Here is a 56,897-nt window from a genome sequence, read left to right as displayed (position 1 = left end):
GTTGCGCCGGCGCAGCACGCCGTAGACGCCGAGCCCGAAGAGCAGGGCCGCGGTGACGTACGGGATGACCGGCCTCATCGGACGTCCCCGCCCGCCGACCCGTCGGTCCCCGCCTCGGTTCCCGGTCGTTCCCGCGTCGCGCCGTCGTCCCGCCGGTCGGGGGCCGAGCCGATGTCGGGGCGGGAGATGACGACCGCGCCGACCAGGGCGGACAGCAGCAGCACCGAGAGCAGCTCGAACGGGAGCACCCAGCTGCCGAAGATCTCCGCGCCGAGGCGTTCGGCGGTGCCCGCCTCGGGAAGCTCCACCGCCGACCACCGGTACGCGTCGATCAGCAGTGCGCTCAGCCCCAGACCGGTGCCGCCGCCGACCAGGGCGGCCGGCCAACCGGGCCGGTCCAGGTCGTCGGAGGCCCCGATCGGGGCGCGGGTGAGCATCACCGCGAAGAGCAGCAGCACCACCACCGCGCCGACGTAGATCAGCACCTGCACCCAGGCGACCAGTTCCGCGGTGAGCACGAGGTACAGCCCGGCCAGCGCGCCGAGGCAGACCACCAGGTGGAGACCGGCCCGGACCAGGTGTCGCGTGGTCACCACCAGGGCACCCGCGCCGACCGCCACCGCGCCGAGTGCGAGCAGCAGCACGTCCACACCGGTCACTGTCGGGCCCCCTCCGTACCGGCGTCGGGACGGCCCCGGGTCGGCGGGGCGGCGGGGGCGGACCCGGCGGCGGCCTTGCGCGCGGCCGTCGTCTCCTCCTTGGACGGCTCCCCGTTCGGGTCGTGCGCGGGCGGCGGCGGGACCGTCGCCATCCACTGCCCGAGGTGCTCCTTGTCGTGCAGGAGGTTCCGGATGTCGTATTCGGCGTACTCGAACTCCGGCGACCAGTAGAGGGCGTCGAACGGGCAGACCTCGACGCAGATGCCGCAGTACATGCAGAGCGAGAAGTCGATGTCGAAACGGTCGAGCACGTTGCGCTGGCGGGGGCGGGCCGCACCGGGAACGGCCACCTCCTCCTTGTGCGAGTCGATGTAGATGCACCAGTCCGGGCACTCCCGGGCGCAGAGCATGCAGACCGTGCAGTTCTCGGCCAGCAGGGCGATCACCCCACGGGACCGGGGCGGCAGGTCGGGGGCCACGTCCGGGTACTGCTGGGTGGTCGAGCGGCGGGTCATCGTCTTCAGCGTGACCGCCAGTCCCTTCGCCAGTCCGCTTCCGGGCACACCGCTGTCACTCATGCCGTCATCCTGCCCTGTGTCCCCGGCGTGCGCGACCACCACCCGGCAGTTGCCGGCGGTACCGTGACCGGTGGGGAGAACGACGCACCGGGAAGCACCGCGAAAGGACAGCCCGATGACCGCCGCGCTGCAGAACGACGTTCCGCCCGAGGGCGGCTGGACGACCGACGATCTGGACGCGCTACCCGACGACGGGCGTCGCCGTGAACTGCTCGATGGAGTGTTGCTCGTGTCCCCCTCCCCCACCCGGCTCCACCAGACCATCGCCATGCGGCTCGGTGTCGCGCTCGAAGAGGCGTGTCCCGACGAGTACGACGTGACCCAGGCCGTGGAGGTCAGGCTCAGCCGCTCCCGGTCCTTCATCCCGGACGTGCTGGTCACCACCGCCGAGGCCGCCGCCGGCAACCCCGCCCACTACGCGCCGCACGAGGTGGTACTGGCGGTGGAGATCGTCTCGCCGAGCACCCGCTCGATCGACCGGGTGCTGAAGCCGGCGCTCTACGCCCAGGCCGGCATCCCGTACTACTGGCGGGTCGAGGTGGAGGGCGACGAGATCGTGGTCTACACGTCCCGGATCGACCCGGTGGACGAGGTCTACACCGAGACCGGGCGCTGGACGAAGGTCGTCGACACCGGGGAGCCCTTCCCGGTGAACCTGCCGATCGCCCGGATCACGCCCCGGGGCCGGTGACCGGCGGCAGCACCTCCACACCGAGTTGCAGCAGGAGCTGGAACAGCTCGTTGACGCTCCACACGTCGACGATCCGGCCGTGCGGGTCGAACCGCAGGAAGCTCGCCCCGGAGTAGCTGACCACCTGCCCGGTCGGCGGTACCGGCCCGAACTGCCCGGTCTGGGTGCCGGCGGCTCGCCACCGCACCGCGACCCGGTCGCCACCGGCCGCCACGTCCACGATCTTGTAACGAAGGTCGGGGAAGGCCGCCCGGCGGTCCCGGTGCCAGGCCAGCGTCGCCGCCGGGCCGGTCCCGCCCAGCCCCGGACACTCCGGCCCGATGAGGTCGTACGCCGTCTCCTCCCGGCCGCCGTTCCAGACGTCGGTGACGAGGCGACGGGCCAGGGCCTCCAGGTCGGTCACCCGGCGAGCCTAGCCCGCGCCGACGGAGGGACAGCCGGGCCGCCGGATGGTCGAGGTACAGCCGGTCGGCCGCTGCGACAAGTCGGTGGGCCGGCCGTTGGAAGATCGGACATGATGGGAGACGGCAGACGATCTGGCGCACCGCGAGGGGGCGACGTGAGCGACACCGGCAGCAGCTCGGCGACGAGCGACGACGAGGTCCTGCAGCGGACCGGGGGCAAGTACGTCGAGCCCGGAGGTGAGTTCACCCGCGACCAGCGCTACATCGCCACCCGGATCACCGCCGACGGGCGGGACGGCTATCCGGTGGAGCCCGGCCGGTACCGCCTGGCGGTGAGTCGGGCCTGCCCGTGGGCGAACCGGCTGATCATCGTCCGGCGGCTGCTCGGCCTGGAGGGGTCCATCTCGATGGCGGTGGCCGGTCCCACCCACGACAAGCGGAGCTGGACCTTCGACCTGGACCCGGACGGCCGGGACCCGGTGCTCGGCGTCGAACGACTGGCCGAGTCCTACTTCAAGCGCTTCCCCGGGTACGACCGGGGCATCACCGTGCCGGCGTTCGTGGACGAGCCGACCGGGCAGGTGGTCACCAACGACTACGCGCAGATGAGCCTGGACCTGTCGACGGAGTGGACCGCGCACCACCGGCCGGGCGCGCCGGAGCTCTACCCGGACCGGTTGCGCGCCGAGATCGACGAGGTCAACGCGCTGGTGTTCAAGGACGTCAACAACGGCGTCTACCGGTGTGGTTTCGCCGGCAGCCAGGAGGCGTACGAGCGGGCGTACCGCCGTCTCTTCGACCGGCTGGACTGGTTGAGCGAACGGCTGGCCGGCCAGCGCTACCTCGTCGGCGACACCATCACCGAGGCGGACGTGCGGCTGTTCACCACGCTGGTCCGCTTCGACCCGGTCTACCACGGCCACTTCAAGTGCAACCGGCAGAAGCTGTCCGAGATGCCGGTGCTCTGGGCGTACGCGCGGGACCTGTTCCAGACTCCCGGCTTCGGCGACACCATCGACTTCGACCACATCAAGCGGCACTACTACGAGGTGCACCGGGACATCAACCCGACCGGGGTGGTGCCGCTCGGCCCGGACCTGTCGAACTGGCTCACCCCGCACGGCCGGGAGGCCCTCGGTGGCCGGCCCTTCGGCGACGGCAGCGCCCCGCCGCCACCCCCGCCGGCCGAGCGGGTCGACCCCGCCCACACCCCGCTGGGCTGACCCCGGCCCTGGGTGCCCGCCCGTCCCGCCCGCCCGTCCCGCCCGGCAGTCCGGGTGGGGCGGGCGGTTCGGCAGGCATCCGGAACACGCAAGGACATCGACATTCCTCGCTCATTAACATAACGTTCAATCGAACCTGATCGAATTGTTGGCGATTCGGCCGACTCACGCCGGCCGACGTCCGGACACAGTGTCCACTGTGGACGAGGACTCCTGAGGAGGATCGAACCTTGCGGAAGTCAGGTGGCAGAACGGTACGCCGGGGCGTACTGGCCGGCATGGTCGCCGGTGCGCTCGTGGCCGCCATCGCCGCTCCGGCGGCGGCGGCCCCGCGTACGGCGACACCGGAGCGGCCCGTGCCCGCCCCGTTGCGGGCGGGCGGGCCGGAGGCCGCGCCGGACCGGTACATCGTGGTGCTCTCCGACTCACCGGCCGGCACCGACCGTGCCGCACGGACCGCACAGGCGCGCGTCGCCTCCGTCGCGGAGCGGGCCGGCGGCACCGTGCTGACCCGCTACACGCAGGTCCTCGACGGGTACGCGGCCCACCTGCCCCCGGCCGCCCTCGCCGCGGTGCGCAACGACCCCGCCGTGGCGTACGTCGAACGGGACACCCGCATCCGGGGCGGTCTGACCAGCGACGTGTCGACGCAGGCCACGCAGCCGAACCCGCCGTCGTGGGGGCTGGACCGCATCGACCAGCACTACCTGCCGCTGAACAACAGCTTCGGGTACACCTCGACCGGCTCCGGCGTCACGGTCTACGTGGTCGACTCCGGCATCCGGGCCACGCACGTCGACTTCGGCACCCGGGCCAGCGGGGTCTACGACGCGGTCGGCGACGGCAACGGCACCAACGACTGCCACGGTCACGGTACGCACGTGGCCGGCACCGTCGGCGGCGCGACGTACGGCGTCGCCAAGTCCGTGACCATCAAGGCGGTACGGGTCCTCCAGTGCGACAACACCGGCTGGACCTCGGACCTGATCGAGGGCATCGACTGGATCGCCGCCAACCACGACCCGGTCTCGGTGGCGAACTTCAGCCTCCAGGGCTACGGCACCACGCCGAACACCGCCGTGGAGAACCTGATCGACGAGGGCGTGCACGCGGTCTTCATCGCCAACAACTTCAACACCGACGCCTGCACGAACGGCCCGCGCTCGGCCCGGGGAGTCACGGTCGCCGCGACCGACTCCTCCGACACCCGGGCCTCGTTCTCCAGCTACGGCACGTGCGTCGACATCTTCGCCCCCGGCGTGAGCATCACGTCGGCCGGCATCGCCTCGAACACCGCGGTCGCCTCCGGCTGGTCCGGCACCTCGATGGCGGCGCCCCACGTCGCCGGGTGGCTGGCCCGGTACCGACAGCTCAACCCCACGGCCACGATCGCGACGGCCAAGAGCGCGTTGATCGCCGCCGCCACCACGGGCGTCGTGATCAACCCGGGCACCGGCTCACCGAACCGTCTGCTCTACGCCGCTCCATGACCGGGCCGTCCGGACGGGCCCAGACCCGCCCGGCCGGCTGCCGGTGAGTTGGCAGGGGGTGCCCCGCCGCCGCGAGAAGCGGTGGAGGGGTGCCCCCTTCTGCCTACCGAGGGGCGTGAGCGGGCGTCCCGGCTACGTCGCCACGCGGACGGCGGCGGTCAGGACGAGCTGGCCGAGCGCGACCGGCACGAGGACCAGCCAGCAGAGGCGCTGGAGCTGGTCCTCGCGGAGCCGGGGGTACGACACCCGCAGCCAGATGATCACGAACGAGACGGCGAAGACCTTCAGCAGCGTCCAGAGCCAGCCGAGGTACTCGTCGCCGAAGGGGCCCTGCCAGCCGCCGAGGAAGAGCACGGTGGTCAGCGCGGCGATCACCACGATGCCGACGTACTCGGCGAGGAGGAAGAAGGCGAACCGCAGGCCGGTGTACTCGGTCATGTAGCCGAAGACCAGTTCGGAGTCGGCGATCGGCATGTCGAACGGGGGCCGCCGGATCTCGGCGAGCCCGGCGACGAAGAACACCACCATCGCGGGGGCCTGCCAGAGCAGCCACCACGGCTGCCACGCCTCGACGATGCCGGGCAGGCTGAGCGTGCCGGCCGCCATCGCCACCGACGCGGCGGCCAGCACCAGGGGCAGCTCGTAGCCGAGCAGCTGGGCCGCGCCGCGCAGGCCGCCGAGGAGGCTGTACTTGTTGGCCGACGCCCAGGCCGACATGAGCACCGCGACCACGCCGACCCCGACCACGGCCAGGACGAAGAAGAGACCGATGTCCAGCGGTTGCCCGACCAGGTCGCCGGGACCGAGCGGGATCACCAGCAGGGCGAGCAGGTACGGCACCAGCGCCACCGCCGGGGCCAGCCGGAACACCGGCCGGTCCGCCTCACGCGGGGTGATGTCCTCCTTCTGCACGAACTTGATGCCGTCGGCGACGAGCTGGGCCCAGCCGTGGAAGCCACCGGCGTACATCGGGCCGAGCCGGCCCTGCATGTGCGCCATCACCTTGTGCTCGGCCTGCCCCACGACCAGCGGCAGGACCAGGAAGGCGGCGAGCACCCCGACCACCCGCAGGGTCAGCTCCAGCCAGAGCGGCATCAGACCGTACCCCCGCCGTCGCCGTCACCGGGCGCGGACCGCGGCGGTCGGTCACCGGGGGTGGGCCGCTGCGGCCGGTCGGTCGGGGGCCGGCGGGCCGGGCGGGCCGGCGTGCCGCCGCGCGGCCCCTCACCGACACCGCCGGCACCGGCCGGGGTCGGCGTGGAGCCCCACTCCCCCGGTGCGGGCACGCCCGGCGGGCGGACGGCCCGGCGGCCACCGCCGGCCACCGACTCGCCCGGTTCCTTCGCCCCCGGCCACGGTTTCGCCACCCGGGAGGCGAGCACGAACTCCTTACGCAGCGGATGCCCCTCGAACTGCGGCGGCAGCAGCAGCGGACGGAGCCCCTCGTGTCCGGCGAACGCGATGCCGAACATCTCGTGCGTCTCCCGCTCGTGCCAGGCCGCGCCGGGGTAGACGTCCACCACCGACGCCACCTCGGCGGCCTCCCGGGGCACCCGGGTGCGCAGCAGGATCCCGTGCCGGTGTGTGGTCGACCAGAGGTGGGCCACCACGTCGAAGCCGGCGTCCAACTCGTCGACGGCGGAGAGCCAATCGAAGAAGTCGCAGGCCAGGTCGGCGTCGTCCCGCGCCGCGCGCAGCGCGTCCCGCCAGCGGGCCGGTGGCATGTCGACGGTCGCGCGCGCGTACGCCTGGCCGCCGGAGACACCCGCGACCGCCGCCTCGTCCGCGACCAGCTCGACCAGCCGCCGCCCGACCCCCTCCGCCTCCATGCCCCGATCCTATGGCCCACTCGACCCTGGCACCCGCCCCCATCCTCCGATCATGAAGATGGCGGCGCTCCGGGCCGCGCGCCGCGTCGCCGACTCCATGGTCAACTGCGGTAACGCGGTGTGCACGGGGGTGGGAACGGGGAGGATCGGGTGGTGCGGGCGATAACGGTGGCACCGGGGGTGGCGGACTCCCTGCGGCTGGACGAGGCCTGGCCGGAACCGCATCCCGAGGAGGGGGCGATCCTGGTCGAGGCGCTCGCCGTGGGCATCTGCGGCACCGACCACGAGATCATCGCCGGGGAGTTCGGCGAGGCGCCCCCGGACGCCGACCGCCTGGTGCTCGGGCACGAGTCGCTGGGCCGGGTGCTGGAGGACCCGACCGGCACCCTGCGCCCTGGTGACCTGGTCGCCGGGATCGTCCGCCGCCCCGACCCGGTGCCCTGCGCCAACTGCGCGGTCGACGAGTGGGACATGTGCCGCAACGGCCGCTACACCGAGCACGGCATCAAGGAGCTGCCCGGCTTCGCCCGGGACCGCTGGCGCATCTCCCCGAAGTTCGCCATCGGCCTGGATCCCGACCTGGCCCACGTCGGGGTACTCCTCGAACCGGCCAGCGTGGTGGCCAAGGCGTGGGACCACATCGACCGGATCGGCCAGCGGGCCGAGTGGCAGCCGCAGACCGTGCTGGTCGCCGGGGCCGGGCCGATCGGCCTGCTCGCCGCGCTGCTGGCCAGCCAGCGGGGGCTGACCGTACACGTGCTGGACCGCACCCCGAGCGGACCGAAACCCGCGCTGGTGGCGGCGCTCGGCGCGACGTACCACACGAGCACGGTCAACGAGCTGGACTTCGCACCCGACATCACCGTGGAGTGCACCGGTGCCCCGACCGTGGTGCTGGACGTGATGTGCAAGGCCGCCCCGATCGGCATCGTCTGCCTCACCGGCGTCTCCAGCGGTGGGCGCATCATCGACTTCGACGCGGGCGCGCTGAACCGGACCCTGGTGCTGGAGAACAACGTCGTCTTCGGCTCGGTCAACGCCAACCGCCGACACTGGGAGCTGGCCGCTGCGGCCCTCGGCCGGGCCGACCCGTCCTGGCTCGACAGCCTGGTCACCCGCCGGCTCCCGGTCGAGGCGTACGCCGAGGCGTACCACCCCGGCCTGGAGGACATCAAGGTGGTGCTGGAGTTCGCCCGCTGACCCGACCGGGCCGCCCGGGTCGGGTCGGCGGAGCAGGCCGGGTCAGCGGAGCGGGGTCAGCGGCCGGGCACCTCAGAGGCCGGGCAGCTGGCCGTTGCGGAACAGGTCGACGAAGAGCTGGTGGTCCTGGCGGGCCTGGAGGCCGTACGTGTGGGCGAACTCCACCAGGTGCGTCACGAAACCCTGCTCGTCGGCGTCGACCACGGCGACGATCGCCTCCTCGGTGGAGTAGTCGACCAGGTCGTGGCTGGACTCGTCGTCGGCGACCGAGTGCATCCGGGCGACCGCCCGACCCAGGTCGGCGATCACCCCGGCCAGTTCCTCCGGCTCGTTGACGTCGGCCCAGTCCAGGTCGGCGGCGTACGGGGAGACCTCGGCGACCAGCTGGCCCACCCCGTTCAGCTCGGTGAAGCCCAGCCACGGGTCGGCGTGTGCCTGGAGTGCCCGCTGCGACTCGGCCGTCCGGTGCCCCTGGTGCCGGAAGTAGCCACGGACGCCCTCGTCGTCGATGTGCCGGGCCACGGCGGGCACCTGGGCCTGCTTCATGTAGATGACGACGTCGTTCTCCAGCGCCTGGGTGTGCCCCTCCAGCAGGAGGTTGTACGACGGCAGGCCGGCCGAGCCGATGCCCACGCCCTTGCGCAGCACCACGTCCTTGACCTGGGCGGCGACCGGGCGCAGCCGGGCACTGGAGGCGGGCAACGTGTCCAGGTAGCGGTGGAACGACTGGCAGACCGCCTCCCGGGTCACCTCGTCGACCTCGTAGACCCCGTCGCCGAGGGAGAAGCGGCGCTCGTAGTTGTCGACGGTGGTCTGCGCGGCGAGCAGGTCGACCCGGGTGTTCAGCCGGGCCTGCTGGAGCACCCGGCGCAGCACGCCGTCCGCGTTGTCCAGGGTGATCGAGCCGATCGCGTCGTCCCCGCCGTGCGCGATGGCCCGCAGCTCGGTGAGGTACGACCGGGCGAAGGCCTGCACCAGGCCGCTGATCACCTGGTCGGAGAGGGCCTTGGCGTACCCGATCAGCGCCACGCTCGCCACGAACCGCTTCAGGTCCCAGGAGAAGGGGCCGACGTACGCCTCGTCGAAGTCGTTGACGTTGAACACCAGCTGCCCGGAGGCGTTCATGTAGGTGCCGAAGTTCTCCGCGTGCAGGTCACCGTGGATCCACACCCGGCTGGTCCGCTCGTCGAGGAAGCGGTCGTCGGCGTACGCGCCGACCTGGTCGGCGTAGAAGAGCGAGGCGCTGCCCCGGTAGAAGGCGAACGGCGAGGCGGCCATCTTGCGGAACTTACGACGGAAGGCCGCCGGGTCGAGGGCCATCGACGGCCCGAACTCCTCGATCAGGACGTCGACGATGTGCGCGGAACGGCGGTCCAGGGTCTGGCTCATGGACGCTCACGCTAGTCCCCGACCACCACGACTTGATCTTCGCCTGCCGACCGGAACGGCGTGCCTGGTCACCCGTTCCGAGGACGGACGGTTCAGTCGGCGGTGGGCGGGCGGACCACCGGTGCGGTGAGCGACTCGACCGGGCGGGACGGCGACGCGGCACCCGGCGACGGGGCGTCCGCCGGGGAGGCCAGCGGGTCCGGGCGCGGAACCCCGCCGAGCCCGGACTGCTCGGCGGCGATCTTCTCCTGGAGGCGCAGGATGCCGTGCAGCAGCGCCTCCGGCCGGGGCGGGCAGCCGGGCACGTAGACGTCGACCGGGATGAGCTGGTCGACCCCCTTCGTCACCGAGTACGAGTCCCAGTACGGCCCACCGCAGTTCGAGCAGGCGCCGAAGGAGATGACGTACTTCGGCTCGGGCATCTGGTCGTAGAGACGCTTGATCGCCGGGGCCATCTTGTCGGTGACCGTGCCGGAGACCACCATCAGGTCGGCCTGGCGGGGGCCGTGCGCGAAGGGGATCACACCGAGCCGCATGAAGTCGTGCCGTCCCATGCTGGTCGCGATGAACTCGATCGCGCAGCAGGCCAGCCCGAAGTTGAAGACCCAGAGCGAGTAGCGGCGGCCCCAGTTGAGCACGAACCGGATCGGCTCACCGAGCACTCCCGGTAGCTGCACCCCGACCTCCTCCCGTCGCCCCGACCAACAGTCAACCACAGCGTCCCGGGAGCACCCGGGATCAGTAGGTGGGGCGTTGGAGCAGGCTGACGAACTCGACCAGCAGCCGCTCGCGCAGGGCCGGCTGGGCAGCGTCGAGCAGCGTGTTCACCGTGGCCGTCCGGTCCGGCAGGCCCCCGGCCCCGCCCAGGCCGAGCCCTTCGGCGAGACCCGCCACCAGCTCGGGAGTGAGCGCGTCCGGGCTGAGCCCGGCGGCCAGGCTGAGCAGTTCCGCCGGCAGGCGGACCGGACCCGTGGCGCGGGCCGCCGCGACCGCGTCGGCGAGGTCCGGGCCGAACTCGGTGACCTTCGGGGCCACCGAGGCGGTGACGGTCAGGTGGACGCTCGCCGGCAGGTCGCCGTACGCCATCTGGGGTTGGGTGTGCCAGCCCCGCACGGTCAGCTCGTCGACCAGGACGAAGAGGTCGAGTCCGGGGTCGGTGCTGGTGAAGCAGACGACGGTGGTCTCCGGCTCGGCCATCAGCCGCAGCCCCTCGGTGGCCCGCACCGACGCCGCCAGGTGGCGGACCGCCTCGACGGTACGGCCGGCCAGCTCGACGTAGCCGGCGTCGCCGATGTGTCGCAGGGTGGCGTAGGCGGCGGCGATCGGTCCACCGGAACGGGTGGAGGCGATCACCGGGTTGATCATCGTGTAGCCGGGCCAGTCGGCGAAGGCGAAGTACTGGGGGGCGCGCAGCGCCGGGTCCCGGTGCAGCAGCACCGACACCCCCTTCGGGGCGTACGCGTACTTGTGCAGGTCCACCGAGATCGAGGTGACCCCGGGCACGGAGAGGTCGAACCGGGGCACCGGCCAGCCGAGCCGACGCAGGTACGGCAGGGTCCAGCCGCCGAAGCAGGCGTCCACGTGGCAGCGCACCCCGGACCGGGCGGCCACCGCCGCGATCTGCTCCACCGGATCGACCACCCCGTGCGCGTAGGAGGGCGCGGAGCAGGCCACCAGCACGGTCTCGGGCCGGACAGCGGCGGCCACGTCGGCGACCTCCGGCCGCAGCGTCCGGGGGGAGACGGGCACCGCGTCGAGCGCCACCCGCAGGTAGTGCGCCGCCTTGGCGAAGGCCGCGTGCGCGCTGACCGGCACCACGATCCGGGGTTCGGCGATGTCGGGGCGGGCGTCCCGGGCGGCCTTCACCGCCAGGATCAGCGACTCGGTACCCCCGCTGGTGACACTTCCGACCGCCTCCGGGGCGGCCGTGCCGGGCCCGCCGCCGAGCAGCTTCACCGCCGCCCCGACCAGCGCGTTCTCCATCGCCAGCAGGGACGGGAAGGCGGTCGGGTCGAGTCCGTTGACGTGCGCGCTGCCCGCGTGGGCGGCGCTGGTCAGCTCGTCCAGACCGGGGACCGCCGGGTCGTAGACGTAGGCGAAGAGACGTCCGCCGTGGGTGGGGCGGTCGGCGGCGCGCAGTGCCCGGATCTCGGCGAGCACCTGCTCCGCCGGTACGCCCCGCGCCGGCAACGCCGACGGCACCCCGTCCGCCGGACCGGTCGGATCCGCGCCCTCCGGGTTGCTCGGAGCCGTCCTGAGGTCGTCGGTCATCGGTTGGTGGTCCCCTTCTGTACGCGGTCGGCGGCTCGGTCGGCGGCCCGCTCGGCGGTGGCGAGCCGCTCGGCGGTCAGGTCGTAGCGACGCAGCAGCAGCACGACCGGGCCGACCAGCAGCGCCGGCAGTACGGTGAAGCCGAGCAGCACACCGAGGCGGGCGGTGTCGGACTGGGCCGCCGCCGAGCCGGTCGCCGAGGAGACGTATCCGGAGAGCTGGAGCACCAGCCCGTAGATGCCGGGACCGAGGGCCAGTCCGAAGGTCTCCCCCGCCGTCCAGAGTCCGGTGAACACGCCGGCCTGGCGGCGGCCGGTGCGCGCGGTGTCGTACGCGATGCAGTCGGGCAGCATGGCCAGCGCGAAGACCTGCTGCCCGGCGTAGCCGCACCCGATCGCCGCGACCAGCGGGTAGACCACGGCCGGGGGCAGCACCGGCGCGGCGGCCAGCGCCAGCGCGCCGGCCGCGAAGAGCACCGACGCGGCGACCAGTGCCGCACGCTTGCCCACCCGCGCGCCGACCCGGGTCCACAGCGGCATGACCAGCAGGGCGGGGCCGACGAAGCAGGCGAACAGCAGGGTCGGCCCGGTCTCCGGCTCGACGAGGATCTGGTCGGCGAAGTAGTTGACCCCGGCGAGAATGGTCGCCACCCCGGCCGACTGCACCACGAAGCAGATCAGCAGCACCCGGAACGGGCGGTTGCGGCCGGCGACGGCGAGCTGCGCACGCAGGGTCGGCTCGCTCTCCCCGACCTCGCCGGCCGGGGCACCGCGGGTGCCGAGGAACGCGCCGAGCGCACCGGCCACGATCAGGGCTGCGACGAACAACCCCATCCAGCGATGCCCGGGCACGCCGTCCCCACCGGCGGTGACCACCAGCGGCGCGACCGCACCGGACACCAGGATGGCCACCGCCAGGACGGCGATCCGCCAGCTCATCAGCCGGGTCCGTTCGGCGTAGTCGCCGGTCAACTCGGCCGGCATCGCCACGTACGGCACCTGGAAGAAGGCGAACGCGGTCGCGGTGGCCAGGAAGGCGACGGCGACGTACACCGCGGCGGCCGGGCCGGTGCCGAACGGCGCGGCGAAGATCGCGGCGAACAGCACGGCGAGGGCGATCCCGGCGAGGAGCAGGTACGGCCGGCGCGCGCCCCAGCGGGAGCGGGTCCGGTCGGAGATCCGCCCGGCGACCGGGTTGACCAGCACGTCCCACGCCTTGGGCAGGAGCACCAGCAGGGCGGCCAGACCGGCCGCGACGCCCAGGGTGTCGGTGAGGTACGGCAGCAGCAACAACCCCGGGACCGTGCCGAAGGCCCCGGTCGCCAGGGAACCGAGGGCATAGCCGAGGTGCACCCGACGGGGCAGCTCAGCCGGCGACGCACTCATGGAGCCGAATGGTACTCACATTGTGTCCGCCGTCACGTCCTCGGGTGGAGGCGGGCGGGGCTGGAGCAGCACGGCTGGAGCGCTCAGTGCTCCGGCTGCCAGTCGGCGGCGGTCATGTCCACCCGGTCGCCGCGCAGCGGGGTGCCCTCGGCGCGCAGCCGGGCCCGTGCCTCCCGCTCGTGGCCGGGTGGGAGGCGGCCCGCCGCGTTGACGACCCGGTGCCAGGGCACCCCACCGCCGTGCCGGGCCATGATCGATCCGACCAGTCGGGCCGAGGCGCGACCGCTGCGCTCGGCCAGCGCGTCGGCGACCCCGCCGTACGACATCACCCGCCCCGGGGGGATCCGCTCGACCAGATCCAGCACCGCCTCGACGTACTCCTCGGGTGTCATGGCCAGCCACGATATGGGAACGGCGGCGGGCGGAGCAGGACCGACCACGCAGAATGGGCGGGTGCGCGAAGCAGTGACCACAGCCCGACGCGTCGTCGTCAAGATCGGTTCCTCCTCCCTGACCACGGCCGGCGGGGGGCTGGACGAGACCCGCGTGACGGATCTGGTGGACGCCCTCGCCACTCTGGTCGGGCACGGCCGTGAGGTGGTCCTGGTCTCCTCCGGCGCGATCGCCGCCGGGCTGGCCCCGCTCGGCCTGCCCCGCCGTCCCCGCGACCTGGCCACCCAGCAGGCCGCCGCGAGCGTCGGGCAGGGCCTGCTGATCGGCCGGTACGCGGCCAGCTTCGCCCGGCACGGGCTGACCGTCGGACAGGTGCTACTCACCGTCGACGACGTCACCCGCCGGGCGCACTACCGCAACGCGTACCGGACCCTGCGCAAGCTGCTCGACCTGCGGGCGGTGCCGATCGTCAACGAGAACGACACGGTGGCCACCGAGGAGATCAGGTTCGGCGACAACGACCGGCTCGCCGCGCTGGTGGCCGCGCTGGTCCACGCCGACCTGCTGGTGCTCCTCTCCGACGTCGACGCGCTCTGGACCGGTGATCCGGCCCGCCCGGAGTCGACCCGGATCACCGAGGTCCACGGTGAGGGGGACCTCGCCGGGGTGGAGATCGGCGGGGCGGGCCGGGCCGGGGTGGGCACCGGCGGCATGGTGACCAAGGTCGAGGCGGCCCGGATCGCCACCGGCTTCGGCATCCCGGTGGTGCTCACCGCCGCGCCGCTGGCCGCCGCCGCGCTGGCCGGCGAGCCGGTCGGCACCTTCTTCCACCCGGTACGCCGGCGGCCCACCGCCCGCCTCTTCTGGCTCGCCCACGCCACCTCCCCCCGGGGCCGCCTGCATCTCGACCCGGGTGCGGTCCAGGCCGTGGTGGGCCGACGCAAGTCCCTGCTCCCGGCCGGCATCACCGCCGTCGACGGCGCGTTCACCGCCGGGGATCCGGTGGACCTCGTCGACGCCGGGGGCGCGCCGGTCGCCCGGGGGCTGGTCAACTACGACGCGGTGGAACTGCCCGGCCTGCTCGGACGCTCCACCTCCGAACTCGCCGCGGCGCTCGGCCCGGCGTACGAGCGTGAGGTGGTCCACCGCGACGACCTGGTGTTGCTGTGACGGCGGGTGCGCCGGGGTGAGGTGGTTGCAGGGGTCCCCTGCTACGCAAAAAGCGGTAACAGGGGACCCCTCCTAACAGGAAGGTGAAAGATGAGCGTTACCGAGCAGGCCCGTCGGGCGCGGGAGGCGGCGGGGGCGTTGGCCGTGGCGACGCGTACCGCGAAGGACGCCGCCCTGCATGCGATGGCCGACGCGCTGGTGGCGCGTACGCGTGAGATCCTGACCGCGAACGCGGCGGACCTGGCGGCCGGGCGGGAGGCCGGGCTGAGCGCGGCCGTGCTGGACCGGCTGGCGCTGGACGCGGGGCGGGTGGCCGGGATCGCCGACGCGCTGCGGCAGATGGCCGCGCTGCCCGACCCGGTCGGTGAGGTGGTGCGTGGCTCGACGCTGCCGAACGGGTTGGAGCTGCGGCAGATCCGGGTGCCGTTCGGGGTGGTCGGAATCATCTACGAGGCCCGCCCGAACGTCACCGTCGACGCCGCCGGCATCTGTCTGAAGTCCGGCAACGCGGCGCTGCTGCGCGGGTCGTCCTCGGCGGCGCACTCGAACGCGGCGCTGGTGGCGGTGCTGCGGGACGCGGTCGCCTCGGCCGGCCTGCCGGCGGACGCGGTGCAGCTGCTCGACGCCACCTCACGCGACTCGGTCAAGGAGCTGATGCGGGCCCGGGGCCTGGTGGACGTCCTGATCCCGCGCGGCGGGGCGTCGCTGATCCGCACCGTGGTCGAGGAGTCGACGGTGCCGGTGATCGAGACCGGGGTGGGCAACTGCCACGTCTACGTGGACGCCGCCGCCGACCTGGCGAAGGCGGTCGCAATCACTCTGAACGCCAAGACGCAGCGCCTCTCCACCTGCAACACCGCCGAGTCGCTGCTGGTACACGCCGACGTCGCGGACGCCTTCCTGCCGGCGGTGCTGGCCGCGTTCGCCGAGGCCGGGGTGACCGTGCACGGCGACGCGCGGGTGGCCGCGTACTCGGCCGCGGTGGTGCCCGCCACCGACGAGGACTTCGCCACCGAGTACCTGTCGGCGGACATCTCGGCCGCCGTCGTCGGCTCGCTGGACGCGGCGGTCGCGCACATCCGGCGGTACGGCAGCGGCCACACCGAGGCGATCGTCACCGACTCGCAGGCGGCGGCCCGGGAGTTCGTGGCCCGGGTGGACTCGGCGGCGGTGATGGTGAACGCCTCGACCCGGTTCACCGACGGCGGCGAGTTCGGCTTCGGCGCGGAGATCGGCATCTCCACCCAGAAGCTGCACGCCCGGGGACCGATGGGCCTGCCCGAGCTGACCAGCACGAAGTACGTGGTCACCGGCGACGGCCACCTGCGCGGCTGACCGTGCTCCCGGTCGGGGTCGGCGGTGCGTCCGCTCCCGACCGGGAACAGCCGACGTTCCGGAGCCCGGGCCGGCGGCCCGAAGCGCGGTGACGGTGGTTGCGGCGGCGAAGCGGCGGTGGCGGCGGACAGGGCAGGGAACAGAGCGCAGGGCGCGGACCCCGGCCTCACCGAGCGTGTCCGGCTAATGGACACGCCGACACGGACTATCGGATTCCCGACACCCAATCACGGGGAAAAATGATCACATGTCTTCATGATCACCCCCACTCCCCTCATGCAACTCGTGACCGGTTACTGGTCGTTCAAGACCCTTGCCGCCGCCGTCGAACTCGACCTGTTCGGGCGGCTGGCCGGAGGGCGGGTGGTCACCCGGGAGGACGCCGAGAAGGAGTTCGGCCTTCCCGAGCGTCCGGCGGACCTGCTGCTCGCCGCGTGCGCCTCCCTCGGCCTGCTGGAGAAGGCCGGCGACGGCTACCGCAACACCGCGCTGACCGAGGAGTTCCTCGTCCCGGGTCGGCCGCACTACTTCGGCGGCCAGGTGCGCTACTGCGACGAGCGCACCTACCTGCCCTACCACCGTCTCGGCGAGGCGCTGCGCACCGACCGGCCGTTGACCTGGGACCCGGAGACGCAGGATTCGCTGTTCACCACCGCCGACCCGGAAATGCTGGCGCTGTTCTGGGAGGCGATGTACTCCACCTCGGCCTTCACCGCACGGGCGCTCGGTGAGGCGTACGACTTCGGCACGCGCCAGCGGCTGCTCGACGTCGGTGGCGGGGCCGGGGCCTTCCCGATCGAGCTGTGCCGGCAATACCCGGAGCTGCGGGCCACCATCTTCGACCTGCCGCACGTCACGGCCAAGGCGGAGGAGAAGATTGCCGCCGTCGGGCTCGCCGACCGGATCGGCACGGCCAGCGGGAACTTCCTCACCGACCGGGCGCTGCCGACCGGCCACGACGTAATCCTGTTGAGCATGATCCTGCACGACTGGAACGAGGCGCAGAACCGGTCGATTCTGGACAAGTGTTACGAAGCGCTGCCCTCCGGCGGTGCGATCGTCATCTGCGAGCTGCTGCTCAACGACGAGCGGACCGGCCCACCGGCAGCGGCCCTGATGGGTATGACCATGCTCGTCGAGACCGAGGGCGGCCGGAACTACTCCGGCGCCGAGTACGCCGCCTGGCTGACCGATGCCGGCTTCACCGACGTACGGACGATCACGTTCGACGCGCCGGGGGCCAACGGCGCGGTGGTGGCCCGCCGCCCCTGAGCCGGTCGCGTCCGAGGTCTGAGCAGGGGTCCCCTGTTACCGCCTGGTGCGTAGCAGGGGACCCCTGCTCATCCCCGAACCGGACTCAGCCTCATCCCCGAACCGGGTTCAGCCTCTTCCCCGAACCGGGTTCAGGCTCATCCGCAGGCCGGGCTCAGCGGAAGGCGCGGATCGCCGCGAGAGTGGTGTGCACGTCGAACTGGTGACCGTCGTCGCTGTCCCAGCCGCCGTCGGTGCGCTGTGTGGTGGCGAGCCGGTGGCGGGCGGCCACCAGCGTCCACTCCGCCGCCGGCACGTCGACCCGGCGCAGGGTCGCCGCCAGCCAGGCCACGTCGGCCGAGGACATGTCGCGTATCCGCTCGTCGAGCACCGCCCGGATCCGTGCCGCCTCGTCGTACATCTGCTGGAGGTGCAGCACGGCGGCGCTGAGCCAGCCCACCGGCAGGTACGACGGCCAGGTGCCGTCGGGGCGGAGGGCATCGGCCAGGGCGCGGGCGGCGGCGTGCACGACGCCGGCGTACACCCCGCCCACCCGGTCGTCGAGTGGGCCGGCGGCCCGGGCGTCGCGGCCGGCGACGCTGAGCCGGAAGGCGGCGTTCGCGGTGAGGTAGAGCCGTGCCTCCGGATCCCCGGGACGGGCCCAGGCCGGGGCGGTGTCGGCCAGCGCCGGGTCCTCCTCCCAGCAGCCGTCGGGCTGCTGGCGGGCGGCGAGCCAGTCCAGCGCCCTGCGGGCGGCCGGACGGCCGAGCGCACCGAGGTCGTCCAGCTCACCGAGGCGGAAGCAGGTCGCGTCCACCGAGGTGACGTCGCCCGCCCACATCGCCGGCCAGCCGCCGTCGGGCGCCTGCCCCAACTCGGCCAGGCCGAGGATCTCCGGCGGGGGCGGCGTGCCCGCGCGGAGCCAGCCGAGCCGCGCCCGGTCCACTGCGTCACCGTGCGCCACGACGAAGCCGATGGCGCCGTCCAGATCGACCACGACGACGACGCTACCGACGCCGGCCGGGTCGCGCCTCGGTAGCTCGGCCGACGAAACCCCAGCTGGCGGGGGTACGCGGATCCGGGGTGGACATGTTAGGGCCCCGCCGTCCGGCGGGCCCCTAACATGGACGGCTCAGTACGCGGGCAGCGAGGGATCGATCTGCTTGATCCAGGAGAGCACGCCGCCCTGGACGTGCACCGCGTCGGAGAACCCGGCCGCCTTGAGCGCGGCGAGCGCCTCGGCGGAGCGGACGCCGGACTTGCAGTGCAGCACGATCTGCCGGTCCTGCGGGAACTTCGCCAGCGCCTCGCCGGAGAGGATCTCGCCCTTGGGGATCAGGGTGGACCCGGGGATGCGGACGATCTCGTACTCGGCCGGCTCCCGGACGTCGACCAGGAAGACGTCCTTGCCGGCGTCCTGCCACTCCTTCAGCTCGGTGGCGGTGATGGTCGCGTCGACCACCGCCTCCTGTGCCTCGACCGAGACCGCGCCGCAGAAGTCCTCGTAGTCCTCGAGCAGGTCGGTGACGGTCGGGTTCTCGCCGCAGAGGACGCAGTCCGGGTCCTTCCGGACCTTGATCTTGCGGTAGCTCATCTCCAGGGCGTCGTAGACCATCAGCCGGCCGACGAGCGGCTCCCCGATGCCGGCGAGCAGCTTGATCGCCTCGTTCACCTGGATCGAGCCGATCGACGCGCAGAGCACGCCGAGCACGCCGCCCTCGGCGCAGGAGGGGACCATGCCGGGCGGCGGGGGCTCCGGGTAGAGGCAGCGGTAGCAGGGGCCGTGCTCGGCCCAGAACACCGACGCCTGGCCGTCGAAGCGGTAGATCGACCCCCAGACGTACGGCTTGCCGAGCAGCACCGCCGCGTCGTTGACCATGTACCGGGTGGCGAAGTTGTCGGTGCCGTCGACGATCAGGTCGTACCGGGAGAAGATGTCCCGGACGTTGTCCCGGTCCAGCGCGGTGTTGTGGATCTCGACGGTGACCAGCGGGTTGATCTCGCGGACCGTGGCGGCGGCGGACTCGGCCTTGGACCGGCCGACGTCGGACTGGCCGTGGATGACCTGGCGCTGGAGGTTGGATTCGTCGACCGTGTCGAAGTCGATGATGCCGAGCGTCCCCACGCCGGCCGCCGCGAGGTACATCAGCGCGGGTGAGCCGAGGCCGCCCGCGCCCACGCAGAGCACCCGGGCGTTCTTCAGCCGCTTCTGCCCCTCCACCCCGACGTCCGGGATGATCAGGTGGCGCGAGTAGCGGCGGATCTCGTCAACGGTCAGCTCGGCGGCGGGTTCGACGAGCGGGGGCAACGACACGGTGGACTCCCCGGGATCGGCGTTGGTTGCCGCGCCATTGTTGCTCGCCGGGCCGCTGGTCGGCCATGAGGAGGGACACGTCGCCCGACATGCGGGAGCGGGAATAACCCCCCGGTCACGGGATCAGGTCACCGGCATACCGGCGACCGTCGAGGTACGGCCAGGCGTTGGCGACGCAGCCGGCCAGGCCGTACGTCTGCTGCTGCATGACCGGGGCGGGACGGCCGGGGCCGGGGCAGGCCTCGTGCAGCTCGCCGAACTCGTGCCCGACCTCGTGGTTGATCACGTACGCCCGGTAGACGTCCAGCGACGCCGCGTAGTCCGGCACCGCGGTCAGCCACCGGTCCAGGTTGATGATCACCTTTCCGGGCAGCCGGCAGGAGGTGTAGCCGGCGGTGTGCAGGCCGCCCTCGGCGCACATCCGCTCAGAGGTGGCGGCGGTGGCCAGGTAGACGGTGAAGTCCGCCGGCTCCGACCCGTCGACACGCTGCACCCGCAGGTCACCGGAGGCGGTCCAGCTTCGGGGATCGGCCAGGGTCGCGTCGACGGCGGTGGCGAAATCGGCCGGGTTCTGGTCGGTGCCGGCCTCCACGGCGACCCGGTACCGGTGGACCGGACCGTCGGTGCCGGCCACCGGTGAGTCGCCCGCCGCTACCAGGAAACGACCGTCCCCGTCGGCGGCTCGGCGCTGCTCGCCGGCACCGTGGTCGCTCCGGGTGGCCGAGGGCCGGTCGTCCGGCTCCGTCGACGGGCCCCGACCGGGGGCCCGGACGCCGCTGCCCTCGGTCCGCCCCCGGGGACCGGGGCCGGTCGGGGTGGTGGCGGACCAGATCAGGGCCAGCGCCGCCACTGCGGCCACCAGCACGGCCAGCAGTGCGTGGGGGCGGTACCGACGGCGGCCGGCATCCGTCACCGCTCCGGCCACCCCGGCGGAAGGACCACCGAGCCCGTCGGCGTGGGCGCCGGAAGCACCGGGCCCGTCAGAATGGGTAAACGGTCGCATACCAGCAGGATGCCTGGTAAATCCGAATTAATCTCCTGATTCGCCCGTAAAGCCGCACCCCTGCGGGCCGGCGGTCACCCGGCCATCGTGCGCTGGCAACGGGCGGGTTCCGCCCGGAGGTCATGGCGCAGCGCCCGGTCCAGGCCCTGCTCGTGAAAACGGTGGAGATCGTGCGCTGCCGGGGATCGTCGGGGCCGGCGGCCAGATCGAGGGCCGCCATACCCTGAGTCAGTTCCGGAAGGAGTGAACTCAGAGTCGGGGGCCCGCATACCGCCGGCCGTCGAGGTACGGCCACGGGTTCGCCACGCAGCCCTTCAGGAAGAGCGTCTGCTGCATCATCACCGGTGCCCGCCGCCCCGGCTTCGGGCAGCGCTCGTGCCGGTATCCCAGCTCGTGACCGACCTCGTGGTTGACCACGTACGCCCGGTAGACGGTCAACGGCACCCCGGCGTCGACGAAGTGCGGCACCGACGTCCGCCACCGGTCGAGGTTGAGGATCACCTTCCCCGGGGCCCGGCAGGAGGTGTACGGCCGGCCACCGACCCGGATGTTCACCCCACCCGCCGCGCACATCCGGCCCGCCGTCCGGGGGGTCGCCAGGTAGACGGTGAAGTCGTGCGGCGCGTTCCCCGGAACCCGTTGCAGGCGGAGCCGCCCGCTGCCGATCCAGCTGCCCGGCGCGGCGAGCACCTGCTCCACCTCCGTACCGAACGCCCGGACGTCCTCCCCGGAACCCGCCTCCACCGCCACCCGGTAGCGGCGCAGAATGCCGGCGCGGCCCCGCAGCTCACCCGGCCGGTCGTCGAAGCCGAAGGTGCCCCGACCGGCGGACGGCACCGGACCCGGCATCCGCAGCAGTGGCGGGGACGCGGTGACGCTCGGCGACGGTGTCGGCGTCGGCGTCGGCGTCGGTGCGACGAGGGGGGCGACCGACCCGGCCGTGGCCGGTGCGGTGGTGGCCGGTGCGGTGCCGGACCGGGCGGGTAGCACGGCCGTCACGGCCGCGACCACGACCGTGACGGCCGACGCGGCCAGGACGTACGCCAGGACCCTCCGGTGTGGATGGCGCGGGCGAGAGGATGGCGTGGACATCCCGCTCAGGGTGCCACGTCACCCCCGGTCACGCACTCGCGCCACGTCGTCGAGAAGTCCCAGCACCGCGCGGGCCACCGTGCGGGGCAGTTCCATCTGGGCCACGTGCCCGGCGTCCAGCATCAACAGTCGGCTGTCCGGGATCATCCGGGCCGTCTGCGGCGCCACCCGTACGTCGACCAACCGGTCCCGCCGCCCGCCGATCACCAGCGTCGGAGCCTGCACCGCGCGGGCCATCCGCCACAGTGAACCCGAACCCGGCAGGTACGACCGCAGGAAGCTGGAGACGATGCCCCGGAACGTGCGTACGTACGCGGCGGCGTGGTGCTCGGTCCGGTGTCGGAGCCGGATCTCCTCCAGCGCCTCGCGGCGGCGCTGCTCGCCGATCCGGGTCAGGTCGGCGATGCACGCCTCCAACACCTGGTGGGCCATCATCTCGGGAGCCAGCTGGGCCAGCCGCCAGGCGGCCAGTCGCTCGCCCCGGGGGATCACCAGCAGGGGCAGCATCCGCCCCTGCAACGAGCGGCGGAAGTCGAGGAAGGGCAGGGCCGGCGAGATCAGCGTCAACGTCCGGACCAGATCCGGCCGCAGCGCCGCCACCCGGACCGCGACCGCCCCGCCCAACGAGTTGCCGAACAGGTGCACCGGTCCCCGGTCGGAGTACTCGATCCACCGGACGATCCGGTCGGCGAAGGCCCCGATGGTGTAACGGTGGGCCGGGTCGCTGTGCCCGAACCCGGGCAGGTCGACGGCCTGGCCGTCCAGCCGGCCGGCGAGCAGCCCGGCCAGGTCGGTCCAGTTCTGCGCCGAACCGGCCAGGCCGTGGACGTAGAGCGCCGGTTCCGCGTCCGGTGCGGTGGCCGGCGTGTCCCGGACGTGGATGACCGAGCCGTCGAGGAGCACCGACCGGCCGGGCCAGGGCGGCGGGATCCGGTCGGCCGGGAGCAGGTCGTCCGGTCCGAGCGTCGCGGGCTTCATGTTTCCAGTCTGCCGCTGGACGCTCAGGTCAGCAGCGCTTCCAATCGGCGGTTGACCGCGGCGAGGGTGGCCCGGACCACGGCCTGCCGGGGATCGGCGCCGGAAACCAGCGCCGAACCGGCCAGTTGCTCGACCCAGCCGTCGCAGACCAGCAGGACCACCACCGTGGCCACCTCGCAGGTGCCGAAGGGCACCACGGCGGCGTGCTCGACGAAGCACCGCCCGCGTCCGGAGCCGGCGACCCGGAGCAGTTCGTCGACGGCTGCCGCGGCGGCCACCGCGCAGAGGCGCAGGACGTACCCGTCGACGGCCGGACCGACGGCGCGGCCGGCGGCGTTGCGCGCGCCGGCCAGCAGGCGCACCTCGACGTCCGCGTCGAGGCCGAAGGTGCTGACCTGCACGTGGTCGATCACCACCCGGGGGCCGGGGGCACCGCCGGTGTCCAGCGGCCGGGACGGCGCGGTCTCCGTCGTGGTCCGCTGCCCACCCGAGTACGAGGCAGCCAGCGTCGCCGGGCTCCCGGTGGCCCCCACGGGGCTCCCGGTGGCCGCGCCGCCGAAGGCGGCCCACGGGCTGAGCTGCTCCTCCACGCTGGCCCGGCCCTGGGGTGTGCCGGGCTGCCGGCGACGACGGCGCACGTCGGCCGGCACCTCGGCCCGGCCCTCCGGCGGAGGCGCGATGCGGCGGCGCACCGGCGGGTCGGGCGTGGGCACCGGGCCGGGCACGTTCTGCGGCGCGGCGGCCAGCCCCATCCGCTCCTGGAGCAGGCGGGCGACGTGCCGGCTCACCTCGGCCGCGTCCGCCCCGTCGGCGAGGTCGAGCCGCAGGCTGTGCGCGCCGGCGGGGGTACGCCGCAGCGACGCGTCACGCACCCCGGCCACACCCCGGACGGCGTCGAGGATCGCGTCGACGTCGAAGCCTTCGGGGCGCTCCTGCGGCGGTGCCGGCTCGTCCTCCCGTCTCAGGTGGGTGGCGATACGGGCGAGTTCGGGCGTGTGGGCGGGGGGCTCCACGGCTGGCGGCTCCGGCACGACGGGCACATCCGGCTCGGCGGGTACGCGCTGGGGCAGCACCGCCGGCGTACCGCCCGGATGCCGATCGGCGACGGTGGACGGAGCCGGGGACACCGGGTCGGGCGCGGATCGACGGGCCGTGTACGGGGGTGCGCTCGCCGGGGCGGGCGCGGGCGGGGTGGGATCGACGCGCCCGGCCCCGCTCGTGGCGGGTGCCGCGAGGGGACTGACGCCGGCACGGTCCGGATGGCGGCCGGCCGACGGGGGAGGGTCGGTCTCGGCGGCCTCGGGCCGGAGTCGGAAGGGCCGGACGGTACGGGTCTCGGGACGGATGCCGGACGGCTCCGTCGGATCGGCCGGGGACGGCACGGGTGGGGCACTGGACGGCGCGGCCGGCGGGCGACCCGACGCCCACGCGGTCTGGTCCACCGGCGGGTACGGCCGGCGCGCCTCCGCCTCCGGCTCGTAGGAGCGTCGCCCGGCGGCCCGGTACGGCGCGCCGGCCTCCGCCGGCGACACCCGCGCGTCACCCGCCTCGGCGGCCCGGTACGGCGCACCGGCCTCCGCCGACGGCACCCGGGCAGGCCCGGCCTCGACCACGGGTGTCCGGCCGGAGGTGGTCTCCGGCCGGGGTGTCCGGCCGGAAGCGGGCTCGGCCGACGGCGGCCGGGGCACGGCGGAGTGGCTCGACGGGGTTCGGGGCACGGCGGGGTCGCTCGACGGGGTCCGGACGGGGTCGGCGAGGCGACGCGACTCGGGTTCCCGGGCGTCGGACGACGGCGCCCAGGCCGGCGGCACGTCCTCGTGGGGCCGTTCCTCCCGGAACCGGCGACCGGTCGGCTCGTCGTCCTCACTGTGCCGCTCCGCGCGGGACCGCCGGCCACCGCCGCCCTCGCGGGACCACGGCGGCGCCCAACCACCGCCGGCCCAGCTCGGGCGCTCCGGTTCGGTGGGCGGGTTCCAGGGCCGGCGCTCCGCGTCGGCGCCGGACGGGGCCGGACCGGGGTCGGTCGGGTACGCGTCGGTCGGCTCGCCCCAGGCCGGGGACGGCGGGGTGGCCCCCCGGCCCGGGCCGTCGGCCGGCTGGTCCACGGCGGACGACGCCGGACGCGTTGGCGGGGTGTCGAACCCGGCGGGCGACTGCGCCGGGGGCACCGAGGTCGGGCGGCTCCCCTCGACCCGGCGCTCCGCGTGCGGGGCCGGGAGCTCGTCCGAGGCGTGCCGCGCCGACCGGCCCTCGGTGGACAGCACCGGGTGCCCCCCGGTGGGATGGCGGAGCGTCCCGGTGTCCACCGCCGGGTGCGTCGTCGCCCCGCCGGTCTCCACCACGGGATATCCGCCGGTGGGGTGGCGGACGGCGGTGTCCGGTTGCAGCACCGGCTGCCCGCCGGTCGGATGGCGGAGGGCGGCGGTCTCCCGGCCCGGCTCACCGGCCTGCTCCAGCGCGGGCGCGGGCCGCTGCGCGGGGACGGCGAGCCGACCGTGGTCGGGATCACCGGCCAGGCTGGGCGGCGCGCTGACCGGCACCTGTCGCCCACCCGGGGAGTCGTCGCGGTGGGCGTGGCCGTTGAGCCGCCGGCCGTTGACCCGGCTCGGCAGCTCGCTCACCTCGTCGACACCGGGCATCGGGGCGGGCAGGTCACCGTGCTGCGGCGACGACGAGGCCCAGCCGTGGCCCGGGTCGGAGGGACGCCACTGGGTGCGGGCCGGTTCCCCCCGGGACCCGCCCTCGGCGGCACGGGACCAGCCGGCGCCCGACGGCGCCCATGCGCTGGCCGAGTGGGCCAGGTCATCCTGCTGACCCGTCCCATCGCCGTGCTCTCCCGGGGTGGCGGCACCGGGTTGCCCTGTTTCATCCACCGCGCGCTCCTTGGTCGCCCCCGCTGAGGCTACCGTGTGGTGACAGTGGCGATAAGTTACAGCGGCGGGCCAAATTCCACGGCGGGGCGAGTGACCGGCCGGTTCGGGTAGGAAGTAGCGGCTCGTACGACGAACATCGGAGGTTCCCATGACAGCTGTGGGGAACGGCTCACAGACGGCGGGTCGTCCCACGCGCCTGCCCCGTTCGGCGCGGCGCAAGCAGCTGCTCGCGGCGGCCCAGGAGGTGTTCGTCGCGCAGGGCTACCACGCGGCGGCGATGGACGACATCGCCGAACGGGCGGGGGTCTCGAAGCCCGTCCTCTACCAGCACTTCCCGGGGAAGCTCGAGCTCTACCTCGCCCTGCTGGACACCCACTGCGACGGATTCCTGGCCAAGGTGCACGAGGCGATGCGGGGGACCAGCGACAACAAGGAGCGGGTCAGCGGGGCGGTCCGGGCGTACTTCGACTTCATGGACCACGAGAGCGAGGCGTTCCGCCTGGTCTTCGAGTCGGACCTGCGCAACGACCCGGCCGTCCGCCAGCGGGTGGAGCGGGTGGAACAGGGCTGCATCGCGGCGATCACCGACACGATCATCTCCGACACCGGGGTCAGCCGGGCGCACGCCGAGCTGCTGGCGTCCGGACTGGTCGGGGCGGCCGAGACCGCCGCGCAGTTCTGGTTGGGCGGGGGGCGGCAGGTGCCGAAGGCGGAGGCGGAGGCGCTGCTCGCCGCCCTCTCCTGGCGGGGCATCGCCAGCTTCCCGTTGCAGGGGGAGCCGGCCGCCGGGGCGGGGCAAACCGAGTCACCGTGACCATCGCCTGCCCGGATCGGCTAGCCTTCCCAGGGCGGTCGTTTCGCCCGGATGAGGAGGCACAGTGGAGGTCAAGATCGGCGTGCAGTACGCGCCGCGTGAGCTGGTCATGGAGAGCGCGCAGTCGCCGGCCGAGATCGAGCAGATCGTGACCGACGCCATCGCCGGCGACGGAACGCTCTCGCTGACCGACGAGAAGGGCCGGCGGGTGATCGTGCCGGTCAGCAAGCTCGCCTACGTGGAGATCGCCGAGGCCGCGCCGCGCGCGGTCGGGTTCACCGTCCGCTGACGGGCGGGTCCACCGCCCACCGGTCCACCCGGGTCGCCGCGGCAGGTGCCGGAAGTCCACCTGCCGCGGACCGGCTCCGCGAAACCCCGACGACCGCCCCGCTCCCGGTGGCACCACACGACCGGTGACGACGGGGGCACCCCAGGACCGAGGCACGACCGGTGACGACGGGAGCGCCGTCGGACCGCGGCGCTCCCGGTTACGGTCCGTGCCCGAGTCGGTCGGTGTTCAGTTGTTCAGTCCGACCGCGCCCATCCGCGCGGTGTGGGCCGCGGTCAGCTTGCGAAACAGCTTCTGCGCGTCCCCGTCCTCGCCCCGCGCGATCAGTCCGGTCAGCGCACCCCGGTCGGCGGCGGCCACCCGTCCCGCCTGGGAGAGTCCCTCCCCCACCAGCCGCCGCGCCCACATGGAGAGCCGGTTCGCCACCCGGGGATCCGCCTCGATCGCCGCCCTGATCTCGGCGGCGGCGAAGTCGGCGTACCGGGACTCGTGCAGCACGTCGAGGACCAGTTGCCGATCCGGCTCGGCCAGCGCGTCGGCGATCTGCCGGATGAAGTCGTCGGCGATGGCGTCCCCGACGTACGCCTTGGTCACCGCCTCCAGCCAGTCCTTCGGCTCGGTCGAGTCGTGGTACGCCTGCAACGCCGTCAGGTACGGCGCCATCGCGTCGTCGGGCAGCGCGCCCAGTTCGGTGAGCCGGTCGGCGAGCCGCCGGTAGTTGGCCATCTCCGCGGCGGCCATGGCACTCAGCTCGGCCCGACGTCGCAGATCGGGGGCGAGCCGGGCGTCGGCGGCCATCCGGTCGAAGGCGAGCAGCTCGCCGAGGGCCACCAGGCCGAGCAGATCGACGACGGCGGACGGTGGTGCGGGGGCGGCGGACACGAGCGCAGGTTACCCGTCGGCGGCACGGGGCGTGGGGCAGCCGATCACGGATTCCCGAACCGGAGATACTGTGACCTGGGCCACAACCTTGACCCCCGCGTCGGCCGCCCCTCACACAGACCAGGACGTCATCCGGGTTGGCCAGGTAGTATGGAGCAGTTGCCGTGGGCGCCGTTCTGATGTTCGCCCGCCGCAGGTGCGGCCGTCGATCCGGCTGGACGTCCTGCCCACGGCGCGCGTGCGGCCCGGTCCGGCACGGCGTTCTGCCGCCGACCGTGTGGCCCGCGCCATACCGAACGCGCCCTGCGGACATGACGGGGCGCACCACGAGAGGGCACCCCCAACACCACATGAGCGAACAGAATCTTCACACGGACGGCCAGCTCCTGGCCCCCACAGATCTCCACACGGACGGCCAGGAACTGGCCCCGACCGCTCCGGTTCGCCCGGAAGCACCCACCTTCGCCGAACTCGGCGCGCGGCAGGAGACCGTCGAGGCGCTCGCCGCCGCCGGCATCACCCGCGCCTTCGCCATCCAGGAGTACGCGCTGCCGATCGCGCTGCGCGGCACCGACCTGATCGGCCAGGCTCCGACCGGCACCGGCAAGACCCTCGGCTTCGGCGTCCCGCTGCTCGAGCGGGTCTTCGCGCCGGGCGAGGGCAGCGACGGCGTGCCGCAGGCGCTGGTCGTCGTACCCACGCGTGAGCTGGGCATCCAGGTGGCGAAGGACCTCGCCGCCGCCGGCCGTACCCGGGGCGTGCGGGTGCTGCCGATCTACGGTGGCGTCGCGTACGAGCCGCAGATCGAGGCGCTGCGCAAGGGCGTCGAGGTTCTCGTCGGCACCCCGGGCCGCCTGCTCGACCTGGCCAAGCAGAAGCACCTCCGGCTCGACCGGGTGCACGCCCTGGTGCTGGACGAGGCCGACCGGATGCTCGACCTGGGCTTCCTCGACGACGTCGAGAAGATCCTGTCGATGCTGCCGGAGGACCGGCAGACCATGCTCTTCTCGGCCACCATGCCGGACCCGATCGTCACCCTCTCCCGGCGCTTCCTGCGCCGACCGGTGACGATCCACGCCGGGCACACCGCCGAGACCGGTCCGTCGCCGCAGACCCAGCAGCTCGCCTACCGCACGCACTCGATGAACAAGATCGAGATCGTGGCCCGGATCCTCCAGGCGGAGGGACGCGGCCTGACCATGATCTTCACCCGGACCAAGCGGGCCGCCGACCGGGTCGCCGAGGACCTCGACTTCCGGGGCTTCGCGGTGGCCGCCGTCCACGGCGACCTCGGGCAGGGCGCGCGGGAGCGGGCACTCCGGGCGTTCCGGGCCGGCAAGATCGACACCCTGGTCGCCACCGACGTGGCCGCGCGCGGGATCGACGTCAGCGGCGTCACCCACGTGATCAACTACGACTGCCCGGAGGACCAGGACACCTACACCCACCGGATCGGCCGGACCGGCCGGGCCGGGGCGACCGGGGTCGCGGTGACCTTCGTCGACTGGGACGACATGCCGCGCTGGCGGATCATCGACAAGACCCTCGGGCTGGACATGCCCGAGCCGCCGGAGACGTACCACACCTCCGCCCACCTCTACACCGACCTGGGTATCTCCACCGAGATGACCGGCACCCTGCCCACCGCCGAGCGGACCCGGGCGGGGCTCTCCGCCGAGGTCGAGGAGGACCTCGGTGGTGGCCGCCGCCGGGGCGAGGGCGGCCGGCGCGGCGAAAGCAGCCGCCGGGGCGAGCGCCCGAGCCGCTCCCGTCGGCGCGGCTCCGACACCTCGCCCGACGCGTCGTCGACGGACGCGTCGCCGACCGAGGCCGTCGCGACCGACGAGGAGAGCGCCCGTACCCCGCGCCGCCGGCGTCGCCGCCGGGCCGGAGAGGTGGTCTCCGACGGTGAGCCGACCGCGGTGATCGCGGACGACACCGCCGGCAGCCCGGCCGGCGCGGCCGAGGGCGAGGCGAAGCCCCGCCGTCGCCGTCGCCGCCGCAGTGGCGCCGGCTCCGCCACCGGTACGCCCGCCGAGGCGATCGTCGACTGACCGACCGCACGCCGACGTCCCCCGTACCGGTGCACCGGTACGGGGGACGTTCGTCTCTGACGCGGGCCGCCGGGCGGGACCGCTGGCCCGACGAGGATGATGGACCGATGCCCGTACCACTGGACGACGCCCTCACCGACCTCCGGGCCCTGCTGCTCGGCCCCGCCCTGACCAGGGCGGTCGCCGCCGGACGACGCCGTGGGCAGCGCCCCTCGGTGGTACGCGCCGAACTCCGGCCGGTCACCCTCAAGGCCGGCCCCCGGCTCCAGATCTCCACCTCGGACGGGAACCGCCCGCACACCCGCAACGTCGCCCCGGGGCGGGAGGCGGACGAGGCCGTCGACGCGCTGCTGGCCGAGCCGTTCGGCAACTGGCACGTGGAGACCACCGACGCGACCGTCCAGCTCCGGGTGACCAAGTCCGGCGAGGCTCAGGTGCACCGGGCCGCCGCCAGTCGTCCCGCCGCCGCGTCCGACGGTCACGACCGGGAGAAGGAGTACCTGCTCGATCCGGGTGACCCGATCTTCGCCGAGATCGGCGGGTCGGCGGCCAAGCGCCGACAGGTGGACGCCTTCCTCCGCGCCCTCGCCGCCACGCTGCCCGACGATCTGGCCGGTCCCCTGCGCGTGGTCGACCTGGGCTGCGGCAACGCGTACCTGACCTTCGCCGCGTACCGCTACCTGACCCGGCGCGGCGTCGACGTGGAACTCGTCGGCGTGGACGTCCGGGAGGACCAGCGGCAACGCAACACCGCCCTCGCCGAGCGCCTCGGCTGGGCCGACCGGGTCCGGTTCGTCGCCGGCACCATCCTCGACGCGGAGGTCGACCCGGCTCCCGACCTGGTGCTGGCGCTGCACGCCTGCGACACGGCCACCGACGAGGCGCTGGCCCGGGCGGTCCGCTGGCGGGCCCGCTGGGTGCTCGCCGCCCCGTGCTGCCACCACGACCTCGCCGCGCAACTGCGGGCCCGACCCGCACCGGCTCCGTACGAGCTGCTCACCCGGCAGGGCATCCTGCGGGAACGCTTCGCCGACGTGCTGACCGACGCGCTCCGGGCCGGGCTGCTCCGGTCGCACGGCTACCGGGCCGAGGTGGTGGAGTTCGTCGACTCCCGCCACACCCCCCGCAACCTGCTGATCCGCGCCCGTCGCACCACCGCAGCCGGCACCGACGAGCAGCACGCCGAGTACCGCGCCCTCGTGGGGCAGTGGCAGGTCACGCCCCGCCTGGAGACCCTCCTCGACAGCGGCGCGTAGCCCGCCGCTCCCGTCGCCGAGTTGGTTGACCGGCGGCAACTGTTGCCGTCGGTATACCGGATCAGGGGTGACCAGCCGGGCGATCGGGCGACCCCCTGACCTGCCGGGGGTACTACCCTCGAAGACGCACCGTCCGGTGCGACCGGCCGGAAAGGGACACCCGATCATGGGCTCCGCAGAGGTTTCGCCGCAGATGGCCTTCGCGCGTTTCGTCCGGCGGGCCATCGACGACGCCCGCCAGGAGCGCGGGTGGACCGTCACCGACCTCGCCGCGCACACCGGGGTGGGCCGGTCCACGATCTTCCGCTGGCTGGCCGGCGACTGGCAGGACTATCCCGAGTTGGCCAAGGTCCGTGGTTTCTGTTCCGCCCTGGACGTGCCGGTCACCGCGGCGTTCCGGGCACTCGGCCTGCCCGACGGCGCTCCGGCGGCCCGGCGTCGGGGCGACGACGCCCCGGTCGAGGCGGACGTCCGGGTGATCCTCGACCGGCTCGCCGACCCCGCCGTTGCCACCGAGGAGAAGCACCAGATCCGGGACATGCTGCGGTACCTCGCCCACCGTCCCGCCCGCCGCCGGGCGGGCTGAGCCCGCGCCACGTCGCCGGACGCGGGGACGGTCAGGGCATCGTCACCGTGTACTCGGCGGTGTGCACCTCACCGGCCACCTGGAAGTCGAGGTAGAACCGGTAGCGACCGGGGCCGGGCACGGTGAGCCGGAACATCAGCGCGTTCCCGGCCAGTTCCGTCTCCGGATGCACGTGCAGGTAGCCGAGGTCGCCCTCGCGGAGCACCACCAGGTGCCCGTACGCGCCGAGGTAGCGCTCCAACGTGGGCGTGCTGTCACCGATGCGCACCCGGAACGCCATCGGCGCGTTCACGCCGATGCGGGGGTCGCCCTGGAAGTCGACGGTGAACCGGTCGACGGTCGCGGTCCGGGCCGCCGGGGGCAGTTCCCGTGGGGTGTACGCGCCGGGGACGACCAGATCCACCCCGAGGGTCACCGGCGTCTGCACGCCGTCGGTGGTGAACGTGGAGAAGTCGGCGTACGCCCGCCAGATCCCCGGCTCGGGCAGCGTCAGCGGCACCGACCAGGTGCCGTCAACGGCCATCGTCGGGTGCAGGTGCTGGTAGCCGGTGAGGTCCCGGCGTACCACGATCAGGTGCATCGGCTTGTCGTGCACGATCGCGAACCGGGTCACCGGTCGCTGCCCCGCCTCCTGGATCCGGAAGCGGAACTCGTCGGCCCGGCCGGCGGTGAACGTCCCGCCCAACGGGGCGAGGGTGTAACCCGCCGAGGTGACGGCCAGACCGCCGACCTCCGTCCCGCCCTCGGGGTGCTCGTGCACCGGAGTGCCCGCCGGGTGGGTGTGGTCGGTGCCGGCCGTGGTGGACATCCCCGCCACCGACGACGGGTGGGGATTGAGCCGCCCGATGCCGAAGCCGGCGATCAACGCGAGGACCAGCCCGGCCACCACCAGCGCCAGCCGGAGGGTACTGACGGGGAACTGGTCGTTCATGGGGTTCACGGTACCGTCGGAACGACCCGTCACCGGGCGGCCACGGCGACGGCGTGGTAACGGTCGCATTCCGCCCCGGCCGGGAACTTTTCCGCCCGCCCCGGGACACGCGCGCCCCGCCACGGCCCCGGTGGGCCGCCCGCGGCTCAGCCGGCGACGGCCAGGGCCAGGGGCAGGACTCCGGGCGCGCCGTGACGGCGCAGCAACCGCGCCACCAGGGTCAGCGTCCAGCCGGAGTCGACCAGGTCGTCGACCAACAGGACCGGGCCGGTCAGCCCGGCGAGCATGCCGGCCAGGTCGTCCGGCACGGCGAAGGCGTCGTGCAACGCGCGTACCCGCTGGGCGCTGTTGCCGCGCGGGCCGTCCGGGCCGGCGACACCGGTCGGCGTGACCTGGCCGAGCAGGGGCAGCCGGCCGATCGAGGCGATCCGCTCGGCGAGCGAGCCGACCAGCCGGGGGTGCCGTCGGGAGCCGACCGCCACCACGCCCGCCGGACGGTGCGGCCAGGGGTCGTCCCCCTGCGACCAGTCCTTGAGCACCTCGACCACGGCGGCGACGACGTCGTCCGGCACCGTCGCGTCGGCGGCGTCCGGGCCCACCAGGGCGCGCAACCGCCCACCCCAGCCGAGGTCGGAGAGACGCCCGACCGCACGTCCCGGCAGTGCCTGCTCCGTCGGGGCGATGCGCCCCTTCAGCGGTACGCCCACCGTGTCCAGGCCGGTGGGCCAGAGCTTCTTCGGTGCCAACTCCACGCCGGGGCGGCCGAGGAACGCCTGCGCGGCGGTGAGCGCCGGACCGGACACCGTGGCGTCGAACAGCGGCCCGGCGCACCGGTCGCACCGGCCGCAGTCGGCTGCCGCGTCGTCGTCCAGGCACTCGCGCAGGTAACGCAGCCGGCAGTCGGTCGTGGTGGCGTACTCGCGCATGGCCTGCTGTTCGGCGGTGCGGGCCTGGGCGACGCGGCGCAACCGGGCCCCGTCGTAGGCCCAGGGCTCGCCGGTGGCGAGCCAGCCGCCGCGGACCCGGCGGACCGCGCCGTCGACGTCGAGCACCTTGAGCATCATCTCGAGCCGGGCCCGGCGCAGGTCGACGACGGGTTCGAGGGCCTGGGTGGAGAGCGGCCGGTCGGTGCGCAGGGCGGCGAGCACGGCGCGGACCTGCTCCTCCGGCGGGAAGGCGAGCGAGGCGAAATACCGCCAGATCGCCGCGTCCTCGACTCCGGGCAACAGCAGCACCTCGGCGTGCTCGACGGCCCGCCCGGCCCGGCCGACCTGCTGGTAGTACGCGATCGGCGAGGGCGGTGCGCCGAGGTGCACGACGAAGCCGAGGTCGGGCTTGTCGAAGCCCATGCCGAGCGCGGAGGTCGCCACCAGCGCCTTGATCTTGTTGTCGAGGAGGTCCTGTTCGGCGGCACGCCGGTCGGCGTCGTCGGCCTGCCCCGTGTACGCCGCGACCGGATAGCCGCGCGAGCGGAGGAAGTCGGCGGTCTCCCCCGCCGCCGCCACGGTCAGCGTGTAGACGATCCCCGAGCCGGGGAGCCGGTCGAGGTGGTCGGCGAGCCAGCCGAGCCGGTGCGCCGGGCTGGGCAGGTCGAGGACGGCCAGCCGCAGCGACTCCCGGTCCAGGCTGCCGCGCAGAACCAGCACGTCCCCCCGTCCCGGGGCGGACTGCGCCGTTCGCGCGGTCCCGTCCCCGGTGGCGTCGTCGGCGGCGGGCGGCGTCACCGCCGACGGTCCGGTGGCAGGCGGCGTCACCGCCGACGGTCCGGTGTCGAGCTGCTCGGCGACGTCGGCGGTGACCCGGGTGTTGGCGGTGGCCGTGGTGGCGAGCACCGGCGTACCCGCCGGCAGGTTCGCCAGGAAGGTGCGCAGCCGGCGGTAGTCGGGACGGAAGTCGTGCCCCCAGTCGGAGACGCAGTGGGCCTCGTCGACCACGAGCAGCCCGGTGGTGGCGGCCAGCCGGGGCAGGACGGTGTCCCGGAAGTCCGGGTTGTTGAGGCGTTCGGGGCTGATCAGCAGCACGTCGACCGTGCCGGCGTGGATCTCGGCGGTGATCGCGTCCCACTCGTCGAGATTCGCCGAGTTGATGGTGCGGGCCCGGATACCGGCCCGACCGGCCGCCTCCACCTGGTTGCGCATCAACGCCAACAACGGCGAGACGATCACCGTCGGGCCGACGTCGGCACTCCCCGGCTGCCCGTCGGCACCGGGGTCGACGTCCCGCCCGCGCAGCAGGGCGGTGGCGACGAAGTAGACGGCCGACTTGCCCCACCCGGTGCGCTGGACGCAGAGCACCCGCCGCCGGTCGACGACCAGCGCCTCGATCGCGCGCCACTGGTCCTCGCGCAGCCGCGCGTGCGCGCCGGCCAGGCGCCGCAGCACCGCCTCAGCCCGCTCCCGTACCGCCCCCCGGTCCCACCCCACCCCACCTTTCTACCAGCCACCCCACCCCCGCTGAGTTGATCAAGAGGTTCGCGTCAGCCGGGTGCGGATTCCTGACGCGATCCTCTTGATCAACTCAGCGGGGTTCAGCGGGGGGGGCAACGAGGGTCAGCGGGGGCGGCGGGAGGGGCGGGAGGGGCGGGAGGAGAGGGCGGTGCGGAGGGGGGCCAGCCGGGTGGCGAGGGTGGCGAGGCCGCCGGGGAAGAAGTAGACCGCCAGGATGAACACGGTGCCGAGCACGAACAGCGGCTGCGAGAGCGGGGCACTGAGCCAGCCGGGCAGCGCGTCCACCGCCTCGGACGCCCCGAACGCGGTCAGCCGGTGGTCCAGGTACATGTAGAGGACGCCGCCGAGCACCGGGCCCCAGCGGGTGCCCGGTCCACCGAGCACCACCATGACCAGCAGGGAGAGCGTCAGCTCGCTGGAGGTGATGTGCGGCGAGGCACCACCGACGATCAGGCAGTAGACCGCCCCGCCGGCCGTCGCCAATCCGCCCGCCAGGGTGAACGCGACCAGCTTGAACCGGTACGGGTCCAGCCCGAGCACCCCGATCCGCCGCTCGTCGTCGCGCAGCCCGGCGAGCACGCGCCCGGTCGGCGACGCGCCGACCCGGTGCACCACCAGCACGACCACCGCCAGGTACGCCAACGCCAGCCAGTACAGGTTCGCCGTGTTCGTCACGCCGACCAGCGCCGCCGGCAGCCCGGAGACGTCCAGCGGCAGCCCCTCCTCACCCCCGGTCAGCCCGCCGAAGTCCCGCGCCACCAGGATCGCCCCGACCTGGGCGAAGGCGAGGGTGACCATGGCGAAGGCGATGCCCACGGTCCGCAGCGCGACCGCGCCGAGCAGCGCGGCGAGGGTCGTCCCGCCGGTCAGGGCGAGCAGTGCCGCCTGCCACAGCGGCAGCCCGGCCTTGGTGACCAGGATGTCGGTGCCGTACACCCCGGCGGCGAAGTAGAGCGCGTGCCCGAAGGAGAGCATGCCCGTCCGCCCGAACAGCAGGTCGTAGCCGGCGGCGAGCCCGCCGAAGACCAGGCAGATGGCGAGCAGTTGCAGGGTGCCGGGCGAGTTCAGCGGCCCCTCGAAGATCCCCGGCAGGTGCACCGTCGAGTACGGCAGGATCGCGGCGACCGCCAGCGCCACCAGCGGCAGGAACGGCCGCAGCCGCTGCCACACCGACAGCCCGGACTCTGCCGGGACGGCTGCCTTCGGCGGATCCACCACACCGTCGACCACGGAGTTCGTCATGCGGTGGCCACCTTTCCGGCGATGCCCTGCGGGCGGAGCAGCAGCACCACGGCCAGCAGCGCGACGACGCAGATGTCGCCGAGGCCGGAGGTGCCGTAGTAGTTCACGAACTGTTGCAGCAGCCCGACCGCGACGGCCGCGTACGCGGAGCCGACCACCGAGCCCATCCCGCCGATCACCACCACGATGAAGGCGAAGATCAGCAGCGAGCTGCCCTGACCGGGCGAGACCGAGCCGAAGTAGACCCCGCCGAGCGCCCCGGCCAGCGCGGCGGCGGCCCCGCCGATCGCGAAGACCAGGGTGAACGCCTTCCGCACGTCGATGCCGAGCGCGGTGACCATCTCCCGGTTCTCCACCCCGGCCCGGATCACCAGGCCGTACCGGGTGAAACGGAGGAAGGCCAGCAGCGCGGCGAGCACCAGCCCGGCGGCGACGATCAGCAGCAGCCCGGCGTTCGGCACCTTGGCCCCGAACACCGAGGTCACCTCCCGGGTCCAGGCCGGGCGCGGGAACGGACGCGGGTCGGCGCCCCAGACCGCCTGGAGCAGAGCCACGCCGGCGAGCGAGAGCCCGACGGTGACCAGAACCTGCGCGATGGTGCGGGAGTAGAGCGGCCGAATCAGCACCAGCTCCACCAGCACCGCGACCAGCGCGCCGGTGAGCACGCCGAAGGCGGCGGCCACCACGAAGCCGAGGCCGTCGGGGCCGGCGCCGGGCAGGTTCCCGGCCGCCCACCAGGTCGCGTACGCCCCGACGCCGAGGAAGAGCCCGTGCGCGAAGTTGAGCACGTCGGCCAGGCCGAACACCAGGGAGAGCCCGGAGGCGACCAGGAAGTAGAGCGCGGCCAGTCCGAGGCCGGTCAGGGTGAGCAGCACGACGGTGCTCATCGGGGCTCGTCCTTCCTCGCGACTGCGGGGCTCGTCGGCGGGTGCGTCTCGGCCGATCCGACGCCGAGCAGGGACTTCGTCAGCTCCGCCTCGGCGAGCAGGTCCCGGGCGCTGCCGCTCCAGGCGACCCGCCCGGCATCGATCACCACCGCGTCGGTGGCGAGTCGGCGCACCACGGCGAGGTTCTGCTCGACGAGCAGCACCGGCACCGTCTCGGCGACGCGTTCCAGCACCTCGGCCACCTCGGTCACCACCTTCGGGGCGAGCCCCTTGGTCGGCTCGTCGACCAGGAGCAGCTTGTTGTCGTTGAGCAGCACCCGGCCGATGGCGAGCATCTGCTGCTGGCCGCCGGAGAGCGAGCCCGCCCGCTGGCGTCCGCGCCGGTCCAGCTCGGGGAAGAGCGCGAACACCCGGTCGTACGCCGGGGTGGTGCCGCGCCGTTCGGCGAGCCGCAGGTTCTCCGCGACGGTGAGGCCGGCGAAGACGCAGCGGTCCTCGGGTACGTAGCCGAGGCCGTCCCGGACCAGCCGGTGGGTGGGCCGGTCGAGCAGGCTGCGCTCACCCATCCGGACCCGGCCGGTCACCTCCCCGCCGGCCGGGGTGAGCCCGACGACGGCGCGCAGCGTGGTGGTCTTGCCGACGCCGTTGCGGCCGAGCAGCACGGTGACCCCGGTCGGGGCGACCGTGAAGGACACCCCCTGGAGGATGTGCAACCCGGCGATCCGGACCGACAGGTTCTCGACGGTGAGGATGGCGGTCACGGTGTCGCCCTCCGTTCGCGACTGGGGGGCTCGCAAACCCGGCTCACTCCTCGCGCTCACAGTGATTCCCCCAGGTAGGCCTCCTGGACGGTGGGGTTGGCCATCACCGTCTCCGGCGTGTCGCAGGCGAGCAGCGCGCCGTGGTGCATCACGGCGATCCGGTCGGCCAACTCCAGGATCACGTCCATGTGGTGCTCGACCATGAGCACCGCCCGGCCGCTCTCCCCGGTCAGCGACTTGATCACCGCAACCAGTTCGGGCACGTCCTCGGCGCTCACTCCGGCCATCGGCTCGTCCAGCAGCATCACCCGGGGTTCGCCGGCGAGCAGCAGGGCAATCTCCAGCTTGCGCTTCTCGCCGTGGGCGAGGGTGCCGGCGAGCGCCGTACCCCGGTGGGCGAGGCCGACCCGGTCGAGCGCCGCGTCGGCGGCGGCGACCACCTCCCGGTCGGCCGCCGCCCGCCGCCACAGCTTCATCGAACCCCCGCGGTGCGCCTGGACGGCGAGCCGCACGTTCTCCCGCACGCTCAGCGAACCGAAGACCGAGGACGCCTGGAAGGTGCGCCCCAGCCCGAGTCGGGCCCGCCGGTGCGGCGGGAGGGCGGTGATGTCCCTCCCGTCCACCAGGACCGTTCCGGTGGTGGGGCGACGCAGGCCGGTGATCAGGTTGAACAGTGAGGTCTTGCCGGCGCCGTTCGGCCCGATCACGCCGAGGAACTCCCCGGGCGCCAGGTCGAGGTGCACGTCGTCGACGATGGCGACCTCACCGATCCGCCAGGTCAGACCGCGGGTGGCGAGCATCGTCGGATCAGCCCTTCATCGCCACGACCGGCGGCGCGGACTCGTCGCCGGTGAGGCTCTTCTGGGCGGTCGCGGTGAACGCGGTGCCGCTGCCCGTGAGGGTGGCCTGGTACATCGGCTGGAGCAGGGCGTGGTCCTCCTTGCGGATGGTCATCTTGCCCTTGACCCCGTCGAAGCTCCAGCCCTCCAGCGCGGTGACCATCTTCTCCACGTCGTCGCCGCCCTCGGCGACCGCGCGGACCACCATCTGGGCGGCGGCGAAGCCGTCCGGGTGGAACAGGTCGAGCGTCCCGCCGGTGACCTTGGCCTTGAGCGCCTTGGCGGCCTCGGTGTCGCTGGCCCCGTCGAAGTAGTGCGACAGGAACGAAATCTTGGTGCCGGCCGCGCCGAAGGTCGCCCAGGAGGCACGGATGTCGAGCCCGGTGACGACCGTGGTGGAGGTCAGGACGCCCTGCTGGTCGAGGGTCTGCCACATCGCCGGGGCGGTGGTGCCGGCCCAGGCGACGAAGAGCAGGTCCGGCTTGGCGGCGGTGATCTGGCTGGCGAACGGGGTGAAGTCGGTCGCGCTGGCCGGGGCCCGCACGCTGCTCACGGTCGCCCCGGCACCGCCGATGACGGCCTTGACGGCGGCCTCGTTGGCGTCACCGAACGCGCCGTCCTGGGCGAACACCACGACCTTCTTGCCGGCCGGGTCGCCGATGAACGACTTCGCGGTCACCACGTCCTGGTACGACTGCCGGCCGGACCGGAACGTGTAGCGGTTCGCGCCGGTCACCGCGTCGGTAGCGGCCGGGCCGGAGATGAAGAGAACCTTGTTCTGCGCGGCGATCGGGGCGACCTGCAACGCGACCCCGGAAGCGGTGGACCCGGCGAGGATCTTGTGTCCCTTGCCGATCAGGTCCTTCGCCGCCGACACCGCCTTGGCGGGGTCACCGGCGTCGTCGACCTCGGTGACCTCGATGGTCCGGCCGTCGACCTTTCCGGTGCCGTCGGTGGCGAAGTCGAGGCCGGCCCTGAACCCCTCGATGTACTGCTTGCCGTAGCTGGCCAGGGCTCCCGACTGGGAGTACACCAGGCCGACCTTGACCGGGGCGGTGTCGTCACCGCCACCGGAGGCGGTGTCCTGCGGGCTGCCACAGGCGGTCGCGGCGACCGCCGCGGCCATCATGGTGGCGGCGGCGAGGACCGCGCGCCGCGTCGTCCGGACCGTCATTGCGACTCCACGTGAGGACTCGGAGGAAGGGAAATCCGTTGTCGGCTCACGCTAGGAGTGACGTCACCCACGGGCTATGTGGCGGCAACACACAAGTAACGCCGACCAGGTGGCCGGTCGGGACAATTGGTCACCCTGGTGTTTCCGGTCGATGGCCGACACCGCCACCGGGACGTTGGCCATCGTGTCGACTCCCGCCACCTACCGATGTCGCTCGGCACCACAGTCGCCGTCGTGTCCGGCCAGCCGCGGGCAGCGCCGGCCACGTGCGAACAACCGGTCGCAGAAGACCCGGTGCCGTACGCCCTGCGCGTCCTCGGCGGAGACCGTCGTCTCGCCCCGGTCCACGTCGGCCAGGAAGCTCACCGCCCGGGTGATCGACCGGGCGAAGCGCAGCGCCCCGGCGAGGTCGGTGGCGACCACTGGCAGGTGCACCACGAAGCGCTCCCGCTCCGGCCCGATCGGTGTGCCCTCGACGGGGCTGACCGGCGCGTCCCCGGTCCCGCCGACCGGCGCGCCCTCGGCGCGGCTCACCGTCGCACCCTCGGCGCGAACCGGGACTGCCAGCTCCGCAGCGCCCGCTTGATCCGGACGTTCTCCTCGGTCGTGTAGGTCAGCTCGCGCCGGGCGGCAGCCAGTTCACCGGCGACCCGGTGCAGGAACGCGTACACCTCCAGCGGGTCGAGGCCGCCCCGACGCACGCTACGGAACTGCCGGTCGCGGACCTGTCCGGCGGTGAGCGAGCGGCAGGTGGCCGAGCGGTACCACCCCTCGTTCGGCGTCCGCCGCTGCCCGTGCGACGCCTGCCCGTCCCGCGCCTGTTCGTCCCGCGCCCGACAGCGCCGCGACTGTGCGTGCCGCGACTGTGCGCACTGCGCCGGTTCGTGCTCTGCATGCTGCGGCCGATCGCGCCGGGCCTGCTTCCCCGGCCGGAACAGTCTCGCCAGGATTCCCATCCGGACCCTCCCGTCACCCGTCGTCGGTGGAAGGCGGCCCGGTCCGCACAAAGGGGGAATGCGGACCGGGCCGCCGGCCCCACGACCGCAGCCCTCCTCGGCGGTACGACCCCGGAGCCCACTCAGCTGTCCACCTCCGAGGGTTTGCCGAACCAACCGGAGCCAGACCCTCAGCAACTTACGCCACTTACTAGCCTGAGTCTAGCGCAGCGTGCCGAAGGGATCACTTATTGCAGCTACTGGAGCAGGTCGGGCATGATCAGGGATGCCGAACCGACCGGAGTCCTCACCATGCCTACAGCACAGCCATCGTTCCGCCTGATCGTGGACGAGATCGCCGAGAAGATCCGGACCGGCGACCTCAAGCCCGGCGACAAGCTGCCCTCAACCAGCCAACTCGCCGAGGCCTACGGCGTCAGCAACAACACCGTCTACCGAGCGCTAGCAATCTTGCATGACCGCAATCTGATCATCGGCCAACAAGGGCGGGGCACCTACGTCGCGGAGCGGCCGCAGCAGTAGCGAGAGCGGCCACCCGGCAATCTTGGACACTTACCGTCCGCATCGGACGGTAAGTGTCCAAGATTCGCCTCGCGCGGGGGTGACCAGGGCCGGTCCGGCGGCGAATGGTGTCCGGAGCGACGGCTTCCTGCCGCAGTGCCGCAGGAGATTCCGTACGCTGCGCACCTGGACCTCTTCGCCTGCGCCGCTCGTCGATCAACCGCCACGCGCGTTTCCGCCGGACGCGGTCGCGCTCAAGGAACAGTCGGTTCTTGAACACTGTCGAGCTGCCCGCACAGACGGGGCGGACAGCGCCCGTCATCCCCCGGCGAGCGGGCGCACGAACGGGGCAGCTCGACAGCGTCTCCCACCCCCTACTTCTCCTTGGCTGACCAGCCACCGCGCCGACCGGGGGGCAGGGCGGGCCGGGCCAGGCAGGCCGAGCCAGGCAGGTCAGGCCGGGGTGGGGCGGGGCGGGGCGGGGCGGTGGATCAATGCCGCAGACACGGGCCGGCCCGCCACCCGGGCGGTCGGGTGGCGGGCCGGCGGGGAGGAACGTCGGGGCGGGCGGGGTCAGGACAGGAGGAAGCTCAGGACAGGAGGGGCTCAGGACAGGCCGGCGCGGGCGGCCACGGCGGTGTCCGGGTGGTCGGAGAAGACACCGTCCAGACCGAGCCGGAAGAACAGCTCGTACTCGGCAGTGATGTCGCCCCGGGCGTTCGGGTCGGTGCCGATCCGGTGGTCGACGGCGAGGAACTGGTTCTCGGCGCGGAACGTCCAGACGTGCACGTCCAGCTTCTGCCGGTGCGCGTCCGGGACGAGGGTGGTCGGCGCGAGCAGCGTGCCGGCCGCGTCCCGGGGCACGATCAGGTTCTTCTGTGCGCCGATCACGTCGGCGTAGCCGGCGATCCACCGCAGGCCCGCCGGCTTGGTCAGGTCGGCGTAGGTGCGCGGGTCCCCGGCGACGGTGAAGTCGTACGGACGCCCGGAGGCGTCGAGGAGCTGGGCCAGCTTGACGTCGACCATTTTATCCAACTTGCGCAGGTTCGCCGTCTCGAAGGACTGGATGACCACCGGCGAGTTGGGCCTGGTCAGCTTGTTGGCCCGGAGCACCTCGACCAGGGGCTCCTCCAGCGGCAGCCCGATGGAGGCGAAGTAGGTCGGGTGCTTGGTCTCTGGAGCGACCCCGATCTCCCGGCCCCGCTTCCGCCCCTCCTCACGGGCCAGGTCGATGACCTCCTGGAGGGTGGGCACCTCGAACCGGCCGTCGTACGCGGTGTTGGTGACCCGGACCTGCGGCAGCCGTTCCTTGGCGCGCAGCGTCTTCAGTTCGGCGAGGGTGAAGTCCTCGGTGAACCAGCCGGTCACCGCGACCCCGTCGATGGTCTTCGTGGTCTTCCGGGCGGCGAACTCGGGTCGGGCGGACACGTCGGTCGTCCCGGAGATCTCGTTCTCGTGCCGGGCGACCAGCACGCCGTCCCTGGTCGGAACGAGGTCGGGCTCGATGTAGTCCGCGCCCATCCGGATCGCCAGCCGGTACGCGTCCAGGGTGTGCTCGGGCCGGTAGCCGCTCGCGCCACGGTGGGCGATCACGACCGGCCGGTCGGTGGCCCGCGACCGGTCCGGGCGGGCCTGTGGTTCGGCCCCGACGGCCGTGGCGGTGGGCACGGCCACCGCGACCGTGAGCAGCACGCCGGCAACACCGAGGGCGGAAAGGGTACGTCGCAACGCCGTCTCCTGTCATCGAGAGGGATCGCGATCAGCCAAGCGGCGGCCGGCGACCGGGAGGTGGTCTCCGACTGACCGGCAGGTGAATGTCGGGCTGGCGGTCTCCGCGACTGCGGAGGATGCCGTTTCCGCACCCGGTGCCGTGCTCCGGCACGAAGATTGGCTGGTGCGCCGGCTTCTCCGTCACCCCGTGCGGATCGTGCCCCTCGGTTTCCTGGTGGCGATCCTGCTCGGCACGGGCGTGCTGATGCTGCCCCCGGCGACCGAGGAGCACCGGCACACCCCCTTCCTCACCGCCCTGTTCACCGCCACCTCGGCGGTTTCGGTCACCGGACTGGTCGTGGTGGAAACGCCGGACTACTGGACCCCGGTCGGCCTGGTGATGATCACCGCTCTGACGCAGGTCGGCGGCCTGGGCATCCTCACCGGCAGCACCCTGGTCATCCTGGTGGTGGCCCGGCAGCTCGGGCTGCGTACCCGGATGCTGGTGCAGGCGGAGACGGCCGAGTTCGGCATCGGTGACGTACGCAGGTTGCTGCTCAGGATCGGTCTCACCGTGCTGGCCTGCGAGGCCGTGATGACCGCGATCCTGGCCCTACGCCTCGTCTTCGCCTACGACTACCCGCCGGGCCGGGCCCTCTGGTACGGCTTCTTCCACGCGGTCCAGGCGTTCAACAACGGCGGCTTCTCCCTCTACCGGGACAGTCTGACCGGCTTCGCGCACGACGGGTGGGTCACCCTGCCACTGGCATTCGGCTCGATCATCGGAGGGCTCGGGTTCCCCGCGCTCTTCGAGGCCAGCCGGAGCTGGCGACGACCGGGCCGCTGGACGATCGGCACCAAGCTGACCGTCTGGGGCAGCCTGGTACTGCTCGTGGTCGCCTTCGTCGTCCTGCTGGCCGCCGAGTGGAGCAACCCCCGCACGCTCGGTCCCTCTGGCTGGGAGGGCAAGGCGCTGGCCGCCTTCACCCAGGACGCGTTCGTCCGCACCGGCGGGTTCAACACGTTGGACATCACCGGACTGGACGAGGCGAGCTACCCCCTGATGATCGCCCTGATGTTCATCGGCGGCGGCAGCGCCAGTACCGCCGGGGGAATCAAGGTCGCCACCTTCTTCCTGCTCGCGTTCGCCATCTGGGCCGAGGTGCGGGGCGAGCCGGACGTCACCGTCGGACGGCGCCGGGCGGCCACGGCGAGCCAGCGTCAGGCGCTCACCGTGGCCCTGCTCAGCGTGGCGCTGGTGGTGGCCGGCACGGTGGCGCTGATCCTGCTGACCGAGCGGCTGAGCTACGACCGGGCGCTGTTCGAGGTGACCTCGGCGTTCAGCACCACCGGGCTCTCCACCGGCGTCGCGCCCACTCTGCCGGCCGCCGGGCAGATCGTTCTGATCGTCCTCATGTACATCGGGCGGGTCGGCACCCTCACCCTCGGGTCGGCGATCGCGTTGAACACCCGCAAACGGCTGTACCGGTACCCGGAGGAGCAACCCATTGTCGGCTAGACGTAACGGCCACGGTGTCGTGGTGATCGGGCTGGGCCGGTTCGGCACCTATCTGGCCGCGACCCTGACCCGGCTCGGTCACGAGGTGCTCGCCATCGACCGAGACCCGCAGACGGTGCAGAGGTGGTCGTCCCGCCTCGACCAGGTGGTGCAGGCCGACGCGACCGACGAGACGGCGCTGCGCCAACTCGGCGTCGCCGACTACGAGCGGGTGGTGGTGTGCATCGGCGCGGCGGTGGAAGGGAGCATCCTCACCGTCCTCGCACTCATCGAGGTCGGCGGGTCGGCGATCTGGGCCCGCGCCACCTCCCGGAAACACGCCAGGATCCTCTCCGCGATCGGCGCGCAGCACGTGGTCTTCCCCGAGGCGGAGACCGGGGAACGGGTCGCCCACCTGATCGTCAGCAACATGCTCGACTTCATCGGGTTCGGCGACGACTTCGCCATCGCCAAGGTCCGGGTGCCACCTCCCCTGGTCGGCCGCACGCTGGCCGAGGTGGCGCCGGACGCCCGCTACGGCGTCATGGTGGTCGGAGCGAAGCTGCCCGGGAGGCGGTACGAGTACGCCGCGCCGGAAACGGTGCTTCCCGAGGGGTCGCTGCTGATCGTTGAGGGCGGCATCGACCAGGTGCAACGCTTCGCCGGACTGACCTGAGTCCGACGAGGGGCGGTTGGTCACCGACGAGGGACGAACTCACCCCTCGGCCGGGTCCTCGCCGCCGCCGTCGTCGTCACCGTCGTCATCGCCGTCGTCGTCCCCGTCGCCCCCGGTGTCATCGGGACTTGGGGTTACGTCCGGAGTTGGCTCCGGATCCGGGGCCGGCTCCGTCACCGGGGGCGTCGGCTCCGGAGTCTCGTCTTTTTTTCCCTCACCGCCCTTGTCCTTGTCCTTGTCTTTGCCCTTGCCCTTGCCGTTGTCGTTTCCGTTGTCGTTTCCGTCGTCGTCGGAGTCCCCGGTGCCCGTGGTCCTGCCGGACGTGGTCGTGGAGCCGCCGGTCCGCGTCGCGCCACCGCCCGAAGCGACCGTCGGGGTGGGCAGGGGCGTGGGCGAACTACCGGCCACCCCGGCGACCTGGACCTCACAGGTCGCGGTACCGATCTGGAACCGCACCGGCAGCGGGTTCGACCCGGCGTACCGGCCGGTCAGGGCGACCTTCTCGGCGGCACCGGGTGCCAGCGTGGCCTGCCCGGCGGCCGGAAGGACCTCGACCGTCCGCCCCTGCTGCCGGACCGTTGTCGGATTCGGGCCGCTGACCGTCTGGTCGCCCGGCAGGGTGAAACGCATCGTCCAGTCCCGCAGCTCCGCCGAACCGGTGTTGGTCAGGGTCACGTCGGCGGTGAAGGTACGACCGTCGTCGCGGCGCAGCGCGTAGTTGACCGTGCAGGGCGCCGGCCGGTCCAGCCCCGTCCGGGCCTCGTCCGGGTTCACCTGGTCGCCGCTGGCCGGCCGCTGTGCGCTCATTCCCCACACCACGCCGGTCACCGCGAGCAGGCCGGCGGCCACCGCGCCCGCCTGCGTCTGCCGCCGGCGCCGGCCCTTCGCGCGCCGCGACCGGCTCACCGACAGCGGAAGCGCGTCGGTCGCCGCCGACCAGGGCAGGATCGTGGTGTTCGCGGCGGCCAGCAGCGCCGGGTCGGACGGGCCGGCCGGCGACACCGGTACGACGGCGGCCACCCCGGCCGCCTCGGCGAGGGTACGGGCCAGCTCGACGCTGGTCGGCCGGTCCTCGGGGCGCTTCGCCAGGCAGCGGTGCACCAGCTCGACCACGTCGTCGGGCAGGCCGGGCACCGGCGGCATCGGCTCGGGGTCGGCCTGCACGTGGGCGCGGAGCATCTGGGTGGTGGTGCTCGCCTGCCAGGGGAGCCGCCCGGTCAGCATCCGGTACAGCAGCAGCCCGACCGCGTACACGTCGGTGGCCGGGGAGACCTGGCCACCGTCGAGCCGTTCCGGGGCGACGTACGCCGGGGTGCCGAGCAGTGTGCCGTCCGGCCCCTTCTCGCTCTCCCCCACCAGGGCGGAGATGCCGAAGTCGACGACCTTCACGCCGGTCGGGGTGAGCATCACGTTCCCCGGGGTCACGTCCCGGTGCACCACACCCCGGGCGTGTGCGGCGGAGAGAGCCCCGGACGTCTCGGCGGCGATGGTCACCGCCTCCCGCCAGGGCAGTTGCCGGTCCCGGCCGAGCCGGGCGGTCAGCGGCGGACCGTCGACCAGCTCCATGACCACGTACGGGACGGTCAGCCCGACCTGCTCCGACTCGCCGTAGTCGTAGACGTTGGTGATGTGCGGGTGGACCAGTCGGGCGGCGGCCTGCGCCTCGGCGCGGATCCGGTGCCGGAAGGCCCGGTCGCTGGCCAGCCGCGAGGCGAGCACCTTGACCGCCACCTGACGGCCGAGCACCTCGTCGTATCCGCGCCAGACCACGGACATGCCGCCCGCACCGAGCTGTTCGATCAGCCGGTACCGGTCACCGAGCAGTTGCGCACCTTTGCCGTCCCCACCACCCATGACAACATCTGTTGCCCGACGGGACGAATAGTTACACCGACCACGGCAAAATCGGTCAGCATCGCCACCGAGCGGGCGGTCGGGACATCCCGCTCGGGCGCCGTGCTCAGGCGGTGGCGAGAAGCTGGTCGACCGGGGCGTAGTCGTCGGTCAGCACCAGCGCGTCATCGACGAACCCGGTCAGGTCGGCACCGGACAGCAGTCGGGTCGGCTCGTCGAGGGTGGCGAGCCGTTCCTCGGCGGCGGCCAGCGGCAATGGCTCGTCCGAGGCGACGATCAGGAAGTTGGCCCCGTACTCGCCGCGCAACGCGGCCGGCGGGGCGATCAACGCCACGTGCCGGAACTCGGCTGCCACGGTGGCCACTTCGCTGCGGATGAACCGCAGCGGCGGGTAGTCGATGACGTTCTGCACGTAGATCCCGCCGGGACGGAGCACCCGGCGGATCTCGGCGGCCATCTCCCGGGTCGCCAGGTGCCACGGCACCACCAGATGGCCGAAGGCGTCCCCCACCACGAGGTCCCGACTGGCGGCGGGCTCCCCGGCCACCAGCATCCGTGCGTCCCCCACCTCGGCCCGCATCCCCGGCCCGGTGCGCAGGCCCAGGTCCGACCGGCCCAGGTCGACCAAGCCCCCGTCGATCTCGAAGACCAGGTTGTCGCTGCCGGGGCGGGTGGCGGCCAGGTAGCGGGGCATGGTGAAGCCACCCCCGCCGACGTGCAGCGCGTCCATCCGCTGCCCGGCCGGGGCCGCCACGTCGGCGACCGCCCCGATCCACTGGGTGTACTCGAACTTCAGGTACGTCGGGTCGGCCAGGTCGACGTACGAGTGCTGGGCGGAGTTCAGCAGCAGCGTCCGGCCGGTCGGCCGGCTGCCGTCCACCTCCACCGACGCGCAGTGGTACGCGGTCTCCACGTCGCACGGGTTCGGCGCGACGGTGGCCAGGCCCGCACCGGCCAACCCGAGCACCGCCACGGCGGCACGGGCGCGGGCCGGACCGGGCAACCCGGTGCGGTCCTGCCGACGCAGGTAGACCCCGAGGGCGATCCCGCTCACCCCGAGCGCCACCGCCAGACCCAGCATGATGACCGAGCTGGGCAGGGCCGCCACCAGGACGAATCCGGTGGCGAGCGTGGCGGTGATGCCGCCGAGGGTACCGATGCCGGAGAGCCGCCCGACCACCTGCCCGGTGCGGCGCAGGTCGGCGAGCTGGAGTTTCACCACCAGCGGGGTGACCGCCGAGAGCAGGGCCGCCGGCACGAAGACGGCCGCCGCGACGAGCAGCAGGATCGCGCTCGCCGCACTGCCCCGCAGCACCTCACCGGCGTACCGGACCACGGGCAGGGTGACCGCGGTGGCGATGCCCGCCAGCACCAGCGCCGGGGCGAGCAGGGGACGCGGATCCCGCCGGTCGGCGAGCCAGCCGCCGGTCCACGCCCCGTACGCGATGGCGGCCAGCGCGATCCCGATCACCGAACTGGTGACCTGGAGGGTGACCCCGACGTACGGGCCGACCAGGCGCAGGGCCACGGTCTCCAGCACCAGCACGGCCCCGCTGGAGAAGAAGACCAGGAACGCGGCGAGGCCGGTGGGCAGGGCCCGGACCGGCACCGGCACGGGCGAGGTGACGTCGACGTCGACGGGGGACTTCGGGGAGCTCACCGCTGCGATGGTACGCAGCGTTCCTGGTAGGGGTGGTCAGTACATCGAGAGGTGAACGTGGTTCGTGTGGTCGGCGGCCGGGCTGCCGCTCCCGCCGTACGCCCGCCAGCCGGTGCCCGGGTGCCAGATCTGCCGGTACCAGATCACGTAGAGCACGCCGAGTCGGCTGGCGTTGCGGACGTACCAGGCGGCCAGCCGGTCACCGTAGTCCTTGTCCCCGCCGGTTGCCGTCCGGTCCTCGAAGCCGTTCGTGGCGGCGGAGAAGTCACACGCCCGCCCCTTGGGGTGCTCGCCCGATCCGCCGCTGCGGAAGCAGGAGACGTGTCGCCGGTAGCCGGCCGACTGGGCCTGCTGGAGGGCGTTGAGGGTGCGCGCGGTGATGCAGCCCGAGGTGGTCGGGTCGTTCACCGAGCAGGACTCCGACGGCCAGGAGCCGTCCGGGTTTCGCGGCGCCGGCCGGGCGGTGGCGGAACCGCCACTGCCGAAGCCGCCACTGGGGCCGGAGCTGACCGCGGCGAGCGCCCGCTCGGCCTCCCGCTTCTTCTTGGCCAGCTGGTTGACCTGCTTGAGCTGCTCGCGGACCTCGGCGTCGATGGCCAGCTTCGCCCGGTCGGCCCGGCCGCGTTCCTCGGTCAGCGCCCGCAGTCGCTGGGCGTCCCGCTGGGCCATCACGTCCAGCTCGGCGGCCCGCTGGAGGAACGCCTCCGGCGCGCTGCTCTGCAACAGCAGCCCGGTGGCGGTCAGCCGCCCCTGCTTGTACGACTGGACGGCCACCTCGGTCACCTGGGCGGTCAGTCCGACCAGTCGAGCCTCGATGTTCTTCAGCTCGGTGGTCAGAAGGACCTGCCGCTTCTTGGAGTTCTCCAGCTTGGCGGTGGCCTCGAGGTGGCCCTTGGCGCTGGCCTCCAACGCGTCCCGAAGCGCCTTGGTGCCGCCCTCGGCCGGCTCGGCGTGGGCAGGGGCGGCCCCGCCCAGCACGAGCGCCACCACGGCGAGCAGTGCGACCAGTGGCCGGAGGCCACGACACCGGAGGAGAGCCGTCCTGCGCACGAAAGTCGATGTCCTCTCGTCAACCGGGCCGTCGTGGACGCGGCTGCCCGGGTGCGTCCTCGGCGTGGACCGCCGGTCACAATACCGGACCGCCGGCGGCGGGCCGAGCCGGTGACGGTCCGGGTCGCGGACGCTCCGGGCCCGCCTCAGTCGGCGAGCAACGCGGCGTGCACCTCGTCCCAGATCTGCTCGTTTGCGGCCACCAACAGGCCGTGGTCGTCGGCGGCCGGGTGGTAGTCGGTGCCGTCGAACCGGCGGACCACCCCGCCGGCCTCGCGGACCAGCAGCGCGCCCGGCACGTGGTCCCACGGGAACGTCCGCCAGAAGAGCACGAAGTGCTGCGTGCCGGCGAGTATGTCGAGGTACTCCCGGCCGGCGCAGTGCTGGCCGGGGAGGATCTCGCCGATCCGCCGGCCGCCGGCCGTCACCCGGGACCGCATCGACGGTGGCAGGTAGTGGCTCATCGACGCGCCACGCAGCTCACCGAGGGGCGGCACCCGGCCGGCCCTGTCGACCGTCCGGCCGTCCAGCTGTACGCCCACGCCGGCCCGGCCCACGGCCAGGTTGTCGGCCAGCGGGTCGAGGATCCAGGACGCCGCCGGCTCGCCCTCGGTCAGCAGGGCCACCATCAGGGCGAACGGCCGCTGCCCGGCGGCGAAGTTGGCGGTGCCGTCGACCGGGTCGACCAGCCAGACGTCCCCCGTACCGCGCAGATGCTCCAGGAGGGCGGGGTCGGCGGCGACGGCCTCCTCGCCGACCACCACCGAGCCGGGACGCAACCGGAGCAGCCCCTCCGAGATCATCTCCTCGGCCCGCTGGTCGGCGACGGTGACCACGTCGCCCGGGGCCTTCTCGGTGATCTCGTGCTCGTCGAGACGTCGGAACAGCGGCACGACGATCTGCTCGGCGGCCTCACGGAGCAGGCCCCCGACGTCGTCGAGCAGGGTGTCGTCAGCCACGCGGCGGCAACTTGACCACGCTGACGAAGAACTCGTCGATCTGCCGGACCACCGAGATGAACCGCTCGAAGTCGACCGGCTTGGTGACGTACGCGTTCGCGTGCAGCTGGTAGCTGCGCAGGATGTCCTCGTCCGCCTGGGAGGTGGTGAGCACGACCACCGGGATCCGGCAGAGCGCCTCGTCCTTCTTGATCTCCTCCAGCACCTCCCGGCCGTCCCGCCGGGGCAGGTTGAGGTCCAGCAGGATCAGGTCCGGCGTCACCGCGTCGGCGTACTGGCCCTCGCGCCGCAGGTAGGCGAGCGCCTCGGCACCGTCGGAGACGACGGTCAGCCGGTTGCGGAGCTTGTGCTCCTCGAACGCCTCCTGGGTCATCAACACGTCGCCCGGGTCGTCCTCCACCAGGAGGACCTCGATCGGGCTCTTGCCGTCCGCCGGAGCGGTCATCCCACTGTCTCCTTCGTGCCACCCGTCCTGCCACTCGCCGCCTGGTCCGGACGCTGGTCGTCAGCGTCCCGAGCGGTGTCGGCGGTCGGCCCGGTCGTTGCGGTGTCGGCGGTGTCTGCGGGTCGGGCACGCTCGGCGCCCGTCCCCGCGTCGGTGCTCTCGACCGGCTCGGTGCTCTCGACCGGCTCGTCGCCCCCGGTCGCGTCGGTGTCCCCGCCCGGCTCGTCGGCCGCCACCCGGGCGGCCTCGACGTCCTCGGGCAGCGCCGGGAGGGTGAACCGGATGGCGGTGCCCTCCTCGGTGTCGGTGTCGACCCAGACCCGACCCCCGTGGTACTCGACGATCTTCTTGACGATCGCCAGGCCGATGCCCGTGCCAGGGTAGGCGTCCTTGGAGTGCAGCCGCTGGAAGATGACGAAGATCTTGTCGGCGAACTCCGGTTCGATCCCGATGCCGTTGTCCCGGCAGGTGATCTCCCACTCGGCGTCCACCAGCCGGGCCGAGACGTGCACCCTCGGCGGCACGTCCGGCCGGCGGAACTTCACCGAGTTGCTGACCAGGTTGGCCAGCAGGTTGGTCAGCAGCGGCTCCTCACCCCGGATGGTGGGCAGCTCCGACCAGGCCAGCTCGGCACCGGCCTGCTGCCGGGTGGCCTCGGTCTGACCCGCCACGTCCGCCATCACCTTGTTCAGGTCGACCTCGGTGAAGCCGGTGGTGAGGCGGCCGATCCGGGAGAAGGCGAGCAGGTCGTTGATCAGGCGCTGCATCCGTTGTGCGCCGTCCACCGCGAAGCCGATGTACTGGTCGGCGCGCTCGTCGAGCTGCCCCGCGTAGCGGCGCTGAAGCAGCTGGCAGAAGCTCGCCACCTTGCGCAGCGGCTCCTGGAGGTCGTGCGAGGCCACGTAGGCGAACTGCTCCAGGTCGCGGTTGGAGCGGACCAGTTCCTCGGCCTGCTTCTGGAGCTGGGTGTTGACCCACTCGATCCGTTCCCGGGCCTCCCGGACCTCGGCGAGGTCCTTGGCGATCTTGCGGCGCATCGCCTCGACGTCCTCGGCGAGCTGTTTGAACTCCGGTGGTCCGGTTCCGCTGATGTGGTGCTGGTAGTCGCCTTCGGCCACCTCCCGCACCTGGCCGGCCAAGCCGGTGAGCGGCCGGACGACCATGCGGTCCAGCGAGACCAGCAGGAGCGTCCCGGCCACGACCACCACCAGCGCCGCGATGATCAGCAGGACGACCAGCAGGTTCCCGGTCCGCCGGATGTTCCGCTCGTTGGCTTCCCGTTCGGCGAGGATCTCCGCCTCCAGCCGGGACATCGAGCTGCGGATCTGGTCGAACTCCTGCCGGGTCCGGTCGTTGATCAGGTTCTGGGCCGCCTGGGTGCCGTCCCGGTCTACCGCCGTGATCACCGGCACGGCCACCGCCTGCCGCCACCGCTCCGCCTGGACGCCCACGGCGTCCAGCTCCCGCCGGACCACCGGGTAGTCGTCGGCCAGCCGGCCCATCGACTCGATTCGCTCGCGCTCCTGCTGGACGCCGCTCTCGTACGGCAGAAGGTCCTGGCGGTCGCCGCTGACCGCGTATCCGCGGACGGCGGTCTCCTGGTCGAGCAGCGCGTTGAACAACTCCTGCGCCTGGACCCGCAGCGGGCCGGTCTCGGTCAACACCGCGTCGGTGTGGGCCCGGTTCCGGGCAGCCACCGCCGCCTCGGCGGCGGCCAGGCCGACCAGCAGCACACCGACCACGACCAGCAGCGTGACCACCCGTTGGCGCAGCGTCCAACCCCGCGTGACGGTGTTCACCGGCCACCACCCCGGCTCACCAGCAGCATCGCCACGTCGTCGGCGAGCGGGCCGCCGTTGATCTCCTCGGCCCGGCCGACCAGCCAACCCGGCAGCTCGGGCAGGGGCACGGCCCGGCTGGCCGGGTCACCGACCAGGGTGCTCAGCCCCGGTACGTCGAGTCGTTCCTCGCCGTTACCCACGCGCCCCTCGATCAGCCCGTCGGTGTACATCAGCAGGGACCAGTCATCGGTGGAGAACTCCAGGTCGAAGGCAACGGGCCGGCGGGGACGCACACCGAGGAGCAGGCCGCCCGGCGCGGGCACCGGCGCGACCCTACCCCCGGCGATCAGCAGCGGCGGCGGGTGCCCCGCCAACCGTACGGTCGCCCGGTTGGCATCCAGGTCCAGCCGCGTGGTGGCGACGGTCGCGAAGATCTCCTGGAGCCGGCGTTCGCTCATCAGTACCTGTTCCAGGGCGGGCAGCACCTCGTCGTCGGGCACCCCGGCGAGGATCAGGGCGCGCCAGGCGACCCGCAGTTCCACGCCGAGCGCCGCCTCGTCCACGCCGTGTCCGCAGACGTCTCCGACGATCAGGTCGATCCGCCCCGGCCGGGTCTGCACCACGTCGTAGAAGTCCCCGCCGATCAGGGCGGCGTGCCGGCCCGGGCGGTAGAAGGTGTGGACGGCGATCCGGTCGCGCTCCATCAGCAGCGGCGTCGGCAGCAGGCCACGTTCCAGGCGAGCCGACTCGGCCTGCCGCAACTCGACCTCACGGAGTCGGCGGGCGTTCTCGTCGGCCCGCTTCCGTTCGACGGCGTAGCGGAGCGCGCGGGTCAGCAGGACGCCGTCGACCGTGCCCTTGACCAGGTAGTCCTGCGCGCCCTCGGCGACCGCGACGATGCCCAGGTGCTCGTCCGAGCGACCGGTGAGCACGCAGACCGCCGCGCCGCCGGCCATGTCGAGGACCTGACGCAGGCCGTCGATCCCCTGGGCGTCGGGCAGGCCGAGGTCCAGCAGGACACAGTCGACCCCGACCACCCGCTGCCGAGCCTCGCTCAGGCTCGTGGCGACCAGCAGGTCGATCATCGAGTTGGTCTCGGCGAGCAGTTCCCCGACGAGGAACGCGTCTCCCTCGTCGTCCTCGACCAGCAGGACCCGCAACCGCTCGCCCGGCGGCAGTGCCGGGTGCCGGCCGAGGCCGCCGTGCGCATACGCCAGCGGCGCGACGGTGGAGCGGGGCACCCCCGCCCCCGGCACGGACCGGGTCACCGCCGCGAGACGCGGAAGATCACTACTGATGTCGAGCTCCTTCCGAGTGCCCTGCTGATCCTGTATTAGACAACGGTCGCACACAACACGACGGCCACGGCACGGGCGCAAATGGGCTCCGTCACTACGCAGCGGCGGACAAAACGGCCACCGGCCGCCCAGGTCGATGACCGGGCCGGCCGGGCGGACCGGGCACGCTCCCACGGGGTCGCTTCTCCCGCGCCGTCCCGATCGGACGATCACGGTCCCCCGCCGGACGCGCGGGCGGGGCAGGATGGTCCCACCCCCGGCCCCACCCCGCGAGGAGACCCCAGTGGGCGCACCGCCTGCCACCCCCGCCGCCGACCGGGCGCTGGCCCGGCCGCGCCGCCGACCGGCCGCCGCCGTGGCCGCGCTCGCCGCGCTCGTCGCGGTCGCCGCCGGCACCCTGTTCGACCTGCGAACGCCCGCACCGGCCCCGGCCGACGCGCCGGCCGCCGAGTTCAGCGCCACCCGGGCGTACGAGCACGTCAAGGTGGTGGCCGCCGAAACCCATGCCGCCGGCAGCCCGGCCAACGACCAGGTCCGCGCGCACCTGGAGCGGACCCTGCGCGGGCTCGGCCTGGAGACGTCGGTGCAGGACACCGTCGCACCGGAGGCCGGACAGCTCAGCGGAGCGGCCGGCGGCGCCACGCTGGCCCGGGTCCGCAACGTAGTGGCCCGGCTTCCCGGCACCGACCCGACCGGCCGGGTCTTCCTAGTGGCGCACTACGACTCGGTGCAGTCCGGACCGGGCGGCAACGACGACGCCGCCGGCACCTCGGCGATCCTGGAGGCGGCGCGGGCGCTGACCACCGGCCCTCGGCCCCGCAACGACATCGTGTTCGTGCTGACCGACGCGGAGGAGGCGTGCCTCTGCGGGGCCGCCGCGTTCGCCGCCGAGCATCCGCTCGCCGCCGACGGCGGGGTGGTGCTCAACCTGGAGGCGCGCGGCCGGACCGGGCCCGTGATCATGTTCGAGACCTCCCGGCGCAACGCCGCCCTGGTGGGTGCCTTCGGCCGGGCCGCCCCGCACCCGGTGGGCACCTCGTTCGCCGTGGAGGTCTACCGGCTGCTGCCCAACGACACCGACTTCACCGCCTTCCTCGACGAGGACTTCGTCGGGCTGAACTCGGCGTACCTCGACGGCGGGGCGATCTACCACACCCCGCTGGACACCCCGGAGTCGCTGGACCGGCGCAGCCTCCAACACCACGGCGACAACGTGCTCGCGCTGGCCCGGGAGTTCGGCCGGACCGACCTGGACGCGCTCGACGCCGCGCACGACGCCACGTACTTCCCGGTGCCCGGCGGCCTGGTCCGCTACCCCGGCTGGCTGACCTGGCCGCTGGCCCTGGTCGGGCTGCTGGGCGTCGCCGCGCTCGGCTGGGCGGCCCGCCGGCAGGGCCGGACCAGCCTGCCCCGGCTGGCCGCCGGCTTCGGGCTGGCCGCGGTGCCGCTCGTCGCCGCCCCGCTCGCCGCCTGGCTGCTCTGGGCGGCGGTGCTCGCCGTCCGGCCCGGCTACGCCGAGCTGCTCGACCCGTACCGGCCGGGGTGGTACCGCCTGGCGGTGGTGGCGCTCGCCGCCGCCGTCCTGTTCGGCTGGTACGCGCTGACCCGCCGCGCAGTCGGTCCGGCCACGCTGGCGGTCGGCGGGCTGGGCTGGCTCGCCCTGTTCGGCGTGGTGCTCGCCGTGGTCGCGCCCGGTGGGTCGTACCTGGCGACCCTCCCCGCTCTGGCCGGCGCGCTCGCCGGCCTGGTGGCCCTGGCCACCCGGATCGACGGGCCCGGCCCGGTGGTCGCGGTGACCGTCGCGGCGGCGGTGGGGGTGCTGGTCCTGCTCCCCACGGTGGTGCTGCTCTTCCCGGCGCTCGGCATGGGCATGGGCGCGGTCGCCGCGCTCTTCGCGACGCTGCTCGGGTTCGCCGCGCTGCCCGTGGTGGACCTGCTGCACCCGCAGGCCGGCGGGGAACGCGGCATGGCCGCCGCGCGGGCCCGCCGCCGGGGTGCGCTGCCGGCGCTGGCCGCGACGCTCGCCGCGCTGGTCTTCGCCGCGGTGGGCCTGGCCGTGGACCGCTTCGACGCCGCCCACCCGATCCCCACCCACCTGATGTACGCCCTCGACGCCGGCACCGGGCAGGCGCGCTGGCTCAGCCACGAGACCGACCCGCAGCCCTGGACCGACGGGTACGTCGACGGGATCGAACGCGTCGACGACGAGTTCCCCGGCCTCGGTGATCCGGAACTACGGACCGGACCGGCACCCCGGGCCGACCTGCCCGCGACCAAGGTCGAGGTGCTCGCCGACACCCGCTCCGGCAGCGAACGCACGCTGCGGCTGCGGCTCACCCCGCAACGGCAGGTCCGCCTGGCCACCCTGCACGTCGACGCCGGCACGGCCACGGTGCAGTCGATGGTGGTCGGCGGCCGGCCGGTGCCCGTCGACCGGATCGCCGACGAACAGCGATGGGACGTCGGGCTCGTCTTCCACGCCCCACCGTCCGAGGGCCTGGAGGTCACGCTGACCCTCACGCCGAAGGCGGAGCGGGTGGCGCTGCGGGTCATGGACGCCAGCGACGGCCTCGACGGGCTGCCCGGCTTCCGCCCTCGCCCGCCCGACGTCGGCGTCGTCGGCTCCCACACCTCCGAGATGCTGGCGGTGGCCCAGACCCACCACCTCTGACCCACCCCGAAACCCTGATCACCGAATATGCGGCATCTTGGGCGATCACCCTGCCTTGGGTTCAAGTGGTTGTTGCAACGGGGTGGATTCTCGTGAGGATGAGGGTTCATGCCAGGGAGACGGTTGTCGTCCGCGGAGCGGGCGCAGA

The 56,897-nt window shown here is 73.2% G+C and carries 50 protein-coding genes and 1 pseudogene (1 of these 51 running past the window's edge); 16 read left to right on the top strand and 35 right to left on the bottom strand.

Annotated features, from left to right (window positions below; all coding sequences use genetic code 11):
• The 3 genes in view from nuoK to ACIBJE_RS14745 are tightly spaced (each overlapping or abutting the next) and all read right to left on the bottom strand, a layout consistent with a single transcriptional unit that may run on beyond the window.
• Positions 1 to 78, bottom strand: partial view of an NADH-quinone oxidoreductase subunit NuoK gene (gene nuoK, locus ACIBJE_RS14755; protein WP_396748284.1) — the start only. It extends 303 nt beyond the left edge of the window; the window shows 78 of its 381 coding nt (coding positions 1–78); the start codon lies at positions 76 to 78; its stop codon lies beyond the left edge, outside the window.
• The gene (locus ACIBJE_RS14750; RefSeq protein ID WP_396748282.1) at positions 75 to 659 is read right to left on the bottom strand and encodes an NADH-quinone oxidoreductase subunit J; all 585 of its coding nucleotides are present in this window, start codon (positions 657 to 659) and stop codon (positions 75 to 77) included. The genes nuoK and ACIBJE_RS14750 overlap by 4 nt, the downstream gene beginning before the upstream one ends.
• The gene (locus tag ACIBJE_RS14745) at positions 656 to 1,237 is read right to left on the bottom strand and encodes a NuoI/complex I 23 kDa subunit family protein (RefSeq protein ID WP_396748280.1); all 582 of its coding nucleotides are present in this window, start codon (positions 1,235 to 1,237) and stop codon (positions 656 to 658) included. Before ACIBJE_RS14745 ends, ACIBJE_RS14750 begins: the two co-directional genes overlap by 4 nt.
• Positions 1,238 to 1,352: 115 nt before the next feature.
• Here ACIBJE_RS14745 and ACIBJE_RS14740 point away from each other — a divergent pair, with 115 nt between their 5' ends.
• Complete coding sequence (locus ACIBJE_RS14740) at positions 1,353 to 1,928, top strand: Uma2 family endonuclease (RefSeq protein WP_396748278.1); 576 nt, start codon at positions 1,353 to 1,355, stop codon at positions 1,926 to 1,928.
• Here ACIBJE_RS14740 and ACIBJE_RS14735 read toward each other — a convergent pair.
• Complete coding sequence (locus tag ACIBJE_RS14735; RefSeq protein WP_396748276.1) at positions 1,909 to 2,331, bottom strand: ester cyclase; 423 nt, start codon at positions 2,329 to 2,331, stop codon at positions 1,909 to 1,911. The genes ACIBJE_RS14740 and ACIBJE_RS14735 overlap by 20 nt on opposite strands.
• 156 nt (positions 2,332 to 2,487) lie before the next feature.
• Between ACIBJE_RS14735 and ACIBJE_RS14730 the strand changes: the two genes are divergently transcribed.
• On the top strand, positions 2,488 to 3,555 hold the full coding sequence (locus ACIBJE_RS14730; RefSeq protein WP_396748274.1) for a glutathione S-transferase family protein: 1,068 nt from the start codon (positions 2,488 to 2,490) through the stop codon (positions 3,553 to 3,555).
• A 230-nt stretch (positions 3,556 to 3,785) separates the two neighbouring features.
• On the top strand, positions 3,786 to 5,045 hold the full coding sequence (locus ACIBJE_RS14725; RefSeq protein WP_396748272.1) for a S8 family peptidase: 1,260 nt from the start codon (positions 3,786 to 3,788) through the stop codon (positions 5,043 to 5,045).
• Positions 5,046 to 5,177: 132 nt separating this feature from the next.
• Here the strand turns inward: ACIBJE_RS14725 and nuoH are convergent, their stop codons facing one another.
• A complete protein-coding gene (gene nuoH, locus ACIBJE_RS14720) occupies positions 5,178 to 6,140 on the bottom strand; it encodes an NADH-quinone oxidoreductase subunit NuoH (protein WP_396748270.1) in 963 nt (320 codons plus the stop codon).
• Positions 6,140 to 6,874 carry an NADH-quinone oxidoreductase subunit C gene (locus ACIBJE_RS14715; protein ID WP_396748268.1) on the bottom strand — a complete coding sequence of 245 codons (735 nt, stop codon included), beginning with the start codon at positions 6,872 to 6,874 and terminating at the stop codon, positions 6,140 to 6,142. The genes nuoH and ACIBJE_RS14715 overlap by 1 nt, the downstream gene beginning before the upstream one ends.
• Before the next feature lie 153 nt (positions 6,875 to 7,027).
• Between ACIBJE_RS14715 and ACIBJE_RS14710 the strand changes: the two genes are divergently transcribed.
• The gene (locus ACIBJE_RS14710) at positions 7,028 to 8,074 is read left to right on the top strand and encodes a glucose 1-dehydrogenase (protein ID WP_396748266.1); all 1,047 of its coding nucleotides are present in this window, start codon (positions 7,028 to 7,030) and stop codon (positions 8,072 to 8,074) included.
• A 72-nt stretch (positions 8,075 to 8,146) separates the two neighbouring features.
• Here the strand turns inward: ACIBJE_RS14710 and ACIBJE_RS14705 are convergent, their stop codons facing one another.
• The 5 genes from ACIBJE_RS14705 to ACIBJE_RS14685 form a co-directional block, all read right to left on the bottom strand.
• A complete protein-coding gene (locus ACIBJE_RS14705) occupies positions 8,147 to 9,463 on the bottom strand; it encodes a DUF2252 domain-containing protein (protein WP_396748264.1) in 1,317 nt (438 codons plus the stop codon).
• Positions 9,464 to 9,555: 92 nt separating this feature from the next.
• On the bottom strand, positions 9,556 to 10,140 hold the full coding sequence (locus ACIBJE_RS14700; RefSeq protein WP_396748262.1) for an NADH-quinone oxidoreductase subunit B: 585 nt from the start codon (positions 10,138 to 10,140) through the stop codon (positions 9,556 to 9,558).
• A gap of 61 nt (positions 10,141 to 10,201) precedes the next feature.
• A complete protein-coding gene (locus ACIBJE_RS14695; protein ID WP_396748260.1) occupies positions 10,202 to 11,734 on the bottom strand; it encodes a pyridoxal phosphate-dependent decarboxylase family protein in 1,533 nt (510 codons plus the stop codon).
• Positions 11,731 to 13,119, bottom strand: a complete 1,389-nt coding sequence (locus ACIBJE_RS14690; RefSeq protein WP_396748258.1) for an MFS transporter — start codon at positions 13,117 to 13,119, stop codon at positions 11,731 to 11,733. Before ACIBJE_RS14690 ends, ACIBJE_RS14695 begins: the two co-directional genes overlap by 4 nt.
• An 83-nt stretch (positions 13,120 to 13,202) precedes the next feature.
• A complete protein-coding gene (locus ACIBJE_RS14685; protein WP_396748256.1) occupies positions 13,203 to 13,511 on the bottom strand; it encodes an MGMT family protein in 309 nt (102 codons plus the stop codon).
• Positions 13,512 to 13,524: 13 nt separating this feature from the next.
• On the opposite strand from ACIBJE_RS14685, the gene proB reads away from it, so the two are divergent.
• The 3 genes from proB (at position 13,525) to ACIBJE_RS14670 (ending at position 17,289) form a co-directional block, all read left to right on the top strand.
• Positions 13,525 to 14,682 carry a glutamate 5-kinase gene (gene proB / locus ACIBJE_RS14680; protein WP_396748672.1) on the top strand — a complete coding sequence of 386 codons (1,158 nt, stop codon included), beginning with the start codon at positions 13,525 to 13,527 and terminating at the stop codon, positions 14,680 to 14,682.
• 90 nt (positions 14,683 to 14,772) lie between these two features.
• Positions 14,773 to 16,017 (top strand): glutamate-5-semialdehyde dehydrogenase, encoded by a 1,245-nt coding sequence (locus tag ACIBJE_RS14675; RefSeq protein ID WP_396748254.1) that lies wholly within the window; start codon positions 14,773 to 14,775, stop codon positions 16,015 to 16,017.
• A gap of 255 nt (positions 16,018 to 16,272) precedes the next feature.
• A complete protein-coding gene (locus tag ACIBJE_RS14670) occupies positions 16,273 to 17,289 on the top strand; it encodes a methyltransferase (protein ID WP_396748252.1) in 1,017 nt (338 codons plus the stop codon).
• A 154-nt stretch (positions 17,290 to 17,443) separates the two neighbouring features.
• On the opposite strand, the gene ACIBJE_RS14665 is transcribed toward ACIBJE_RS14670, so the two are convergent.
• From ACIBJE_RS14665 to ACIBJE_RS14640, 6 genes and pseudogenes are all read right to left on the bottom strand, one after another.
• Positions 17,444 to 18,265, bottom strand: a complete 822-nt coding sequence (locus tag ACIBJE_RS14665) for a prenyltransferase/squalene oxidase repeat-containing protein (RefSeq protein WP_396748251.1) — start codon at positions 18,263 to 18,265, stop codon at positions 17,444 to 17,446.
• A 135-nt stretch (positions 18,266 to 18,400) separates the two neighbouring features.
• Positions 18,401 to 19,649: pseudogene (gene moeZ, locus ACIBJE_RS14660) on the bottom strand (adenylyltransferase/sulfurtransferase MoeZ).
• 48 nt (positions 19,650 to 19,697) lie between these two features.
• The gene (locus ACIBJE_RS14655) at positions 19,698 to 20,585 is read right to left on the bottom strand and encodes a DUF3152 domain-containing protein (RefSeq protein WP_396748249.1); all 888 of its coding nucleotides are present in this window, start codon (positions 20,583 to 20,585) and stop codon (positions 19,698 to 19,700) included.
• 249 nt (positions 20,586 to 20,834) lie between these two features.
• Positions 20,835 to 21,677, bottom strand: coding sequence for a DUF3152 domain-containing protein (locus ACIBJE_RS14650; RefSeq protein WP_396748247.1), 843 nt, complete (start codon positions 21,675 to 21,677; stop codon positions 20,835 to 20,837).
• An 18-nt stretch (positions 21,678 to 21,695) separates the two neighbouring features.
• Positions 21,696 to 22,655, bottom strand: a complete 960-nt coding sequence (locus ACIBJE_RS14645) for an alpha/beta fold hydrolase (protein WP_396748245.1) — start codon at positions 22,653 to 22,655, stop codon at positions 21,696 to 21,698.
• 23 nt (positions 22,656 to 22,678) lie between these two features.
• On the bottom strand, positions 22,679 to 25,528 hold the full coding sequence (locus tag ACIBJE_RS14640) for a hypothetical protein (protein WP_396748243.1): 2,850 nt from the start codon (positions 25,526 to 25,528) through the stop codon (positions 22,679 to 22,681).
• A gap of 148 nt (positions 25,529 to 25,676) precedes the next feature.
• Here ACIBJE_RS14640 and ACIBJE_RS14635 point away from each other — a divergent pair, with 148 nt between their 5' ends.
• On the top strand, positions 25,677 to 26,342 hold the full coding sequence (locus tag ACIBJE_RS14635) for a TetR/AcrR family transcriptional regulator (RefSeq protein WP_145837020.1): 666 nt from the start codon (positions 25,677 to 25,679) through the stop codon (positions 26,340 to 26,342).
• 64 nt (positions 26,343 to 26,406) lie between these two features.
• Complete coding sequence (locus tag ACIBJE_RS14630) at positions 26,407 to 26,631, top strand: DUF3107 domain-containing protein (protein ID WP_088981995.1); 225 nt, start codon at positions 26,407 to 26,409, stop codon at positions 26,629 to 26,631.
• A gap of 228 nt (positions 26,632 to 26,859) precedes the next feature.
• Here ACIBJE_RS14630 and ACIBJE_RS14625 read toward each other — a convergent pair whose 3' ends face one another.
• Complete coding sequence (locus ACIBJE_RS14625; RefSeq protein ID WP_396748240.1) at positions 26,860 to 27,513, bottom strand: ferritin-like fold-containing protein; 654 nt, start codon at positions 27,511 to 27,513, stop codon at positions 26,860 to 26,862.
• A 350-nt stretch (positions 27,514 to 27,863) separates the two neighbouring features.
• On the opposite strand from ACIBJE_RS14625, the gene ACIBJE_RS14620 reads away from it, so the two are divergent.
• The 3 genes from ACIBJE_RS14620 (at position 27,864) to ACIBJE_RS14610 (ending at position 31,409) form a co-directional block, all read left to right on the top strand.
• The gene (locus tag ACIBJE_RS14620) at positions 27,864 to 29,567 is read left to right on the top strand and encodes a DEAD/DEAH box helicase (RefSeq protein ID WP_396748238.1); all 1,704 of its coding nucleotides are present in this window, start codon (positions 27,864 to 27,866) and stop codon (positions 29,565 to 29,567) included.
• A 107-nt stretch (positions 29,568 to 29,674) separates the two neighbouring features.
• Positions 29,675 to 30,823, top strand: coding sequence for a class I SAM-dependent methyltransferase (locus ACIBJE_RS14615; RefSeq protein ID WP_396748237.1), 1,149 nt, complete (start codon positions 29,675 to 29,677; stop codon positions 30,821 to 30,823).
• Positions 30,824 to 30,989: 166 nt separating this feature from the next.
• Complete coding sequence (locus tag ACIBJE_RS14610; RefSeq protein WP_396748236.1) at positions 30,990 to 31,409, top strand: multiprotein-bridging factor 1 family protein; 420 nt, start codon at positions 30,990 to 30,992, stop codon at positions 31,407 to 31,409.
• 31 nt (positions 31,410 to 31,440) lie between these two features.
• Here ACIBJE_RS14610 and ACIBJE_RS14605 read toward each other — a convergent pair whose 3' ends face one another.
• The 9 genes from ACIBJE_RS14605 to ACIBJE_RS14565 all read right to left on the bottom strand — a co-directional run bounded on the left by ACIBJE_RS14605 (position 31,441) and on the right by ACIBJE_RS14565 (position 40,646).
• Complete coding sequence (locus ACIBJE_RS14605) at positions 31,441 to 32,340, bottom strand: hypothetical protein (protein WP_396748234.1); 900 nt, start codon at positions 32,338 to 32,340, stop codon at positions 31,441 to 31,443.
• 146 nt (positions 32,341 to 32,486) lie between these two features.
• On the bottom strand, positions 32,487 to 34,763 hold the full coding sequence (locus ACIBJE_RS14600) for a DEAD/DEAH box helicase (protein WP_396748232.1): 2,277 nt from the start codon (positions 34,761 to 34,763) through the stop codon (positions 32,487 to 32,489).
• 126 nt (positions 34,764 to 34,889) lie between these two features.
• On the bottom strand, positions 34,890 to 36,029 hold the full coding sequence (locus ACIBJE_RS14595) for a branched-chain amino acid ABC transporter permease (RefSeq protein WP_396748230.1): 1,140 nt from the start codon (positions 36,027 to 36,029) through the stop codon (positions 34,890 to 34,892).
• A complete protein-coding gene (locus tag ACIBJE_RS14590) occupies positions 36,026 to 36,916 on the bottom strand; it encodes a branched-chain amino acid ABC transporter permease (RefSeq protein ID WP_396748228.1) in 891 nt (296 codons plus the stop codon). Before ACIBJE_RS14590 ends, ACIBJE_RS14595 begins: the two co-directional genes overlap by 4 nt.
• The gene (locus ACIBJE_RS14585) at positions 36,913 to 37,677 is read right to left on the bottom strand and encodes an ABC transporter ATP-binding protein (RefSeq protein ID WP_396748226.1); all 765 of its coding nucleotides are present in this window, start codon (positions 37,675 to 37,677) and stop codon (positions 36,913 to 36,915) included. The genes ACIBJE_RS14590 and ACIBJE_RS14585 overlap by 4 nt, the downstream gene beginning before the upstream one ends.
• Before the next feature lie 56 nt (positions 37,678 to 37,733).
• Positions 37,734 to 38,477: an ABC transporter ATP-binding protein gene (locus tag ACIBJE_RS14580; protein ID WP_396748224.1), complete on the bottom strand. Its 744-nt coding sequence runs from the start codon at positions 38,475 to 38,477 to the stop codon at positions 37,734 to 37,736.
• Between the two features lie 7 nt (positions 38,478 to 38,484).
• Entirely contained in the window at positions 38,485 to 39,690 is a 1,206-nt protein-coding gene (locus ACIBJE_RS14575) for a substrate-binding domain-containing protein (protein WP_396748222.1), read from the bottom strand.
• A 201-nt stretch (positions 39,691 to 39,891) separates the two neighbouring features.
• Positions 39,892 to 40,152, bottom strand: a complete 261-nt coding sequence (locus ACIBJE_RS14570) for a hypothetical protein (RefSeq protein WP_396748670.1) — start codon at positions 40,150 to 40,152, stop codon at positions 39,892 to 39,894.
• 68 nt (positions 40,153 to 40,220) lie between these two features.
• A complete protein-coding gene (locus ACIBJE_RS14565; RefSeq protein WP_396748220.1) occupies positions 40,221 to 40,646 on the bottom strand; it encodes a DivIVA domain-containing protein in 426 nt (141 codons plus the stop codon).
• A 291-nt stretch (positions 40,647 to 40,937) separates the two neighbouring features.
• Between ACIBJE_RS14565 and ACIBJE_RS14560 the strand changes: the two genes are divergently transcribed.
• Entirely contained in the window at positions 40,938 to 41,168 is a 231-nt protein-coding gene (locus ACIBJE_RS14560) for a GntR family transcriptional regulator (RefSeq protein ID WP_396748667.1), read from the top strand.
• Positions 41,169 to 41,753: 585 nt separating this feature from the next.
• Here the strand turns inward: ACIBJE_RS14560 and ACIBJE_RS14555 are convergent.
• On the bottom strand, positions 41,754 to 42,875 hold the full coding sequence (locus ACIBJE_RS14555; RefSeq protein ID WP_396748218.1) for a glycerophosphodiester phosphodiesterase: 1,122 nt from the start codon (positions 42,873 to 42,875) through the stop codon (positions 41,754 to 41,756).
• Between the two features lie 142 nt (positions 42,876 to 43,017).
• On the opposite strand from ACIBJE_RS14555, the gene ACIBJE_RS14550 reads away from it, so the two are divergent.
• On the top strand, positions 43,018 to 44,376 hold the full coding sequence (locus ACIBJE_RS14550) for a TrkH family potassium uptake protein (protein WP_396748216.1): 1,359 nt from the start codon (positions 43,018 to 43,020) through the stop codon (positions 44,374 to 44,376).
• On the top strand, positions 44,366 to 45,031 hold the full coding sequence (locus tag ACIBJE_RS14545; protein ID WP_396748214.1) for a potassium channel family protein: 666 nt from the start codon (positions 44,366 to 44,368) through the stop codon (positions 45,029 to 45,031). The genes ACIBJE_RS14550 and ACIBJE_RS14545 overlap by 11 nt, the downstream gene beginning before the upstream one ends.
• Positions 45,032 to 45,070: 39 nt before the next feature.
• Here the strand turns inward: ACIBJE_RS14545 and ACIBJE_RS14540 are convergent, their stop codons facing one another.
• The 7 genes from ACIBJE_RS14540 to ACIBJE_RS14510 all read right to left on the bottom strand — a co-directional run bounded on the left by ACIBJE_RS14540 (position 45,071) and on the right by ACIBJE_RS14510 (position 54,048).
• Positions 45,071 to 46,885: a protein kinase gene (locus ACIBJE_RS14540; RefSeq protein WP_396748212.1), complete on the bottom strand. Its 1,815-nt coding sequence runs from the start codon at positions 46,883 to 46,885 to the stop codon at positions 45,071 to 45,073.
• A 106-nt stretch (positions 46,886 to 46,991) separates the two neighbouring features.
• A complete protein-coding gene (locus ACIBJE_RS14535; protein ID WP_396748210.1) occupies positions 46,992 to 48,545 on the bottom strand; it encodes a fused MFS/spermidine synthase in 1,554 nt (517 codons plus the stop codon).
• Between the two features lie 36 nt (positions 48,546 to 48,581).
• Positions 48,582 to 49,595 carry a coiled-coil domain-containing protein gene (locus tag ACIBJE_RS14530; RefSeq protein ID WP_396748208.1) on the bottom strand — a complete coding sequence of 338 codons (1,014 nt, stop codon included), beginning with the start codon at positions 49,593 to 49,595 and terminating at the stop codon, positions 48,582 to 48,584.
• A gap of 146 nt (positions 49,596 to 49,741) precedes the next feature.
• Positions 49,742 to 50,554, bottom strand: coding sequence for an inositol monophosphatase family protein (locus ACIBJE_RS14525; protein WP_396748206.1), 813 nt, complete (start codon positions 50,552 to 50,554; stop codon positions 49,742 to 49,744).
• Positions 50,547 to 50,999 (bottom strand): response regulator, encoded by a 453-nt coding sequence (locus ACIBJE_RS14520; protein WP_396748204.1) that lies wholly within the window; start codon positions 50,997 to 50,999, stop codon positions 50,547 to 50,549. Before ACIBJE_RS14520 ends, ACIBJE_RS14525 begins: the two co-directional genes overlap by 8 nt.
• On the bottom strand, positions 50,996 to 52,798 hold the full coding sequence (locus ACIBJE_RS14515; RefSeq protein WP_396748202.1) for an ATP-binding protein: 1,803 nt from the start codon (positions 52,796 to 52,798) through the stop codon (positions 50,996 to 50,998). Before ACIBJE_RS14515 ends, ACIBJE_RS14520 begins: the two co-directional genes overlap by 4 nt.
• On the bottom strand, positions 52,795 to 54,048 hold the full coding sequence (locus ACIBJE_RS14510; RefSeq protein ID WP_396748200.1) for a PP2C family protein-serine/threonine phosphatase: 1,254 nt from the start codon (positions 54,046 to 54,048) through the stop codon (positions 52,795 to 52,797). Before ACIBJE_RS14510 ends, ACIBJE_RS14515 begins: the two co-directional genes overlap by 4 nt.
• 313 nt (positions 54,049 to 54,361) lie before the next feature.
• On the opposite strand from ACIBJE_RS14510, the gene ACIBJE_RS14505 reads away from it, so the two are divergent.
• Complete coding sequence (locus tag ACIBJE_RS14505; protein ID WP_396748198.1) at positions 54,362 to 56,749, top strand: M28 family peptidase; 2,388 nt, start codon at positions 54,362 to 54,364, stop codon at positions 56,747 to 56,749.
• Positions 56,750 to 56,897 lie beyond the last annotated feature (148 nt).

This window comes from Micromonospora sp. NPDC050187 (assembly GCF_044459745.1).
In the GTDB taxonomy this organism is placed as follows: Bacteria; Actinomycetota; Actinomycetes; order Mycobacteriales; family Micromonosporaceae; genus Micromonospora.
The sequence above is the reverse complement of the archived record's forward strand: the minus strand, read 5'-3'. Positions and strand labels throughout refer to the sequence as shown.

What these genes read in the sequence shown, in the direction of transcription:
- ACIBJE_RS14715 (WP_396748268.1), bottom strand. Translation starts at nt 6,874, where the DNA reads ATGGAGGCGGAGGGGGTCGGGCGGCGGCTGGTCGAGCTGGTCGCGGAC.
- ACIBJE_RS14690 (WP_396748258.1), bottom strand. Translation starts at nt 13,119, where the DNA reads ATGAGTGCGTCGCCGGCTGAGCTGCCCCGTCGGGTGCACCTCGGCTAT.
- ACIBJE_RS14695 (WP_396748260.1), bottom strand. Translation starts at nt 11,734, where the DNA reads ATGACCGACGACCTCAGGACGGCTCCGAGCAACCCGGAGGGCGCGGAT.
- ACIBJE_RS14610 (WP_396748236.1), top strand. Translation starts at nt 30,990, where the DNA reads ATGGGCTCCGCAGAGGTTTCGCCGCAGATGGCCTTCGCGCGTTTCGTC.
- proB (WP_396748672.1), top strand. Translation starts at nt 13,525, where the DNA reads ATGGGAACGGCGGCGGGCGGAGCAGGACCGACCACGCAGAATGGGCGG.
- ACIBJE_RS14575 (WP_396748222.1), bottom strand. Translation starts at nt 39,690, where the DNA reads ATGACGGTCCGGACGACGCGGCGCGCGGTCCTCGCCGCCGCCACCATG.
- ACIBJE_RS14605 (WP_396748234.1), bottom strand. Translation starts at nt 32,340, where the DNA reads ATGAACGACCAGTTCCCCGTCAGTACCCTCCGGCTGGCGCTGGTGGTG.
- ACIBJE_RS14670 (WP_396748252.1), top strand. Translation starts at nt 16,273, where the DNA reads ATGATCACCCCCACTCCCCTCATGCAACTCGTGACCGGTTACTGGTCG.
- ACIBJE_RS14650 (WP_396748247.1), bottom strand. Translation starts at nt 21,677, where the DNA reads ATGTCCACGCCATCCTCTCGCCCGCGCCATCCACACCGGAGGGTCCTG.
- ACIBJE_RS14635 (WP_145837020.1), top strand. Translation starts at nt 25,677, where the DNA reads ATGACAGCTGTGGGGAACGGCTCACAGACGGCGGGTCGTCCCACGCGC.
- ACIBJE_RS14580 (WP_396748224.1), bottom strand. Translation starts at nt 38,477, where the DNA reads ATGCTCGCCACCCGCGGTCTGACCTGGCGGATCGGTGAGGTCGCCATC.
- ACIBJE_RS14675 (WP_396748254.1), top strand. Translation starts at nt 14,773, where the DNA reads ATGAGCGTTACCGAGCAGGCCCGTCGGGCGCGGGAGGCGGCGGGGGCG.
- ACIBJE_RS14540 (WP_396748212.1), bottom strand. Translation starts at nt 46,885, where the DNA reads ATGGGTGGTGGGGACGGCAAAGGTGCGCAACTGCTCGGTGACCGGTAC.
- ACIBJE_RS14520 (WP_396748204.1), bottom strand. Translation starts at nt 50,999, where the DNA reads ATGACCGCTCCGGCGGACGGCAAGAGCCCGATCGAGGTCCTCCTGGTG.
- ACIBJE_RS14745 (WP_396748280.1), bottom strand. Translation starts at nt 1,237, where the DNA reads ATGAGTGACAGCGGTGTGCCCGGAAGCGGACTGGCGAAGGGACTGGCG.
- ACIBJE_RS14595 (WP_396748230.1), bottom strand. Translation starts at nt 36,029, where the DNA reads ATGACGAACTCCGTGGTCGACGGTGTGGTGGATCCGCCGAAGGCAGCC.
- ACIBJE_RS14565 (WP_396748220.1), bottom strand. Translation starts at nt 40,646, where the DNA reads ATGGGAATCCTGGCGAGACTGTTCCGGCCGGGGAAGCAGGCCCGGCGC.
- ACIBJE_RS14560 (WP_396748667.1), top strand. Translation starts at nt 40,938, where the DNA reads ATGCCTACAGCACAGCCATCGTTCCGCCTGATCGTGGACGAGATCGCC.
- ACIBJE_RS14705 (WP_396748264.1), bottom strand. Translation starts at nt 9,463, where the DNA reads ATGAGCCAGACCCTGGACCGCCGTTCCGCGCACATCGTCGACGTCCTG.
- ACIBJE_RS14685 (WP_396748256.1), bottom strand. Translation starts at nt 13,511, where the DNA reads ATGACACCCGAGGAGTACGTCGAGGCGGTGCTGGATCTGGTCGAGCGG.
- ACIBJE_RS14740 (WP_396748278.1), top strand. Translation starts at nt 1,353, where the DNA reads ATGACCGCCGCGCTGCAGAACGACGTTCCGCCCGAGGGCGGCTGGACG.
- ACIBJE_RS14615 (WP_396748237.1), top strand. Translation starts at nt 29,675, where the DNA reads ATGCCCGTACCACTGGACGACGCCCTCACCGACCTCCGGGCCCTGCTG.
- ACIBJE_RS14590 (WP_396748228.1), bottom strand. Translation starts at nt 36,916, where the DNA reads ATGAGCACCGTCGTGCTGCTCACCCTGACCGGCCTCGGACTGGCCGCG.
- ACIBJE_RS14620 (WP_396748238.1), top strand. Translation starts at nt 27,864, where the DNA reads ATGAGCGAACAGAATCTTCACACGGACGGCCAGCTCCTGGCCCCCACA.
- nuoH (WP_396748270.1), bottom strand. Translation starts at nt 6,140, where the DNA reads ATGCCGCTCTGGCTGGAGCTGACCCTGCGGGTGGTCGGGGTGCTCGCC.
- ACIBJE_RS14655 (WP_396748249.1), bottom strand. Translation starts at nt 20,585, where the DNA reads ATGCGACCGTTTACCCATTCTGACGGGCCCGGTGCTTCCGGCGCCCAC.
- ACIBJE_RS14645 (WP_396748245.1), bottom strand. Translation starts at nt 22,655, where the DNA reads ATGAAGCCCGCGACGCTCGGACCGGACGACCTGCTCCCGGCCGACCGG.